The sequence below is a fragment of the Achromobacter sp. ISS7 genome (assembly GCF_056523125.1).
Genome location: NZ_JAWRZD010000001.1, coordinates 5,003,840 through 5,059,649, shown reverse-complemented (window position 1 = coordinate 5,059,649; position 55,810 = coordinate 5,003,840). Strand labels below are relative to the sequence as shown.

Here is a 55,810-nt window from a genome sequence, read left to right as displayed (position 1 = left end):
TGGCGGCCAATTCGCCCGATCCGCTCGAAGTGCGCGCCTGCTTCCGCGGCCTGCGCGAGCTGCGCGACCGCCTGCGCCAGGAAGGCATCGCCGGGGTGTCGCTGGAGCGCCTGTCCATGGGCATGAGCGGCGATTTCGAGCTGGCGATCGAGGAAGGCTCGACCGAAGTGCGCATCGGCACCGCCATCTTCGGCGCCCGCAGCTACCCCGATCCGCAATAAGCCGCTGATTCCGGGGCCGCAAACGAGCGCACATTGCCGGGCGGCCGGGGCATAATACCCTCGCAAAAAAACGAGGAGACACCCCATGCACAAACACGCCCGGCGCCTGTTGGCGCTTGCCGCCCTGTCGCTGGCCGCCACCGCGGCCACGGCCCAATCCTGGCCCACCCAACCCATCCGCTGGATCGTGCCCTACCCGGCCGGCGGCGGCGCCGACGTGGTCGCGCGCACCGTCGCCAGCGGCATCGAGAAGCCGCTCGGCCAGACCATCGTGGTCGAGAACCGCCCCGGCGCCGCCACCATCATCGGCGCCACCGCGATCTCGCAGGCCGAACCCAGCGGCTACGTCATCGGCACCGCCGACTCCGGCACGCTGGCGTACAACCCCACGCTGTACGCCAAGCTGGCCTACGATCCGTCCAAGTTCACCTACATCGGCGGCATCGCCAAGTTCCCGCTGCTGCTGGCGGTCAACGTCAACTCGCCCTACAAGACGGTCGACGACGTGATCCAGGCCGCCAAGAAGGAACCCGGCAAGCTGACCGCCGCCTCGGCCGGCGCCGGTTCGCCGCACCACCTGGCGCTGGAGCTGTTCAAGCAGCGCACCGGCGCCAACCTGCTGCACGTGCCCTACAAGGGCGCGGCGCCCGCCATCCAGGATCTGCTGGGCGGACAGGTGGACGTGATGTTCATCGACCTGGCCGCGGGCCTGCCCAACGTCAAGGCCGGCAAGCTGCGCGTGCTGGCCGCGGCCACGCCCGAGCGCGTCGCCGTGCTGCCGGACACGCCCACGATGGCCGAGCAAGGGGTGTCGGACTTCACCGCCTACGCCTGGCAAGGCCTGGTCGCCCCCGGCGGCCTGCCCGAGCCGGTGGTCAAGAAGCTGTCCGCCGAACTCGACGCCGCGCTGAAGTCGCCCGCCGTGTCGCAGAAGATGCTGGACATGGGCGTCATCCCCATGCCGCTGTCGGCGCAGGAATTCAAGGCCTATGCCGACAAGGAACGCACCGCCTGGGCGGAAGTCATCAAAAAGGCCAACATCAAGCTCGAATGAGCGCGACCTGGCTGATATGAAAAACGCGGCCTTGCGGCCGCGTTTTTTCTTGGGTGGCGAGGTTCGCTCCGGCGCTCACTTGCGCGGCAGCGTCACCACCATGCGCAATGCCTCGACGCATTGCCGGCCCTGCGCGATCGCCTGCCCGAAAGCCTCCGAGCCGATCTCGTCATGGCTGAACCAGCTGACCTTCCTGGCGCTGCGGTAGCGGTACTGGTAGCCCGACTTGGACGGCTTGCCGTCCAGGTCCACGTCGATCCACGGCGAACGCACCTGGCAATGCAGCGGCGCCGCGTCGACCTTGCCGCCGGCCAGCGTCACGTCATAGGACGTGGTTTCCGGCGTGCCGAGGTAGATGTCGGCCAACTGGCCCGCTTGGCGGTAACGCGCGAAGAACTCCCAGTCATCGCTCAGTTCGGTGTGCGTGTAGACCTGCTGGCGGCCGACCCGTTCCAGCGCCCGCAGGTCCACCAGCGTGGCGTCGATGCGGTAGGCCGCCGGCACCACGAAATCGCTGGCGGCGCGGCGCAGCTGGCAGTCGCGGTTCTCTGCGGCGAAGCCGCGGCACAGCGCCTGGTCCATGGCCGTCGCGCCGTTCTGCTGGTCGCCCGCGCTGATTTCCGCCGCCACCATGCGCGCGACCTCGACCGAGGCGCGCACCTTGGCCTGTCCGTCGTCGCCGAATTGCTCATGGCGCGTCACCACGACGCTGGCCGCGGGGCGTTCCAGCGGGATGTCCTCGCGCCGCACATTGCCCTGGCCGTCCATGACGAAGGCCCAGCGCTGCTGGATGTCGGGCATGGTGAAGCCCGGCACGAACACCGGATTGGTCGGGTCCAGCCACCAGGTCTCGCCCTGCACCTGGGCGCGCACGATAGCGTGGTTGGGCGCCGACAGACCCGGCAGCAACACCGACGGCGCCACGGTGCCGCGCGTCACCAGCGCGGGTTCGGCGGCGATGCCGGCCGCGCGCAGCATGGCGGTCAGCAGCACCGACAGGTCCTTGCAGTCGCCGTAGCCACGCCGTTCGATCTCGTCCAACGCGAACGGGATCTGCCCGCGTTCGCTGCTGCGCCAGTCGCCCAGGTAGCGATAGCGTTCGTGGATGTGGCGCATCAGGCCGGCCACGGCCTGCGCCGGCGTCTTGCCCTGCTGCGCCGCGACGGCCTTGGCCGCGCCATCGGGCAGCGCGGCCGCCAGGATGGCGTTGTAGCGCGCCGCGAACGGACCGAAGTGGTCCTGCAGCGCGGCCGAACTGGCGATCTCCAGGCGCGGCGACTGGCGCAGGTATCCCTTGTCCGACTCGTTGACGTAGGCGTAGTAGTACGGCGTGGCCTTCAGTTCCACCGTAATGCGCCGCGCGTCGGGCGAGGCCTCGACGCGGTAGGCGTCCATCGCCTCGGTGCGCCAGACCATGGGGCGGTCGGCGCTGAACTCGGCGCGGAAGCGCTCCTGGCGCACCGCCCGCGGCTGCAAGCCCAGCACATAGTGGAATTGCGTCGCCGACGGGATGCCGGCATAACGCTCGCGCAGCGTGTAGACGATGGTGCTGCCCACCCGCAGGTTGGGAAAGGCCAGCGAGGTCTGCTTGTCGCGCAGGAAACCCTGGTCCGGATTCGGCGCCATGCGGGTGTCGATCTGGTCGGCGGCCAGCGGCACCGGCTTTTCGCCGGGCTGGATCAGCTCGGCGCGCTCGACCTCGACGCTGTCGTTCTCGGCATAACTGCGGTCGATGCGCGAGACCAGCTCGCGTCCGGCCAGCGTCAGGATGGTGTAGCGGTACGTGCTGACGCACTCGGTACTGTTGTCCTGGCCGAAGCGGCAGTGGAATTCGGTGTCGCCAGACAGCGGCGCTTCGGCGACGGGTTGCAGGGCGCCCTGGGCGGGCAGGCTGGCCATGGTCGCGAGGACGGCGGCGAGGAGCGGGGTTCGGGGGAAAACGGGCATGGAAACTGCTGACACCTCACATTACAATTGAGACGCAATGTTATTTGCAATGAAATAGCAGCACAAGTCACGCATGCCCACGGCGTGCCACAGCCATTGCCCGAAAAACAAAACGCCCGGCGAATCCGCCGGGCGTTGCGAGACGCGGCAATCCGGCCATCGGCCGGCGGCGCGCTACACCAGCACGCGCTCGATGCCGCCCGCGTTGGCGCGGCGCACATAATCTTCCATCCAGCCTTCGCCCAGGATGTGGCGCGCCATCTCGACCACGATGTAGTCGGCGTCCATGCCGGTGTCGCCCTGGTAGCGCGACAGGCCCTGCAGGCACGACGGGCACGAGGTCAGCACCTTGACGTCACCCGTGAAGCCATCCGTGCGCAACGCGGCGTCGCCCTTGAGCAGCTCTTCCTGCTTGCGGAAGCGCACCTGGGTCGAAATGTCCGGCCGGCTGACCGCCAGCGTGCCCGACTCGCCGCAGCAGCGGTCGCTCTTGACGGCGTCGTCGCCCACCAGCGAACGCACGGTCTTCATCGGATCCTGCAGCTTCATCGGCGTGTGGCAGGGGTCGTGGTACATGTAGCGCACGCCCTTGGCGCCCTCGAGCTTGATGCCCTTTTCCAGCAGGTATTCGTGGATGTCGATCAGGCGGCAGCCCGGGAAGATCTTCTCGAACTCGTAGCCGGCCAGCTGGTCGTAGCAGGTGCCGCAGCTGACCACCACGGTCTTGATGTCCAGGTAGTTGAGCGTGTTGGCGACGCGGTGGAACAGCACCCGGTTGTCGGTGATGATCTGCTCGGCCTTGTCGGTCATGCCGTTGCCGCGCTGCGGATAGCCGCAGCACAGGTAGCCCGGCGGCAGCACGGTCTGCACGCCGGCATGCCACAGCATCGCCTGGGTGGCCAGGCCGACCTGCGAGAACAGGCGTTCCGAACCGCAGCCCGGGAAATAGAACACCGCTTCCGTGTCGGCCGTGGTGGCCTTCGGGTCGCGGATGATCGGCACGTAGTTCGCGTCCTCGATGTCCAGCAGCTTGCGCGCGGCCTGCTTGGGCAGCCCGCCCGGCATCTTCTTGTTGACGAAGTGCACCACCTGCTCGCGCAGCGGCGGCTTGCCGACCGTGGCCGGCGGCGCCGAGGTCTGCTTCTTCACCAGGCCCGACAGCAGGTCATGCGCGGCGCGCTGCACCTTGTAGCCCACCCCCACCATCGCCTTGCGGGTGGCGTTGATGGTGGCCGGGTCCTTGGCGTTCAGGAAGAACATGGCGCTGGCCGTGCCCGGATTGAACGACTTGCGGCCCATGCGGCGCAGCACGGCGCGCATGTTCATCGACACGTCGCCGAAGTCGATGTCGACCGGACAGGGGTTGTAGCACTTGTGGCAGACGGTGCAGTGGTCGGCCACGTCCTCGAATTCTTCCCAGTGCTTCAGGCTGACGCCGCGGCGGGTCTGCTCTTCGTACAGGAAGGCCTCGACCAGCAGCGAGGTCGCCAGGATCTTGTTGCGCGGCGAATACAGCAGGTTGGCGCGCGGCACGTGGGTGGCGCACACCGGCTTGCACTTGCCGCAGCGCAGGCAGTCCTTGATCGAGTCCGAGATGGCGCCGATGTCGCTCTGCTGCATGATCAGCGACTCGTGGCCCATCAGGTTGAAGCTGGGCGTCCAGGCATGGCGCAGGTCGGCGCCGGGCATCAGCTTGCCGGCGTTGAAGTGGCCATTGGGGTCGACGCGGCGCTTGTAGTCCTGGAACGGCGCCAGCTCGGCTTCCGTCAGGAACTCGTACTTGGTCAGGCCGATGCCGTGCTCGCCCGAGATCACGCCGTCCAGGTCGCGGGCGATCTGCATGATGCGCTCGACGGCCTGGTGGGCCTCCTGCAGCATGCCGTAGTCGTCCGAGTTGACCGGGATGTTGGTGTGCACGTTGCCGTCGCCGGCGTGCATGTGCAGCGCCACGAACACGCGGCTCTTGAGCACGCGGCCGTGGATCGCGACCAGCTCGTCCAGGATCGGCTTGCGCGCCGCGCCCGAGAACGCGGCCTGCAGGCCGGCCAGCACTTCGGTCTTCCACGACACGCGGATGGTGCGGTCCTGCACCACGTCGAACACGCGCGCCCGCGGCTGCGCCGCCAGGCGCTCGGCCAGCGCGGCGCTGACGTGCGACAGGCCCAGCCCGTCCAGCTGCGGCATGGCTTCGGCCAGCGGCAGGTCCAGGTTGTCCAGCAGCCATTGCCAGCGCTGGCGCGCGGCGGCCAGCAGCTCGATGGCCTGGCGCGTGCGCTCGGCCAGCACCTCGGCGCGGGTCTCGTCGTCGGCGGCGTCTTCCGCCTTGCCGACCGGCAGCGGCGTACAGAGGTAGTCGTCCAGCGCGCCCAGCAGGCGCAGCTTGTTGCGGGTCGACAGCTCGATGTTGATGCGCTCGATATGGTCGGTGTACTCGCCCATGCGCGGCAGCGGAATCACCACGTCTTCGTTGATCTTGAAGGCGTTGGTGTGGCGCGCGATCGCGGCGGTACGCGAGCGGTCGAGCCAGAATTTCTTGCGGGCCTCGGCGCTCACCGCGACGAAGCCTTCGCCGTGGCGGGTGTTGGCCAGGCGCACCACTTCGCTGGCGGCCGCGGCCACCGCGTCCTCGTCGTCGCCGACGATGTCGCCGATCAGCACCATCTTGGGCAGCGAACCGCGCTTGCTCTTGGTGGCGTAGCCGACCGCGCGCAGGTAGCGTTCGTCCAGGTGCTCCAGGCCGGCCAGGATGGCGCCGCGGGCGCGGCCCTCGCCGTCCAGGTAGCCCTTGACCTCGACGATCGACGGAATCGCGTCGCGCGCCTGGCCGAAGAATTCCATGCAGACCGTGCGCGTGTGCTTGGGCATGCGGTGCAGCACCCAGCGCGCCGACGTGATCAGGCCGTCGCAGCCTTCCTTCTGGATGCCGGGCAGGCCGGCCAGGAACTTGTCGGTGACGTCCTTGCCCAGGCCTTCCTTGCGGAACACGCGGCCGGCGATTTCCAGGGTCTCGGTCTTGAGCAGGCGCTCGCCCGGCTTGCCGCGGCCATCGAACCACTTGAGCTCGAAGCGGGCCACGTCCACGTCGTGGATCTTGCCCATGTTGTGCGCCAGGCGCGTCACTTCGAGCCAGTTGCCGTCCGGGTCGACCATGCGCCACCAGGCCAGGTTGTCGAGCGCGGTGCCCCACAGCACGGCCTTCTTGCCGCCGGCGTTCATGGCGATGTTGCCGCCCACACACGAGGCCTCGGCCGAGGTCGGGTCCACGGCGAACACGAAACCGGCCGCCTCGGCCGCTTCCGACACCCGCTTGGTCACCACGCCGGCGCCGGCATGGATGACGGCCACGGGCTCGGTGAGCCCAGGCAGGATACAGGACTCGACCTTGCCCAGCTTGTCGAATTTCTCGGTGTTGATGACGGCCGACTTCCAGGTCAGCGGAATCGCGCCGCCGGTATAGCCGGTGCCGCCGCCGCGCGGCACGATGGTCAGGCCCAGCTCGATACAGGCGGTGACCAGCGCGGCGATCTCGTCTTCCGTGTCCGGCGTCAGCACCACGAACGGGTACTCCACGCGCCAGTCGGTGGCGTCGGTCACGTGCGATACGCGCGACAGGCCGTCGAACTTGATGTTGTCGCGCGCGGTGATGCGGCCCAGCACCTTCTGCGCCTGCTTGCGCAGCATGGCGGTCTGGTCGAACTCGCCCTCGAACGCGGCAATGGCCGAACGCGCCCGGCCCAGCAGGCCCAGCACTTTCTCATCGCGATGCGGATCGTGGCCGACCTCGGCCGGCGCGCCGGGTTCGCGGCGGCGGTCGATCTCGCCCAGCCGATGGTGCAGCGCATCGATCAGCTGCTTGCGGCGCTTGGGGTTGTCCAGCAGGTCGTCCTGCAGGTACGGGTTGCGGCGCACCACCCAGATGTCGCCCAGCACCTCGTACAGCATGCGGGCGGAGCGCCCGGTGCGGCGTTCGCCGCGCAGGTCGGTCAGCAGGCTCCAGGCGTCATCGCCCAGCAGCCGGCCGACGATCTCGCGATCGGAGAACGACGTGTAGTTGTAGGGGATTTCGCGCAGTCGCGCGGGTGCTGCGGGCGGCGTCGCCCCGTTCAAGATGTGGCTGGCGAGTGGGGCGTTCATGGCGGCAAGAGGGGGCCCTTAAAAAATTATTTTATGCCATTGGCCGGAACTGCCCCCGAATACCCCCAGGGAAATGCTCAAAAGCCGCAAAATCTTGCCGCAATGCGTCCCTTATTAAGCAAGGCGTCAGCGCTAGACCTGCCCCGGGAACAGCCACAGCAGGCTGGCCGTCATGGCCAGGTAGCGCAGGAACTTGCCGATGGCCATATAGGCCACGCAGGGCCAGAACGGCAGCCGCAGCCAGCCCGCCACGGCGCACAGCGGGTCGCCCACCCCGGGCAGCCAGGACAGCAGCAGGGCCGGCGGCCCCAGGCGATGGATCCAGGCGTGGGCCCGCTCGTTCCAGCGCCCGCGCATGCGATGCTCCTGCGCCGCGTGGGGATGATGCTCCTTCCAGCGCTGGAAGGCCTTTTCCGCGCCCAGGCCCATGGCGTAGCTGATGGCGCCGCCGATGGTGTTGCCGGCGGTGGCCACCAGGATGGCGGGCCAGAACATGTCGGGCGACAGCTTGATGTAGCCGAACACCGCCGGCTCGGAGCCAAGCGGCAGCAAGGTGGCCGAAATCAGCGAAACGATGAAGATGGCGGGCAGGCCCACCGAGGGCAGGGCCAACAGGTTGAGCAGCCAATGGATGGCGGATAGCAGGCTTTCTTCCATGATGCCGACGAGTGTAGCCGCGCGCGGGTCCGCGCCCGGTCCGTCCCGTCCGATCCATGACGAAACCGGCGGAAAACCGTCGGGCGGCACGGTTTTCCCTGCAATAATCCCGCTCACGCCATCGGGCCCGCGAGCCTGGCGCTCCATTTTTCCGCCCCTACCCCAAGCGCAGTCCATGTCCACCGATTATCTGAAACGCATCCTGACCTCCAAGGTCTACGACGTCGCGGTCGAATCGCCGCTCGAAGCCGCGCCCCTGCTGTCGCAGCGCATGGCGAACACGATCCTGCTCAAGCGCGAGGACACCCAGGCGGTATTCAGCTTCAAGCTGCGCGGGGCGTACAACAAGATGGCCAACCTCACGCCGGCGGCGCGCAACCGCGGCGTGATCGCGGCCTCGGCCGGCAACCACGCCCAGGGCGTGGCGCTGGCCGCGTCCCGGCTCGGCTGCCGCGCGGTCATCGTCATGCCCACCACCAGCCCGCAGGTCAAGATCGACGCGGTGCGCCGGCTGGGCGGCGAAGTGGTGCTGGCCGGCGAGAGTTTCTCGGACGCCTACGCCCACGCGCAAACGCTGGAAAAGAAAGAGAAACTGACTTTCGTGCACCCCTTCGACGATCCCGACGTGATCGCCGGCCAGGGCACGGTGGGCATGGAGATCCTGCGCCAGCACCCCGGCCCGATCGACGCCATCTTCGTGGCCATCGGCGGCGGCGGCCTGATCGCCGGCGTGGCCGCCTACATCAAGCAACTGCGCCCCGAGATCAAGATCATCGGCGTGCAGACAGAGGATTCCGACGCCATGCTGCGCAGCGTGCGCGCCGGCCGCCGGGTGCAGTTGAACGACGTCGGCCTATTCTCGGACGGCACCGCCGTCAAGCTGGTGGGCGCCGAGACCTTCAAGCTCACGCGCAAGTACGTCGATGATTTCGTGGTGGTGGACACCGACTCGATCTGCGCCGCCATCAAGGACGTGTTCCAGGACACCCGCAGCGTGCTGGAACCAGCCGGCGCCATGGCCGTGGCCGGCGCCAAGCAATACGCCGCCGAACACAAGCTCAAGGACAAGACGCTGGTCGCCATCGCCTGCGGCGCCAACATGAACTTCGACCGCCTGCGCTTCGTGGCCGAACGCGCCGAGGTCGGTGAAATGCGCGAAGCCGTCTTCGCCGTCACCATGCCGGAACAGCGCGGCAGCTTCCGCCGCTTCTGCGAACTGGTCGGCGAGCGCAGCGTCACCGAGTTCAACTACCGCATTTCCGATTCGGACCGCGCCCACGTGTTCGTCGGCCTGCAGGTGTCGTCGCCGGCCGAACCCGACAAGATCGCCAGCCACTTCCGCCGCCATGGCTTCGATACGCTCGACCTGACGCACGACGAAATGGCCAAGACCCACTTGCGCCACATGGTCGGCGGCCGGTCCGCGCAGGCGCGCGACGAATTGCTGTACCGCTTTGAATTCCCGGAACGCCCGGGCGCGCTGATGCGTTTCCTGAACGCGATGAACCCGGACTGGAACATCAGCCTGTTCCACTACCGCAACCAGGGCGCCGACTACGGCCGCATCCTGATCGGCATCCAGGTGCCGGCGGCGGACAAGAAGCAATTCCGCGGCTTCGTGGCGGAGCTGGGCTACCCGCACTGGAACGAGACCGACAACCCGGCCTACAAGCTGTTCCTGTAAGCCCGGAAAACGAGAGGGCCTCCGCATGGAGGCCCTTCCCTTCTCTGCTCAGGACTGGCCCGGCCGCAACCTGAAGGGGGGGTTCGCTGTCACTCGGCGGCTCACGGAGATGTGCCGCGCATTCAGCAAGGTGCGGTCGGGCCGATGCCCTGGCTTAGAAACGGTGACGCAGACCCACCGCGAACGCGGTGTCGCGCGCATCGTGCTGGAACGCGTAGTTGTCGCCGTAGGAGGCGTACGCGTACAGGTTGGTGCGCTTGGTGAAGTCGTACGTGTAACCCAGGCTGTAGACGTTGAACGTCGCGTCGTCGCCGGTCAGCTTGTCGTTGTTCGGCGTGGCGCGCTGCCAGGAGCCGAAGATGGCGTGGCGGCCCAGCGGCACGGTGGCGCCGATCATGTAGGAGTTGGCGCGGAAGCCGTCAGCCAGCTTGAACGAACCCAGCTTCTGCATGCCGTCCGGCGTCGTGCCCATGTTCTGGCCGATGAACCAGCCGTCGCGGGTCTGGCTGAACGCCGCCGCCAGCTTCACCACTTCGAAGTCGTAGGTGCCGCCGATGATGTATTCCTGGACGCGCGAGCTGGACTTGCCGCCGCGGGTATCGTTGGACGGGTTGAAGCGGTCATAGGCGGCCGCCAAGTTCAGCGGGCCGTTCAGGTATTGCACGCCCGCGGTCAGGACGCGGTTGTTGTTGCCGGTGGCAAAGCCGCGCTGCTTCTCGTCGCTGACGGTGTCATCGGCGCTGAACGAATAGCCCACGCCCACCTTGAAGCCATCCATGCTGGGGGTCTGGTACAGGACCATGTTGTCCAGGCGCATGGTGTTGGCGCTGCTGAACGTGGTGCCCAGGTTGGCGGTGTTGTAGCTGATTGCGAACGGGTCGATCGAACCGAAGTACTTCGACGCCAGGTTGGTCTGGCGGCCGAATTCCAGGCGGCCCCACGAATCACTGTCCAGGCCCACGGTGGCCTGGCGGCCCCACAGGCGGCCGCTCTGCAGCGACTGGCCGTTCATCGGGCCGAAACCGCCTTCCAGGTTGAACACGGCGCGCAGGCCGTCACCCAGGTCTTCCGTGCCACGCAGGCCGAAGCGCGAACCGCTGCTCACGCCTTGCACGCCGGCGATGCGGCTTTGCGACTGGCCCCTGAACTTCACCTGCTCGTAGCCGACACCGGCGTCGATCAAGCCGTACAGCGTCACGGAATCAGCGGCATGCGCGGCACCGGCGAAACCGGCCAGCAACGCGACTGCCAATAGCGTCTTCTTCATAAAAGTCCCCAAAATGGCGAGAGATAAAGGCATCCCGCAACCGCGCGGCGGCATCGCCGCGGCCTGCGTGCCGCTACGAAAAAAGCGAGCGGCGTCTGCACTGAATCTAGTGTCTGCCTGGGAACAATTTGAAGTAACCCGGATTTCGAAGAACTACTTTCCATGGGCGGGATAATGCCCACCGCATGACGCGCCATGGCGCCGGATGATCCGCATTAAGGCCTTGATATCAAATGTGAATTCTTGCTCACAATTCGGTTTTCGAGGGCCGCCTTCCGCCGTCGCGCCCGAGGGTCATTGACATCACATGTTGTGTGGGTGGCACAGTCCATGCGGCATAAACACGACAATGGCGCAACGGCGAGACCCGGACGGAGAGATGAAAAACCCCTTGGCGCGCAAGGGGCTTTCCGGTTCGGCGTCGCAGGGTGACGGCCTCGGATCAACGGCCCTTGGGCGGGTAGTCCAGTTCGCCGAACGAGTATTCGCCGCGGGCCTTGGCCTGGGCCAGTTCCTCGCGCACCTGTTCGCGGGTCTTGCCGACCGTCTGCGTGGCGGCGGCGCGGGGCGGGTAGTCCAGCTCGCCGCTGGTGACCTGGCCGGCGACCTTGGCGCTTTGCAGTTCCTGCTGCACCTGTTCGCGCGTCATGCCGGTCTGCTGGACGATGGCGGGCGGGTAATCCAGTTCGCCGAACGAGACCTGGCCGGCAGCCTTGGCGGCCTGCAGTTCCTGCTGGACCTGTTCACGCGTCTTGCCGTCGGCGTGGGCGGCGGACATACCCGCCAGGGTTGCGGTAACCATGAGTGCGGTAGCTAGGGCTTTCATTGTGATGACTCCATCCTAAACCTGGCACACCGTCCGCCACCAGGGCGGCGGCGGCAATGTGACAATTCGATTGCTGGGATGCAGTATCTGGCGATCGAGCCCTAGTAAAAACCCTTATTTTGGTGAACATATTTGCATGGACGGGACAATTGCAAAGCGTATCCCGTCAGAACAGGGTCCGCGCCGCGCAACAACCGGCCGCGCCCTCTGTCGCAAGGCCAGACAGGAATTCAGCCGCGCGCCAGCCTGGTAACGGAACGTGTGTTTTCCGCCTGGCGGGATAGTCGTTCATGGTGGCTAAATAGACATTTCCACTGACGGGACAATATTTCCACTTATCATATGAACCTGCCAGAAATGGAATTTGGAGTTTGAGGGCACCATGGATATCCAGCTTAACGACATCGCGCTTTTCGTCGAGGTCGCCAAGCGCAAGAACTTCAGCCACGCCGCCGAAGCCTTGAATATTCCAACGTCCACGCTCTCGCGCCGCGTCAGTGAACTGGAGCGCAGCGTCGGCATGCGCCTGCTGAACCGCAGCACGCGCAAGATCGACCTGACCGAGGCGGGCGCCATCTATTTCGAGCGCTGCCGGCATATCGTCGAAGAAGCCCGCATCGCCCACGACCAGCTGCTCGACATGGCGGTGCAGCCCAAGGGCCGCCTGCGCATCTCGCTGCCGACCAGCCTGGCGCAGCTGTTCCTTCCCGCCGTGATCCGCGAGTTCCGCGAACAGCACCCCGACATCGAATGTGATTTCGACCTGAGCATGCGGCCGATCGACCCGATCAGCAACCCGTTCGACCTGATCCTGCGCTTCGGCCAACAGCCCGATTCCAGCCTCATTTCGCGCAAGATCGTGCTGATGGCGCACCAGCTGTATGCCTCGCCCGACTACCTGGCGCGCCATGGCGAGCCGCGGGTGCCGGCGGACCTGAGCCACCACGAATGCCTGCGCCCGACGATGCGCGACGAGTCATCCTTCTGGATGCTGCATTCGGGTGACAAGGTGGAGCGCGTGCAGGTGTCGGGCCGGCTGTCGGCCAACAATGTCGGCATGCTGGGACGCCTGGCCGGACAGGGCCTGGGCATCACGCCGCTGCTGGTGTTCGATGCGATGGAGCGCGCCATCAAGCAGGCCGGCCTGGTGCGCGTGCTGCCCGACTGGAGCCTGACGCCCCTGCCCCTGTTCGCCCTGCTGCCGTCGCGCATGCTGCCGGCCAAGACCAAGGCCTTCCTGGACTTCATCCAGCCGCGGCTTTCGGATGCCTGAGACGCACGCCTGAGGCATCCGTCTAAGGCATCCGGCCGCGCCGGCCTCAGACCGACGCGCTATCGTATTGACAGACGGTATAGAGCGGCGTGCCGGTGGCCGCGATCTTGGCGGACCCGCCGAGTTCGGGCAGGTCGATGATGGCGGCGGCCTCGACCACGTTCGCGCCCAGGCGCTGCAGCAGCTTGATGGCCGCCAGCATCGTGCCGCCCGTGGCGATCAGGTCATCCACCAGCAGGACGCGCTGGCCGGTACGCACGGAATCGGTGTGCATCTCGACGGCCGCGTTGCCGTATTCGAGCGAGTATTCCTCTGCCACGGTGCGGTACGGCAGCTTGCCCTTCTTGCGCACCGGCACGAAACCCAGGTTGAGCTCATAGGCCAGCACGCTGCCGATGATGAAGCCGCGCGCATCCACGCCGGCCACCAGGTCCAGGCGCTGGCGCATGTAGCGGTAGACGAAAAGGTCGATCAGCACCCGGAACGCACGCGGGTCCTGCAGCACCGGCGTGATGTCTCGAAAGATGACACCGGGTTGGGGCCAGTCAGGCACGCTGCGGATGGTGCGCCGGATGTACTCGGCGTTGTCGGTCTGCATGGAAGCTGGCCCTGGAGAATTGAAGCAAGGCGAACTATAACCGCGCAACCGCGCTTAAGCCAGGACCGCCACCGGTGTTGACATGTCATGCAACTGTCCGCCGCGCAATGTGCAACAGCGGTCCACGGCGCCGGGCGGCAAAACGGCATGCGTGGCCAGCACGACGGTGCGTCCCCGCACCGCCTGGCCCAGGTCGGCGAAGAATGCCGTCTCGGCCGCCGCGTCCAGTCCGGCCGTCGGTTCGTCCAGCACGATGACATCGGCCGGCGACAACAACGCCCGCGCCAGGCACAGTCGCCGCGCCTGGCCGGCGGACAGCAGCGAGCCGGTTTCACCGGCCCAGGTATCGAGCCCATCGGGCAGGCCGCGCACGAACTTCCCCAGGCGGGCGGCGTCCAGCGCGCGCCACAACTCCGCGTCGCCGGCCTGCGGATCGCCGATCAGCAAATTGGTGCGCAACGTGCCCAGGAACACCGGCGCGTCCTGCGACAGCAGCGCGATGCGCCGATGCCAGTCCGCCTGCGCGCAGGCGCGGGCATCGACACCGGCGTAGCGCACCTGGCCGCCCAGCGGATCTTCCAGGCGCAACAGCAGATGCAGCAGCGTGGACTTGCCGGCGCCGCTCTCTCCCAGGATGGCGACCCGCTCCCCCGGCTCGACCCGCAGTTGCACGTTGCGCAGCAGCGGCGCGGGCGTCTCGCCGGCCCGCGCAGGATAGGCGAAGGACACATCGACCAGTTCCAGCGCGCCACGCGTCGGCAACGGACTGGGCACGGCGGGATCGCGCATGTCGGGCTCGCGCTGCGCCACGTCGCGGATGCGCGCGGCGGCCGACAGCGCCGACCCCATGCGCGAGGCGCCGCGCATGATCGGACCGGCCACCTCGAAGATGCCGATCACGGCCAGCAGCAGGCCCACCAGCAATGGCCCCTGCAACGCGCCCGCTTCGTAGCGCGCCAGGCCGAACCACAGCAGCGCCAGCGCCGACAGCCCGGCCGCCGCCTGCAGGAACCATTGCCCCCGCGCCGCGACCCGGGCCTGGCTGCCGCGTGCCCGCGCGCTGGCTTCGCACAATTGTTCGAAATGCGCCTGGGTCTGCGACTGCGCATGCAGCGCGACCATGTCGGCGTGGCCATCGACCGCGTCGAGCACGGCGGCGCGCAGTCCCGCCGCGCTTTCCTGCGCGGCCTCGCCAGGCTTGCGCGCGGCGCGCAGCAGCCACAACGGCACCACGGCACAGACCACCAGCAGCGCCAGCGCGAACACCAGGGCCGCCGCCGGCACCCAATACCCCAGCACCGCGGTCAAGGCCGCGCCGGCCAGGATGGCCGTCGCCAGCGGCGCCAGCACGAACAGGAACACCGTGTCGAGCGCATCGACGTCGCCCGTCATGCGCGCCACCAGGTCGCCGCTGCGGTATCGCGCCAGCTGGCGCGGCGTCAGGCGGATCAGCGCCGTGAAGACCGCCGCGCGCAGGTCGGCCAGCAGGCGCAACGTGGCGGCATGCCCGACCACCCGGTCGGCATAGCGCGACACGATCCGCAGGAACGACAGGCCGCGCACCAGCGCGGACGGCGCGAACAGATTGAAAGCGCCGCCGGCGCCGGCCAACGCCGCGCCGGTCAGGAACCAGCCCGACACGCCCAGCAGGCCCACGCCCGCGGCCACCGTCGCCAGCGCGCAGAACAGCGCAAGCAGCAGCCCGGCCTTGCGGCGCGCGTACAGGGGCAGGAGCAACAACAGGTTCTTCATGCGTCTTTCACTTTTGTATCGGCGACGCGCAGCACCCGCTCGAAACGCGCCGCGACCGCGGGCGAATGGGTGGCGAGCAGCAGCGTGCGGCCGGCGGCGAATGCCAGGATCTCGTCCAGCACCCGCGCCTGCGTGGCCTCGTCCAGGTGCGCCGTGGGTTCATCCAGCAGGATCAGCCCGGGATCGCGCAGGAACAGGCGCGCCAGCGCGACGCGTTGCGCCTGGCCGCCCGACAGGCCATGGCCGCGGCTGCCCAGCGGCGTATCCAGCCCGTGCGGCAACCCGGCGGCGAATTCGAGCACGCAGGCGCGGCGGGCCGCGTCGCGCACCATCGCATCGGAGGCATCGGGGCGTCCCAGGCGGATGTTGTCCGCGATCGACCCCGCCAGCAATTGCGGCTTCTGCCCGATCAGCGCCACCCGCGCGCGCAGGTCGGCCTCACCCCACTGATCCAGCGGCACGCCGTCGATGCGGATGTCGCCATCGCCCGGGCGCAGGCGCGCGATGGCCTCGATCAGGGTGGACTTGCCGATGCCGCTCGGGCCCATCAAGGCCGCGTGCTCGCCCGGGGCCAGCGTCAACGCCGCCGCGGACAGCACCGGCAACGGTCGCCCGGGCGCCGTCATGGTCAACCCGGTCACGGCCAGGCCGGCGGCGCCCGAGAGCGGCGCCAGCGGCGCATCCTGGCGTGGCTCGACGATTTCCGCCTGCGGCAGGCCGTCGAACAGCGTGGCGATCTGCGACACCGCGGCCAGCGCCGTGGCGCGGTCGTGGTAGTGCGCGGCGAACTGGCGCAGCGGCGCGTAGACCTCGGGCGCCATCAGCAGACAGAACAGGCCCGCCTGCAGCGTGAACGGCGACCAGCGCAGGTCCAGGAACCCCAGGTAGCTCAGGCCGATGTAGACGGCCACGCCCGCCACGCCCAGCGCGGCGAAGAACTCCAGCACCGCCGACGACAGGAAAGCGATGCGCAGCACGGACAAGGTGCGCTGGCGCAGCGCGTCGCTGGCCGCGGCGACGGAAGCGGCCTCGGCTTCGGCGCGGCCATACAGCTTCAGGGTGGACAGGCCGCGCAGGCGGTCGGCGAAAAAACCCGACAGCCGCGCGAAGGCCCGCAGGTGACGCCGGCTGGCGCCTTGCGCGCCCCAGCCGACCAGCGCCATGAACAGCGGAATCAGCGGCGCGGTGATCAGCAGCACCAGCCCCGCGATCACATCCACCGGCAGCAGCAGCACGGCAAACGCCACCGGCAGCAGCGCCGCCGCGGCCATGGCCGGCAGATACTTGGAAAAGAAGCCATCGAGCGCCTCGACCTGGTCGACCAGCGCACTGGCGATTTCGCCCGAGGCCTGGCGGCGGCTCCAGTCGGGCCCCTTGCGCAGCAGGCGCGCGAACAGCGCCTGGCGCACGTGGCGCTTGATGCGCTCGGCGGCATCGGCCCCGGCGCGCTCGCCTGCCCACGTGATGCAGGCGCGCGCCAGCATCAACGCGGCGATGGCCAGGATCTGGCCAAGCAGTTCCAGGCGCGGCGCCTGTCGCACGATGGCGGCATCCAGCACGCTGGCCAGCAGCCAGGCCTGGACCACCAGCAGCGCGCCCGACACCAGCGGCGCCGCGCCCGCCAGGATGAGAGGCAGCCGGGCCGCCCCGGCCAGCGCCATCAGCCAGCGCGATTGCTCGCGCGGCGGCTTGCGCAGGGTGGCCGAGGGGTCATGCTCGAGGCTGCTGGCGGGACCGCTCACTCGTCGTCACGGCTGGCGCGCGGGTCATGCGAGTGACCTTCGCGCAGCTCGAACCACATTGCATTGAGGATGGCGAACGCACACGCCAGTCCCAGACCGAGTACCCATGAGAAATACCACATGGTAAGGCTCCTTAGATCAGTACGAGTTGGGCGTGTCGCCCACGGATTCGTGCGTCACCTTGCCGCGCATGACGCGGTACACCCAGGCGGTGTAGAGCGTGACGATCGGCAGGAAGATGACCACGGCGATCACCATGATCCACAGGGTCATGTGGCTGGACGAGGCGTCCCACACCGTCAGGCCGGCCTTGGGGTTGGTCGACGACGGCATCAGGAACGGGAACAGCGAGAAGCCGACCGTCAGGATGACGCCGGCGATCGACACCGCCGACGCCAGGAACGACAGCACGTTGGCGCGCAGCGTCAACAGCAGCAGCACCAGCACGGCGCCCGCCACGCCCAGCGCGGGCGCGATCCACATCAGCGGCCACTTGGCGTAGTTGGCCATCCAGGCGCCAGCCTGCACCGCGACCGTCTTGAGCATGGGATCCGACGGACCCTGCATGTCGACGGCGCTGGTGATGGCATGGCCGCCAAGCGCCTGCACCCAGAAGCCCCCCGCGACGAACAGCACCAGTGTCAGCAGCGCCAGCAGACGGCCCCAGTTGCGGGCCCGCGACGAGATCGGATCCTCGGTGCGCCACGCCAGCAGCACGGCGCCGTGCATCGCCAGCATCACCACGCTCAGCACGCCGCACAGCAGCGCGAACGGCGTGAACAGCTGGTAGAAGTGGCCCTCGTACACCATGCGCAGCGCGTTCTCGTCGAACGTGAACGGCACGCCCAGGATGATGTTGCCCACGGCCACGCCGAACACCAGCGAGGCCACCACGCCCGAGAAGCACAGCACGCCGTCCCAGCTGTTGCGCCAGCGCGTGCCTTCCATCTTGCTGCGGTACTTGAACCCGACCGGACGCAGGATCAGCGCGATCAGCGCCAGCATCATCGCCAGGTAGAAGCCCGAGAACGAGGCGGCATACAACAGCGGCCAGGCGGCGAAGATGGCGCCGCCCGCGGTGATCAGCCACACCTGGTTGCCTTCCCACACGGGGCCGACCACGTTGATCACCACGCGGCGTTCGGCGTCGGTCTTGGCGACCACCGGCAGCAATGCGGCCACGCCCAGGTCGAAGCCGTCCATCACGGCAAAGCCGATCAGCAGCGCGCCCAGCAGCACCCACCAGACCACCCGCAAGGTGGCGTAGTCGAAAGGAATAAGGGTATCCATTGCTTCTCTCCCTTAAGCGCGCACGGCGGCGTGGACGGGGTCGGCGGCGGCGCTGGCCGGGGCCGGCGCGTCGGACTTCGGGCCCTTGCGCACGGCGTGCAGCATGACCTTGACGCCGATGATCAGCAGCGCGGTGTACAGCACCAGGAAGATCGTCAGGCTGATCGCCAGATCGGCGATGGTCAGGCCGGACGCCGCGTAGTACGTCGGCAGCACGCCTTCGATCACCCACGGCTGGCGGCCATACTCGGCCACGAACCAGCCGCTCTCGATCGCGATCCAGGGCATCGGCAGGCTCCACAGCGCCACCTTCAGCAAGCCGCGGCGGCTGTCGAGACGGCCGCGCGAGGCCAGCCAGAACGCCACGCCGAAGAACAGGATCAGGTACATGCCCACGGCCACCATGACGCGGAACGCCCAGAACAGCGGCGCCACGTTCGGCACGGTATCCACCGCGGCCTTCTTGATGTCCTCTTCGGTGACCTTGCTCATGTCGGTCTGGTAGCGCTTGACCAGCAGCGCGTAGCCCAGATCAGGCCAGGTCCGGTCGAACACCATGCGGGCGTCGACGTCCTTGGGATTGGCGCGGATCTTCTGCAGGGCGTCGTACGCCACCATGCCGTCGCGGATGCGATTCTCGGCGCGCAGGATCAGGTCGTTGATGCCCAGCAGCGGCGTCGTCAGCGAACGCGTGCCGATGATGCCCATGACGTAGGGAATCTCGATGGCGAAGTCGTTCTTGCGTTCGGCCTGGTTGGGCAGCGCGATCAGGTTGAAGGACGCGGGCGCCGGCTCGGTGTGCCACATGGATTCCATGGCCGCGATCTTCATCTTCTGGTGTTCGGTGGTGAGGTAGCCGCTTTCGTCGCCCAGCACCACCACCGACAGCGCCGACGCCAGGCCGAAGCTGGCGGCGACCGCCATCGAGCGCTTGGCCAGGTCGGTGTGGCGGCCCTTGAGCAGGTACCACGCGCTGATCGACATGACGAACATGGCGCCGGCCACGTAGCCCGCGCTGACCGTGTGCACGAACTTGGCCTGCGCCACCGGGTTGAAGATGACCGCGGCGAAGTCGGTCATTTCCATGCGCATGGTGTCGGGGTTGAACACCGCGCCCACCGGGTTCTGCATCCAGCCGTTGGCGATCAGGATCCAGAGCGCCGAGAAGTTGGTGCCGAACGCCACCAGCCAGGTCACCACCAGGTGGCTGACCTTGGACATGCGGTTCCAGCCGAAGAAGAACAGGCCGACGAAGGTGGCTTCCAGGAAGAAGGCCATCAGCCCTTCGAGCGCCAGCGGCGCGCCGAAGATGTCGCCCACATAGTGGCTGTAGTACGACCAGTTCATGCCGAACTGGAACTCCATGACCACGCCCGTGGCCACGCCCAGCGCGAAGTTGATGCCGAACAGGGTGCCCCAGAACATCGTCATCCGCTTCCAGATGGGGCGGCCAGTCATGACGTACACGCTTTCCATGATGGCCAGGATGAACGACAGGCCGAGCGTGAGAGGGACGAACAGGAAGTGGTACAGCGCGGTCGCGGCAAACTGGAATCGCGACAGGTTGACGACGTCGAGATCAATCATTGGGGCGCTCCCATGCAGGTGAGTAGCCACAGCAACCGGCATGGTTCCCAGGCCGTCTCTCGCGCCATGATAAGGGCGTTGTATACAGCTTCATAGAGGTTTCCTGAAAAAATCGGGGCGGATCAGCGATCAGCCTTTGCCCCGCAACTTGCCGGCGAAGCCCAGCACTTTCTGCACCTTCGAACCCAGCTTCATCAGGTTCTGCAGTGTCTCCGGCGGCAGACGTTGAACCTCATCGAACCATCCGGTGGACAGTTCGATGAGCTCCAGCATTTCGGTCATGCGTTGCTGCGCGTAGGCGCCATCGGGCCCGGCCGGCGGCTCGAGCAGGGTGTCGCGCAACAAAGTCAGGGTGGGGTCGATTTCGCGCTTGCGCTTCTCTTCCATCAGGATGCGGAAGATCTCCCAGACGTCCTTGGGCGTCTCGAAGTAGTCGCGGCGGTCGCCGACCTGGTGCACCAGCTTCACCAGGCGCCAGGACTGCAGCTCCTTCAGGCCCAGGCTGACGTTCGAACGGGAAAAGCCCAGCGTTTCGGCGATGTCGTCGGCATGCAGGGGCTGGGGCGACAGGAACAGCAAGGCGTAGATCTGGCCGACGGTGCGGTTCACGCCCCAACGGCTGCCCATTTCGCCGAAGTGCAGGACGAAACGTTCGTTTTGAGGGGTAAGCACCATGATCCATCCAGGCCAGCAATTGCAACGACGGCAAACATAAATAGTTACGCCGTTTTCAGAAATTCCTGAAATTATCGAACAAACTGTGCGAAAACACAAACCACACCGATAGCAGGGGTATAGCCGCAAGGGATGACAATTCTGTCGCTCCGCCCCCGAAATCAGTCGCAATCTGTTGTGGCCGCACGACGAAAAAAAGCCACCCGCCGATCGGCGGGTGGCTGGGAAACAACGGGAAAATCCGGGCGCCGCCCCTGGCGCGCCCGGGCGGACTGGCGGGTCAGCCGGCCTTGACGGTCACGGCGGCGGACACGCGCTTGGCCTTGGCGCGCGCGGCGGCCACGTCCTCGGCGACCGCCAGGCCCACGCCCATGCGGCGCTTGACGAAGGATTCGGGCTTGCCGAACAGGCGGATGTCGGTGCCCGGCTCGGCCAGCGCCTGGGCGACGTTATGGAACGACACGGCCTTGGCCTCGACCCCGCCATAGATGACGCTGCTGGCGCCGGGCTGGCGCAGCGAGGTGTCCACCGGCAGGCCCAGCAGGGCGCGGGCGTGCAGCTCGAATTCGTTCTGGGCCTGGGTGATCATGGTCACCATGCCGGTGTCGTGCGGGCGCGGGCTGACCTCGGAGAACCAGACCTGGTCGCCGGCCACGAACAGCTCGACGCCGAAAATGCCCAGGCCGCCCAGCTCGGCCGTCACGGCCAGGGCGATCTCGCGGGCGCGCTCCAGGGCGGCGGGCGACATGGGATGGGGCTGCCAGCTCTCGACGTAGTCGCCATCGACCTGCTTGTGGCCGATCGGCTCGCAGTAGCGGGTCTCGACCTGGCCATCGGCGCCACGGGCCCGGACGGTCAGCAGCGTGATTTCGTAGTCGAAGCGGATGAAACCCTCGACGATGGCGCGCCCGCCACCCACCCGGCCGCCTTCCTGGGCGTAGCGCCAGGCGGAGCCCAGGTCGTCGGCGCCCTTGATCACGGACTGGCCCTTGCCCGACGAGGACATGACCGGTTTGATGACGCAGGGATAGCCAATGCCGCCGTCGATGGCCTGGCGCAGTTCGTCTTCGGTATCGACGAAGGCGTAGGGCGAGGTGGGCAGGCCCAGGGTCTCGGCCGCCAGGCGGCGGATGCCCTCGCGGTTCATGGTCAGCTGCGCCGCGCGGGCGGTCGGGGTGACCCGCGCCACGCCGGCCGCTTCCAGGTCCACCAGCAAATTGGTGGCAATGGCCTCGATTTCGGGGACAATAACGTGCGGTTGCTCTTGCCGGATGATTTTTTCCAGGGCTTGCGGGTCCGTCATCGACACCACGTGGGCGCGATGCGCCACCTGGTGGCCCGGCGCGTCGGCATACCGGTCCACCGCAATGACTTCCACGCCCAGCCGCTGCAGGGCGATGATGACCTCTTTGCCCAATTCGCCCGAACCGAGCAGCATGACTCGGGTGGCCAGGGGGGACAGGGGCGTGCCAAGGACGGGGCTGGGAATGCTGGACATGAGCGGGCCTGGAAAGGAAAGATTGATAGCCGGATAAAAGAGTCGCCAGGATGCCATACCCCCCTCCCAGGGGCAAACCCGCAACCTGATATTAAAATCCCCTGATGACCGACCATCCCACCACAACGTCCGAGACCGCGCTGGCATCTGCGCGCAGGACGCTGCAAATCGAAAGCCAGGGCATCCTGGACCTGTCCGCGCGGCTGGACGACAGCTTCGCGCGGGTCGTCGCCATGCTGCTGGCCTGCCGTGGGCGCGTGGTCGTCAGCGGCATCGGCAAGACCGGCCACATCGCCCGCAAGATCGCCGCGACGCTGGCCTCGACCGGCACGCCCGCCTTCTTCGTGCACGCCGCCGAGGCCGTGCACGGCGACCTGGGCATGATCACCCGCGACGACGTCCTGATCGCCATTTCGTACTCCGGCACCGGCCAGGAACTGCTGACCATCCTGCCGGTGGCCCGCCGCATGGGCGCCGGCCTGGTCGCCATCACCGGCAACCCGCAATCCGAACTGGCCCTGCTGGCCGACGTCCACCTGGACGCCAGCGTGGCCCAGGAAGCCTGCCCGCTGAACCTGGCGCCCACCGCCAGCACCACCACGGCCCTGGCCCTGGGCGATGCGCTGGCCGTGGCCTGTCTGGAGGCGCGCGGGTTCGGGCCGCAGGATTTCGCCCGCTCGCATCCAGGCGGCGCGCTCGGCCGCCGCCTGCTGACCCACGTGCGCAACGTCATGCGCCAGGGCGACGCCCTGCCCGTCGTGGCGCAGGGCACGCCGGTCTCGCAGGCGCTCGAGGTCATGTCCGCCAAGGGCATGGGCATGACCGTGGTGAGCGACGCGCAGCACCGCCCGGTGGGCATCTTCACCGACGGCGACCTGCGCCGCCTGATCGCGCGCCACGGCGACATCCGCAGCCTGACGGTCGAGGCCGGCATGACGCGCTCGCCGCGCAGCATCAACCCGGACGCGCTGGCCGTCGAGGCCGCGCGCCAGATGGACGAACTGCGGCTCAATCACATGCTGGTGCTGGACGCCGATGGCGCCCTGCTCGGCGCCCTGCACATGCACGACCTGATGGCCGCCAAAGTGGTATGACTATGACTCTCCCCCCCTCGATCACCCACCCCGCAGAAGCCCTGGTCCTGGCCCGTATCGCGCCGGCCGTGCGCGAACGCGCCGCCGCCGTGCGCCTGATGGTCTTCGACGTGGACGGCGTACTGACCGACGGCGGCCTGTATTACGGCGAGACCGGCGAAGTCCAGAAGCGCTTCAACGCCCTGGATGGCCATGGCCTGCGCCTGCTGATGGAAGGCGGGCTGAAGGTGGCCCTGATGACCGGCCGCTCCGGCCCGATCGTGGCGCGCCGCGCCGCCGAGCTGGGCATTTCCGAGATCATGCAGGGCGTGCGCGACAAGGGCGCCGCGCTGGCCGAACTTGCGCAGCGCAGCGCGGTCCAACTGAACCAGACCGGCTACATGGGCGATGACATCATCGACCTACCGGCCATGCAACGCGCCGGTTTCGCCGCCAGCGTGCCGAATGCCCCGGGCTACGTCAGCCAGGCGGCCCACTGGATCGCCACGCAACCGGGCGGCAACGGCGCGGTGCGCGAATGCTGCGACCTGCTGCTGGCCTCCCAGGGCCGGCTGGGCGGCTTCCTGGCGGCGCCGGGGCTGCTCGGTCCTGGCGCCATCCAGTAAACGCGCCCCCAATCACGCCCTTCAGACCTGATGAAAGATCGTTTCCCTTCCCTGATCGCGCTGTTCCTGCTGCTGGTGCTCGTCGCCAGCACGTATTGGGCCGCCGACTACGCGCAACGGGCCATCCAGACGGACCCGCCGCGCCGCGTCACGCACGAAATGGACGCCTGGTCGCGTAATTTCGTGATGCTGCGCACCGACCCCACCGGCCGCCCCATCAATCGGCTGGAGGGCGATTACGCCGAGCATTTCCCGGACGACGATTCGTATCACATCACCCAGCCGCGGGCCATCGGCCAGCGCGAAGCCAACCCGATCACCGTGGGCGTGTCCAAGACGGCCGTCATGGAACAGGGCGGCAAGCGCATCGTCATGAACGGCGACGCGCACGTGCACCGCCAGCCGGACGCCAACAACGACGTCCTGGACGTGCGCAGCCAGCAACTGATCCTGCTGCCCGACGACGACGTGGTCTACACCGACCTGCCGGCCGAGGTCATCAAGGGACGCTCGCGCATGAACGGCAAGGGCATGCACTACAACAACAAGACACGCCAACTGCAGGTATCGGCTTCCACCGACGTGGAAATCGCCGGCTCGGAAAACAAATCGCGCCGCCCGGCCGAGACGCCTGCCAACACCACTGACCAGAAGAAACCATGACCGACTTCCGGATTCGCATTGCCCCCACCACGCGCCTGCTGGGCGCGATGCTGCTGATGGCAGCGGCGGCAGCGCCGGCGCTCGCGGCCGACCCCAAGCCGGCCGCCGCCGGCTCGAGCAAGGCCGCCCCCGCCGAAGAGCCCACCACCACGATCCTGTCGGACACGCTGCACTACGACGACGTGAAGAAGCAGAGCGTGTTCACCGGCAACGTCAACATGGTGCGCGGCCTGATGACGCTCACCTCCGACACCCTGGAAATGCGCGAGGACGCCGCCGGCAACCAGTACGGCACCGCCACCGCGAACAAGGGCAAGGTCGTCACCATCCGCCAGGAACGTCCCGAGACCTTCGAACTGATCGAGGGCAAGGGCTTGCGCGCCGAATACGACGGCACCAAGAGCACCTTCGACCTGATCGGCCAGGCCGTGGTGGTGCGCTATGTCTGTGGCAAACCGTTTGACACGATTCGCGGCGACCGGGTGCGCTACAACGAGAAGAGCGGCACCTACGAAGCCCAGGGCGGCCCGAACTCCTCGGCCGCCGGCGGCCGGGTCCGCTCCGTGGCCGAACCGCGCGCCAAGTCGGACGCCGCGGTGGCCGAGTGCCGCAAGCAGCAGGAATCGAAGAAGGGGCGCTGAAGCGCCTCCCACGTCACCCATACGCAGCCACGATGAACCAACCTTCAGTGCAGACTCCCGTGACCTCCGCCCCTTCGGGCGTCAAGCAGGGCAGCCTGCGCGCAACCGGCTTGCGCAAGACCTACAACGGCCGCACGGTGGTGCAGGACGTGTCCCTGTCCGTCTCCAGCGGCGAAGTGGTCGGCCTGCTCGGCCCCAACGGCGCCGGCAAGACCACCAGCTTCTACATGATCGTGGGCCTGGTGCCGGCCGACGCCGGCCGCATCGAGATCGACGGCTCGATCATCACCGCGATGCCGATCCACAAGCGCGCCCGCATGGGGCTGTCGTACCTGCCCCAGGACGCTTCGGTGTTCCGCCGCCTGACGGTCGAACAGAACATCCGCGCGGTGCTGGAACTGCAGATCGGGCCGGACGGCCGCACGCTGTCCACCCCCAAGATCAACGAGCAGATGGAACTGCTGCTCGAAGAACTGCAGATCGGCCATATCCGCAGCAACGCCGCCATCTCGCTGTCGGGCGGTGAACGCCGCCGCGTCGAAATCGCGCGCGCGCTGGCCACCAGCCCGCGCTTCATCCTGCTGGACGAACCGTTCGCCGGCGTGGACCCCATCGCCGTGATCGAGATCCAGCGCATCGTGCGCTTCCTGAAGGGCCGCGGCATCGGCGTGCTGATCACCGACCACAACGTGCGCGAAACGCTGGGCATCTGCGACCGCGCCTACATCATCAGCGAAGGCAAGGTACTGACCGACGGTCATCCCGACGAAATCGTCGGCGATCCGGCCGTGCGCCGCGTCTACCTGGGCGAACACTTCCGCATGTAACACCCCCGGCTAGGGGAAAATCCCAGGGCCCCCACGCGGGCCCGGGCATGCCCCTGGGCGGTCGCCATGAAAATGCCATGAACTTGCGCTAGGTCAGCTTGTTTTATCGGCCCGAGTCTATACACTAGTATCAAACGAACCCCTCAAACAAGGAGAACGCCTAACGACCCCACCGCGCCTTCCGCGCACCATTTTTTCCTCTTTTAGAAGGAGAGCACACTATGAACCTGAGCATCTGCGGTCGTCACCTCGACGTCACCCCGGCCATCCGGGAATATGTCATGAACAAACTGGCGCGAGTGCTGCGGCATTTCGATCACGTCATCGATACCCAGGTCATGCTCTCAGTAGAGCCCCTGCGGCACAGAGCCGAAATCACCATGCGTCTTAGTGGCAAGGACATTCATTGTGAAGCAACCGATGAAAATCTCTACGCCGCGATCGACCTTCTTGCTGACAAAGTCGACCGTCAGGTCATCAAGCACAAGGACAAGGTACGAAGTCACACGGCAGAGTCCGTGAAGCGGCAAGCGGCGAATCTTTCGCCAACCCAGTAACACCGCGCTTCATGACCCGCTCGCCGTGCGAGCCAAGCTAAACAGCGATTCTTGAATCCTGCCTAAGTCCCGGTGTCCCGCTAGACGTTTCGTCCAGCCGGGGCATCGGCAAACTCCCTCCCCCGCTTTCTTTGTCCCCCATTCCCCGGCACACGCCCGCGGATCGCATTTCCTCCCCCTGAATACCTGCTCGAGGCAGCCACGCCATACCATGCTGGTATACCCGCCTGCGCACGAAGAATGCCCACAACCCGGCGCTATCGGTCTATGCTGTCGCTCTCGTCCCGGGACCGGCGGCCTGATCCAGGAGGGTGCGGACCGCCACGCGGGTGCCTCCGACCGGAGTTTTTTGCAGTGCGTCATATAACCCTATAATGACCCGATGAATCATTTGTCGCGCATCCTTCCCGCCGGCAACGTCGTCCTCGATATGCTCGCCACGAGCAAGAAGCGCGCGTTCGAACAGGCTGGCCTCCTCTTTGAAAACAACCACGGCTTGGCACGCGCACTCGTGTTCGACAGCCTGTTTGCGCGGGAGCGCCTGGGCTCGACCGCGCTCGGCCAGGGCGTGGCCGTGCCGCACGGCCGCGTGAAGGGCCTGGAGCAGGCGCTTGCCGCCTTCATCCGCCTGGCGCAGCCCATCACGTTCGACGCCCCCGACGGCCAGCCCGTATCGATGCTGCTCTGTCTACTGGTGCCCGAAACCGCCACGCAGCAGCACCTGGATATCCTGGCGGAACTGGCCCAGCTCATGTCGAACAAGGCGCTGCGCGAAGCGCTGGCCACCGAGACCGACCCGGCCGTCGTCCACAAGATGCTCACCACCGGCCAACTCTGACTCCTCGCGGAAACGCTGCCATGCTCACGGTGCAGGAACTCGTCGACGACAACGCCGACAAAATCCCCTTCAACTGGATTTCCGGCCAAGGGGCCGCGGACCGCGCGATTCCCGATGACGGCATGGCGGCCGCCGACCTGGTGGGCCACCTCAACCTGATCCACCCGTCGCGCATCCAGGTGTTCGGCCAGGAAGAACTGGCGTACTACACCCGCTTCGACCTGCGCCGCCGCATGCACCACATGGACGAGCTGCTGATCGGCGGCGTGCCCGCCATCCTGCTGGCCGACGGCCTGACGCCGCCGCAAGACCTGGTGGACCAGTGCGACCAGCACCAGGTGCCGCTGCTGTCCACGCCGGTGGCAGCCGCGCAGTTGATCGACCTGCTGCGCATCTACCTGGGCAAGAAACTCGCGCCCACCACCACCGTGCACGGCGTGTTCCTCGACGTGCTGGGCCTGGGCGTGCTGATCACCGGCGAATCCGGCCTGGGCAAGAGCGAACTGGCGCTGGAACTGATCTCGCGCGGCCACGGCCTGGTGGCCGACGACGCGGTCGAGTTCTCGCGCACCGCCCCCAACATGATCGAAGGCCACTGCCCGCAGCTGCTGCAGAACCTGCTGGAAGTGCGCGGCCTGGGCCTGCTCGACATCCGCACCATCTTCGGCGAGACCTCGGTGCGCCGCAAGATGCGCCTGAAGCTGATCGTGCACCTGGTGCGCGCCACGGCGCAGGACAAGTTCGAACGCCTGCCGCTGCAGGACATCACCCAGGACATGCTGGGCCTGCCGGTGCGCAAGGTCATGCTGCAGGTGGCCGCCGGCCGCAACCTGGCGGTGCTGGTCGAAGCCGCGGTGCGCAACACCATCCTCAAGCTGCGCGGCATCGACACCCTGGGCGAATTCATGGAACGCCAGGCGATGGCGATCCTGCAAAGCAGCAAGTGAACGCGCGTCGCCGCGCGGCACCGTGAGCCTTTACGAGAAACTCGCCAACGAGATCGCCAAGTCGATCCGCGATGGCGTGCTGCGCGTGGGCGACAAGCTGCCGTCGGTGCGCGACGCCTGCGCCAGCCGCGGCGTCAGCCCGTCGACGGTGTTCCAGGCCTACTACCTGCTGGAAGCGCGCGGCCTGATCCGCGCCCGCCCCCGCTCCGGCTATTACGTCAACGCGCGCGGCGACAGCCTGCCGCCCGAACCCGACACCTCCTGTCCCGACGGCGAATCGACCGAACTCGCGATCAGCGAGCGCATCTTCGACATCCTCGATTCGGTGCGCAACCGCGACGTCACGCCGCTGGGCTCGGCTTTTCCTTCCCCCCTGCTGTTCCCGCTGCCGCGGCTGGCCCAGGCCATGGCGGCGCATCTCAAGCGCCAGGACCCGCTGGACACGATGGAAGACCTGTCGCCCGGCAATCCCGGCCTGCGCCGGCAGATCGCGCTGCGCTACCTGATCGCCGGCATCAACGTGCCGGCCAACGACATCGTCGTCACCAACGGCGCGCTGGAAGCGCTCAACCTGTGCCTGCAGGCGGTGACGCAGCCGGGCGACACGGTCATCGTCGAGGCCCCCACCTTCTACGGCGCGTTGCAGGCGCTGGAACGCCACGGCCTGAAGGCGCTGGAAGTGCCCACCCATCCGCGCACCGGCGTCGACCTGGGCGCGATGGAAACCGCGATCCAGCGCCACGCGCCCAAGGCCTGCTGGCTGATGACGCAATTCCAGAATCCGCTGGGCAGCCTGATGCCCGAGGACAAGAAACGGCAATTGGTCGAACTGCTGGCGCGGCACCAGATTCCGCTGATCGAGGATGATGTCTACGGCGAGCTGTATTTCGGCGCGACGCGGCCGGTGCCGGCCAAGGCCTTCGACAAGCAGGGCCTGGTGCTGCACTGCTCGTCGTTCTCCAAATGCCTGGCGCCGGGCTACCGCATCGGCTGGGCCAGCGCGGGCCGCTACACGCAGCGCGTGCAGCGCCTGAAGCTGTCGTCCACGCTGTCGGCGTCGAGTCCGGCGCAGGGCGCCATCGCCGAATACCTGGAACAAGGCGGCTACGACCGCCACCTGCGCCGCCTGCGCGAAACGCTGCAGGCGCAGCAGGACCTGATGGCCAATGCGATCGCGCGCGAGTTTCCCGCCGGCACCCGCGTGACTCGGCCGCAGGGCGGCTTCTTCCTGTGGCTCGAAATGCCGGCGGCGGTCGATGCGCTGGCCCTGCACCGGCAGGCGCTGGCGCGCGGCATCAGCGTGGCGCCCGGCCCGATCTTCTCGGCCAGCGGCCAGTTCGGCAATGCGCTGCGGCTGAACTACGGCCATCCCTGGGACGATGCCAAGGCCGATGCCATCCGCGCGCTGGGCGAGATGGCGCGCGCGGCCTGCCAGCCGGCCGCGCGGCGCTCCTGATCAGTTGCGCGTCGAGGCGGCGCGGGCGCGCTTGACCTCCAGCGGTGTCACGCCGCCGGCCTCGTTGCCCCAGCTATTGCGGATGTAGGACACCAACATCGCGACGTCGTTGTCGTTCAGCAGTTGGCCGAACGGCGGCATGCCGTGCGGCCGCGGATTGGCGGCGGTGGCGGGCGCGAAGCCGCCGTCCAGCACCATGCGGATGGCATTGACCGGCGACGGCGCGGTCACCGTCGGATTGCCGGCCAGCGCGGGCCAGGCGCCCGCGCTGCCCTCGCCTTGCGGCTGGTGGCATTGCGCGCACTGCTGGCGGTAGATCTTGCCGCCCAGTTCCATGGCCGCCGGGGACGCCGGCGCGGCGGGCCGCGATGACGCCACGGGCGTGGCCGGCAACGACTTGAGATACACGCCCATCGCCAGCGCATCTGCCTCGGTCAGGTGCTGGGTGCTGCCCAGCACCACCTCGGCCATCGGACCGCTGGCGCTGGAATGCGCCGCCATGCCGGTGCGCAGCAACGCCGCGATATCTTCGGCCGACCAGCGCCCCAGGCCGGTCTGCAGGTCATTGGTCAGCGGCGGCGCGTACCAGTCCAGCATCGGGATGATGCCGCCGGCCAGGCCGTCGGCCGCGCGCGTGGCGCCCAGGCTGTTGCGCGGCGCGTGGCAGGCGGCGCAATGACCCAGGCCTTCGACCAGGTAGCGGCCGCGGTTCCACTGCGTCGACTGGCCCGGATCGGCTTCCTGCACGCCCGGCCGGAAATACAGCGCGCGCCAGGCGGCCAGCAACAGGCGCTGGTCATACGGGAAATCAAGTTCGGGCGCGCGGCTCGGCTGGTTCACCGGCGTGATCGTGCGCAGATAGGCGAACAGCGCATCGGCATCCGCCCGCGTCACGCGGGTGTACTCGGTGTACGGGAAGGCCGGATACAGCAGCGTGCCATCACGCGACTTGCCGTTGTGCAGCGCCTGCCAGAAGTCGTCCGCGCTCCAGGCGCCGATGCCGGTCTGCTCGTCGGGCGTGATGTTGGGGCCGTAGATCGTGCCGAACGGCGTCGGGATGGGCGTGCCGCCGGCATAGGCCTGGCCGCCGCGCGCGGTGTGGCAGGCCATGCAATTGCCGGCCAGCGCCAGATAGCGCCCGCGCTCGATGCGCTGCTGCGGATTGGTCGGGGCCGCGGCCGCGCCGGTGCTGGCGTCGTCGCGCGTGCCCAGCCAGTAGAGGGCGCCCGCCGCGATCACGGCCAGCGCCAGCAAGGTGCCCAGGATTCGCTTCATCAGTTTCATCCGTGCGCCCCTCAACGTTGCGCCTGGCTGCCGCACTCGGCGGGCAGGCGCAGGGCGCCGGCGGGCTCGGGCGCATAGGTGTCGGCCACCGGCTGCGACGACAGCCAGGCCGCCAGCGCGCCGATGTCTTCGGGCGTGAGCTTGTGGGCGATGTCCGCCATGCAGTCCGGCGCGGCGGCGCGGCGCAGGCCGTTCTTCCAGCTGCCGATCTGCGAGCCGACATAATCGCGCGGCAAGCCCAGCAGGCCGGGAATGGCCGGCAGCGCCCCGCCCAGCGAGGCGCCATGACAGGCGGCACAGGCCGGCAGGCCGCGGGCGGCGTCGCCCGACAGCGCCAGCTTGCGGCCGGCTTCGAGCGTGGCGGCCGAAACGTCGGCGCGCACCGGCGGCGGATACGGCACGTGCTGCGACGAGAAATAGGCGGCCATCTCGTGCAGATAGGCATCCGGCAGGCCCGCCAGCAGGTGCGCCATGGGCCGGTACTGGCGCCGGTCGTCGCGGAAGTTCAGCAACTGGTGATAGAGGTATTCCTGCGGCTTGCCCGCCAGGCGCGGGTAATAGCCGTCGGCGCCGGCGCGGCCCTGCTCGCCATGACAGGCCGTACAGGCCGCCACCCGGGCCGCCATGGTGCCGGGCTGCAGCACCTGGGGCGTGTCCTGGGCCAGCGCGGGCGCTGCCGAAAAGGCAACAACGGCGGCGGCCAGGAGGCGGGATTTTGCCCAGAACCGTGGCAGTGAAACACTACGAAAGGAAATGAAGGCTAACATCTAGGATCAGTTAACACTAAGTCGAATTCCAACCCCGAAGGCGCATGCCGGCGGGGCGCGTAGATGAAGCGGTCGCGTGCGGGTGCCCAAGCTTACGCCAGGCCCCGCAAGGCAGTACAGGCGCAGATTTGCAGTTTACGGCCATATCAGATGCCAACCCGCCGGCATCCTCCTGGAAAAGCGTGCCACAATCATGTCCATGTTGAAAGTCGTCCTCGTTACCGGCATCTCAGGCTCAGGCAAGTCCGTTGCCCTGCGCATGCTCGAGGACGCCAGCTACACCTGCGTCGACAACCTGCCCGTGCGGTTCCTGACCGAGTTCGTCGCCAATGCCCGCGATGACGGCCTGGAACGCGTCGCCGTCGCCATCGACGTGCGCTCGCCGGGCGAACTGGCCGAACTGCCTGACGTGGTCACCGCGCTGCGCGCCATGGGCACCAGCCTGCGCGTGGTGTTCCTGGACGCCAGCACCGACACCCTGGTGCAGCGCTATTCCGAATCCCGCCGCCGCCATCCGCTGACCGACCGCCTGCAACGCGGCGGCACCGCGCCGTCGCTGACCGACTGCATCGCGCTCGAACGCGAACTGCTGGCGCCGCTGCGCGAGCAGGAACACGTCATCGACACCTCGGAGCTGACGCCGGGCCAATTGCGCGCCTGGATCCGCGACCTGATCCAGGCCGACCGCGCGCCGCTGGTGCTGACCTTCGAATCGTTCGCGTACAAGCGCGGCGTGCCGCGCGACGCCGACCTGGTGTTCGACGTGCGCTGCCTGCCCAACCCCTATTACGACCGCAACCTGCGTCCGCTGACCGGCCGCGACGAACCCGTCGCCGCCTGGCTGGCGGGTTATGAACAGGTGGGGCTGATGATCGACGACATCACCGGCTTCCTGAACCGCTGGCTGCCGCAGTACACGCAAGACACCCGCAACTACCTCACCGTCGCCATCGGCTGCACCGGTGGCCAGCACCGTTCGGTCTATGTGGTCGAACAGCTGGCCAAGCGCTTTGCCGACCACGACCCGCTGCTGGTGCGCCATCGCACCCAACTGCCAGACGAATCCGCATGATCCTGTCCCGTCCGCTCCATATCCTGATGATGTTGCTGCTGGCCATTGCCGTGGCCGGCTGCTCTTCCACCGGGGGACGTAAAAAGGGCGGCGGGTACTACAAGGACGACGGCCCGGACGCCAACCCGCCGTCGAACCTGGACCAGGTGCCGGACGCGGTGCCGCGCATCGAACCCTACGCCAGCGGCGCCAACCGCCCTTACGTGGTGTTCGGCCAGCGCTATGTGCCGGACACCACCGGCCAGCCCTACAAGCGTCAGGGCATCGCCTCGTGGTACGGCAAGAAATTCCACGGCAACTCGACCTCGATCGGCGAGCCGTACGACATGTACGCCATGACGGCCGCCCACACCACGCTGCCGATTCCCAGCTACGCGCGGGTCACCAGCCTGGTCAACGGCAAGACCATCATCGTGCGGGTCAACGACCGCGGACCGTTCCACAGCGACCGCATCATGGACCTGTCGTACGTGGCGGCCTACAAGCTGGGCATCATCGGGCCGGGTAGCGGCCAGGTGGTGGTTGAGAGCATCCAGCAGGACGAGATCCGCCGCTGGGCCTCGCAGGGTCCGGCGCCCGAGCCCGCGTCCGCGACCGGCTCGACGCCGGTGGCCACGCCCGTCGCCGCCGCGCCGGTGGCGCTGGAACCGCAGCCGCTGGCGCAGCAACCGGCGCCCGCGCCGGGCAGCGCACCGGTGCGCCAGCCTGCGGCCGGCGGGATCGGCAACGTCTATCTGCAGGTGGGCGCGTTCAGCCAGCCGGCCAATGCGCAGTCGCTGGTCAGCCGCATCAATACCCAGTTGGGCGCGGCCGGGACGCCGCCCGCCGCGGTCGAGCAGACCAACAACCTCTACCGGGTCAAGATCGGCCCCTATCCGGATCGCCAGAGCGCCCTGAACGCGGTGCAGCTGGTGTCGGACCGCATCGGCATCACGCCCAGCATCGCCGCGCAATAACGCGGCGTCCGCCCGCTACGCCGGCGGCCAGTCGAACGACGGCTGCTCGAAGGGCAATTGCGCCTGGCCATCACAGACCCGCCGCGCGCGCGCATTGCGGCTCAGGTACTCGCTGCCTTCGTGCTTGAGCAGCGCCTGCTTGCGCGGCAGGCCGCCGCCGAAGCCGGTCAGCGAGGTATCCGCGCCGATGATGCGATGGCACGGAATGATGATGATGACGGGATTTCGCCCCACCGCCCCGCCGATGGCCTGGGCGCCCTTGGGCCGGCCGACGATGCGCGCCAGTTCGCCGTAGCTGGCGAGCTGGCCGAAATCCAGCTGGCACAAGGCGCGCCAGACTTCATGCTGGAACGGCGTGCCGACCGGATCCAGCGCCACCTCGAACTGGCGCCGCTGGCCGGCGAACCACTCGTCCAGCTCGCGCCGCGCCTGTTCCAGGATGGGATCGGCGTCTTTGCGGGTCCAGCCCTCGGCGGACGGCAGCAGGGTCTGGTCGGTGAACCAGGCGCCGCGCAGCCCCTTGGCGCTGGCGACCAGTCGCATTTCGCCCAGCGGCGTGGGGATGTCACGGTAGACGATCGGCTCCGCGGCGTCGCCGGGACGCTTGCGGGTCTCTGCGGTGTAGATCATGGCTCAGGAATTCTTGCGGGCCAGGGCCCGGGTGTACAGGACGTCGCGCGACAGGCCGGTGACCTTGGCGGCGATCTTCGAGGCGTCGCGCACCGACAGGGTTTCCAGCAGCGCATCGAGCAAGGCATCGGCGCGCGGATCGGCGTCTTCGTCGACCTCCTGGCCGGCCTGGGCATGCGCAATCAGCACGAACTCGCCCTGCTCGCGGTGCGCGTCGGCCGCCAGCCAGGCGGCGGCCTCGCCCAGCGGGAACGTGGCGATCTCCTCGAACCGCTTGGTCAGCTCGCGCGCCACGGTCAACAGGCGGGCGGGGCCGCAGACTTCCAGCAGGTCGGCCAGCGTCGCGGCCAGCCGGTGCGGCGACTCGAACATCACCACCGGCGCCGGCAGCGCGCACCAGGTGCGCAGCCAGCGCTGGCGCGCGGTGGCCTTGGACGGCGGAAAGCCGGCGAAGGCGTAGGCGGGATTCTCGTCGGTGGTGACGCCGCTGCCCATCAGCGCGGCGATCACGGCGCTGGGACCGGGCACCGGCACCACCGCGAAGCCGGCCTCGCGCACCGCGCGCACTACCCGCGCGCCGGGATCGCTGACCGCCGGCGCGCCGGCGTCCGACACCAGCGCCACGCGCTGGCCCTGGGCCAGGCGCTCGCAGATGGCCTGCGCCGCGGCGGCTTCGTTGTGCCGATGCGCCGCCATCAGCGGCGTGCTGACGCCCCAGGCATCCAGCAGCGTGCGGCTGGCGCGGGTGTCTTCGGCCGCGATCACGTCGGCGCGTTGCAGCGCATGCCAGGCGCGCAGCCCCAGGTCGCCCAGATTGCCGATCGGTGTGGCCACCACATACAGCGTCGAGGCGGGCCAATGCTGCCCGGCCACGCGTTCAGCGACGCGGGCCCAGGCATCGCCGGCCACCGGGGATGAGACATTTTGATTCATTGCTGCCTACTTACGCGGAAAACCATGCCAGTGTAGCCGCCATCGTCCCCCGTTTCGGAACTGGCATGCCGGATGACACATTCGCTTTCGAGCTGGCCCTGGCGGCGCGCCGCCGCGCGCAAAAACGGCGCCGGCGCGCCTCGACGCGCGCCACCGTCGACCCCCACCGCCCGGCGCCGCGGCGCTCGCCGCGCCAGCGTATCGGCGATGGCCACGAAGACGCCGCCCTGCGCCTGCTGCGGGCCGCCGGCCTGGTGCTGCTGGCCCGCAACCTGGGCTGCCGCGCGGGCGAGATCGACCTGGTCATGCGCGACGGCGACGTGCTCGTGTTCGTCGAGGTGCGCTCGCGCCAGGGCGACGCCTATGGCGGCGCGGCGGCCAGCATCGGCCGCGACAAGCAGGCGCGCCTGGCGCGCGCCGCGGCGCACTGGCTGCCGACCCTGGCCATGCGCCACTGGCATGGCGCCACGCCCGCGGCCCGCTTCGACGCCGTGCTGTTCGACGGCGGCCAGGTCCGCTGGCTGCGCGCGGCGTTCGAGCTGGCTTGATTTGGGTCCGCCCGTGAGATAATCGCGGCCATGGATATGACCTCTCGAATGACGTCGCACTTTCGCGACGCCATGGCCACGTACGAACAAAGCATGAACGTGCTGGCCGAGCCGCTGGCGATCGCGGTGGACGTGCTGTTTGGCGCCCTGGCCAACAACGGCAAGATTCTGGCTTGCGGCAACGGCGGCTCGGCCGCCGACGCGCAACATTTCATCGCCGAGCTGGTGGGCCGCTTCGAACGCGAACGCCTGCCCCTGGCCGGCATCGCCCTGAACACCGACACCTCGATCCTGACCGCCGTCGGCAACGACTATGGCTTCGACGAAGTCTTCGAACGCCAGGTGAACGCCTTCGGCCAGGCCGGCGACGTGCTGGTGGCCATTTCCACCAGCGGCAACTCGCCCAATGTGGTGCGCGCCATGGAGGCCGCCGCCAGCCGTGAAATGCACGTCCTGGCCCTGACCGGCAAGGGCGGCGGCGTCATGGGGGAACTCATTACGCCGATGGACGTCCATCTATGTGTTCCCAGCGATCGCACCATGCGCATCCAGGAAGTCCATATACTGCTGTTGCATGCGCTTTGCGACGGCATTGACGCTCTTCTGCTTGGAGACACCGAATGATTTCAGACGTCAGAACCGCCGCCCGCCCCCTGCTGCTCGCCGCGGCCCTGTCCGGCGCGGCCCTGTCGCTGTCGGCCTGCGCCCCCCTGATCGTGGGCGGCGCCGCCGCCACCACGGCGCTGGTGGTGACCGACCGTCGCACCTCGGGCATCCAGCTCGAAGACCAGAACATGGCCTTCAAGGCCCAAAGCCAGATCTCCCAGAAGCTGGGCGACACGGCGCGCGTCAATGCCATGGCCTATGGCGGCCGCCTGCTGCTGACCGGCGACGTGCCCACCGAAGAGGCCAAGTCCCAGGCCACCGCCATCGCCCAGGGCGTCGAGAACGTCAAGCAGGTGATCAACCAGCTGACCGTGGGCCCGATCGCGTCCTTCGGCGTGCGTTCGAACGACACCTGGCTCACCTCCAAGGCCAAGACCGCCCTGGTCAACACCAAGTACGTGCCCTCCGGCACCATCGCCGTCACCACGGACCACAGCGTGGTCTACCTGATGGGCAAGGTGACGCAGGCCGAGGGCGACTACGCCGCCAACGCGGTCGCCGACCTGGGCGGCGTCGCCAAGGTGGTTAAACTGTTCGAGACCATCAGCCGCGAGGAAGCGATTCGCCTGTCGAACAGTGGCAGCAAGTCGACCAACACTGAAACCAAGGCCCCCATCGAGAGCGACCCGAATGCCGCCAGCAGCAGCGGCGGCAGCGCGCCCAGCGGTGGCAGCGCCGTAGAGGCCATGCCCATCAAATGAAAAAAGCCATCGTAGCCCTGGCCGTCCTGGTGGCGGTCGGTATCGGCGCCTGGTTCGTCATGCGCCCGGCGCAGACCGCGCCCAACGTCACCTTCACCACGCTGGAAGGCAAGACCTTCTCGATGCAGGACCTGCGCGGCAAGGTGGTGCTGGTGAAGTTCTGGGCCACCAGCTGTGTCACCTGCGTCAAGCAGATGCCCGAAACCATCTCCGCCTATAACGAATACGCGGGCAAGGGCTACGAGGCCATCGCGGTCGCCATGGACTACGATCCGCCCAACTTCGTGCTGAACTTCACCGAAAGCCGCAAGCTGCCGTTCCCGGTGGCGCTGGACACCAAGGGCGACATCGCCCGCGCCTTCGGCGACATCCGCCTGACGCCCACCGCCTTCCTGATCGACAAGCAGGGGCACATTATCAAGCGCTACCTGGGTGAATACGACGTGGCCGAGTTCCACGCCACCGTCGAAAAGGCCCTGGCCGCGGGCTGAGTCCGCCCCGTCCGCCACGGCCCCCTGAACCGCCCGCTTGCCGGGCGGTTTTCATTTGACCGCGTCCGGACGCCGCCGGCAGCCAGCGCCGGACCGGGGCCTGGAGCCACCCGCCCCAAAAAGAAAACCGCCCGCATGCGCGGGCGGTTCTGGCGAAGCGGTCGGCCTGCGTCGCGATCAGAACGCCGGCACCACGGCGCCCTTGTACTTGTCGAGGATGAACTTCTTCACCTCGGGCGAGTGCAGCGCGTTGACCAGCTTCTTGATCCCCGGCGCGTCCTTGTTGTCGGCGCGGGTCACCAGGATGTTGGCGTAGGGCGAATCGGCGCCTTCGATGAACAGCGCATCCTTGGTCGGCACCAGGCCGGCTTCGAGCGCGTAGTTGGTGTTGATCAGGGCCAGGTCGACGTCATCCAGCGAGCGCGGCAGCATGGCGGCCTCGAGTTCGCGGAACTTCAGCTTCTTGGGGTTCTCGACCACGTCGGCGGCGGTCGCCAGGATGTTGGACGGATCCTTCAGCTTGATGATGCCCTGCTTCTGCAGCAGCACCAGCGCGCGGCCGCCATTGGACGGGTCGTTCGGGATGGCGACGATGGCGCCATCCTTCAGCTCGGCCAGGGTCTTGATCCTCTTGGAGTAGCCGCCGAAGGGTTCGACGTGCACCAGGGCGACCGGCACCAGCGTGGCCTTGCGGTCCTTGTTGAAGGTGTCCAGGTAGGGCTTGTGCTGGAAGAAGTTGGCGTCCAGCTGCTTGTCGGCCAGTTGCAGGTTCGGTTGCACGTAGTCGTTGAAGACCTTGATGTCGAGTTCCACGCCTTCCTTGGCCAGCTGCGGCTTGACCACTTCCAGGATCTCGGCGTGCGGGACCTGGGTGGCGCCCACCACGATCTTTTCGGCATGGGCGGCGGTGGCCGCCACCAGCAGAGCCGACGCCACCAGGGCGGAACGGACGAAATTCAAACGCATGAGTTGCCTCTTTTATAGGTAGAAATTGGGGGCAAATGCCCAGCCGGTGTGGAGAATCCCCCTCATGAGGGGCGCTCCGTTGCGAAAACGCCCCCAATTTACCCCAATGCCGGTTATTTGTCGGGCATATGAACATGGGTTTAAAGCATAAGAAACCTGCGGGGACTACAATCCGTCGTATGCTTGCGCTACCGCGTTGCCAACGCGTTCCTGTGCAGGCATTTTTTACTGCCGGACCCCACGCCCCCATGGGGGGCAATGCCATCGCGCCATCAGCGGCGCAGGCTTTCAACCTCTAACTTTCATACCCTACTTATTGCCGACTTAGCTGCCATGACCGACACCCCCGACCCTGCTGCCGTCTCGTCTCCTGCTGTCAAAGCCGCGGTGCTCTCCGAAGCGCTGCCTTATATTCGACGATTCCACGGCAAAACCATCGTGGTCAAGTACGGCGGCAACGCCATGACGGAAGAGCGATTGCAACGCAGCTTCGCGCATGACGTGGTGTTGCTCAAGCTGGTCGGCCTGAATCCGGTGGTGGTGCACGGCGGCGGTCCGCAGATCGACGACGCGCTGCGCCGCATCGGCAAGCAGGGCACCTTCATCCAGGGCATGCGCGTCACCGACGCCGAGACCATGGAAGTGGTCGAATGGGTGCTGGGCGGCCAGGTCCAGCAGGACATCGTCATGATGATCAACGAGGTCGGCGGCAAGGCCGTGGGCCTGACCGGCAAGGACGGCGGACTGATCCAGGCCCAGAAGAAGCTGATGGCCAACAAGGAGAATCCCGCCGAACCGATCGACATCGGCTTCGTCGGCGACATCACGCTGGTCGAGCCGGCGGTGGTCAAGGCCTTGCAGGACGACCAGTTCATTCCGGTCATCTCGCCCATCGGCTACGGTGAAGACGGCACCGCCTACAACATCAACGCCGACGTCGTCGCCGGCAAGATGGCCGAAGTGCTGGGCGCCGAAAAGCTGCTGATGCTGACCAACACCCCGGGCGTGCTGGACAAGGCCGGCAAGCTGCTGCGCAGCCTGTCGGCCCAGACCATCGACGAGCTGTTCGCCGACGGCACCATCTCGGGCGGCATGCTGCCCAAGATCTCGTCCGCGCTCGATGCCGCCAAGAACGGCGTCAACTCGGTGCACATCGTCGACGGCCGCGTGCCGCACTGCCTGCTGCTGGAAATCCTGACCGACCAAGGCGTTGGCACGATGATCAGCTCGCACTGATGCGAGCGCTGCGCACCCTGCTGCGGCCGGCGGTGCGCCAGCGCCGCTCGCGCCGCACCGCCACAGGCGCCCCCGGGCGCCTGTGGTTGTTTGATCTGGACAACACGCTGCACGACACCTCCCACGCCATCTTTCCGCGGATCGACCATGGCATGACCATGGCCGTGGCCGAGGCGCTGGACGTCGACGTCGATACCGCCAACGCCGTGCGCAAGCAGTACTGGCAGCGCTACGGCGCGACGATGATCGGCATGGTCCGCAACCATGGCGTCGACCCGCACGCCTTCCTGCACCGCAGCCACGACTTCGACGTCGACCCGCTGGTGCGCGCCGAGAAGGCGCTGGCCTACAAGCTGCGGCAACTGCCCGGCCGCAAGGTGCTGCTGACCAACGCGCCGCTGCATTACGCGCGCGCCGTGCTGCGGCGGCTGGGCATCCTGCGCCAGTTCGACAGCCTGTGGGCCATCGAGCACATGCGGCTGCACGGCGAGTTCCGCCCCAAGCCGTCGCCCGCGCTGCTGCGCTACGTGCTGGCGCGCGAAGGCGTGCCGGCGCGCCAGGCGGTGCTGGTCGAAGACACCCTCGCCAACCTGCGCGGCGCGCGGCGCGCCGGACTGCGCACGGTGCACGTATTCCATCCCGGCACGCCCTTTTCGCGCGGTCGCGCGCAGCGGCCGTCGTATGTCGACTTGCGGGTAAACTGCGTCAGTGATCTGCTGCTGCGCCGGCGTCCCTTGCGGGGCTAGCGCCCCCTCCCCCCACCCCTGCCTGCGTACCACCAGACCCGTCCATGGCGAGCAAACCCGGCGAGCGCAAGACCCAGATTCTGCAGACCCTGGCCGAGATGCTGGAGCAGCCGCACGCCTCGCGCATCACCACGGCGGCGCTGGCCGCCCGCCTGGCGGTCTCGGAAGCCGCGCTCTACCGACATTTCGCCAGCAAGGCGCAGATGTTCGAGGGACTGATCGAGTTCATCGAGACCAGCATCTTCACGCTGGTGAACCAGATCGCGATCGCCGAGCCCTACGGCCTGTCGCAGGCGCACCAGACGGTGTCGATGCTGCTGACGTTCTCGGAGCGCAACAAGGGCATGACGCGGGTGCTGACCGGCGACGCTCTGGTCACCGAGGACAACCGCCTGCAGGAACGGATCAACCACATCAATGACCGCATCGAGGCGTCGTTGAAGCAATCGCTGCGCATCGCCGTCACCGATGGCGGCCTGCCGCCCGAGGCCAACGTGGCCGCGCACGCCAGCCTGCTGACGCACCTGGTGCTGGGACGGTGGCTGCGCTATGCCCAGAGCGGCTGGCGCGTGGCGCCCACGCTGCACCTGGACGAACAATTGCGCCTGGCGCTGGGCTGACCCCATTCGCGCCATAACACGAACGAATTAACGGTCCCGCACGACTGTCGTTGCGTTATTTGTATGTTTTCATGCAACATTCGCAGGGTTGCGATTTTCGCGGGCGGACGAGCATAATCTCCGGATCGGTTTTCCGACAAGCACGATTGTCCCTCGAGTTGATATGCATCAATACGGGTTTTCCTTAATGCCGTCACGATCATTCTGTAGCGTCGGCACTTCGTTTTGATCCAGCCCAGGGCTGTGACGAGGTGCCGTCAGTTTGACCTCAACCGGAGATGGATATGACTGCGGAAACCGCTGTCCCTGCCTCGCAAGCCCCCAAGAAAGCCAAAATTCCGATCGGCCTGGTCGCCGGTTTCCTCGTCATGATCGGCGTGCTGATGATGCCCCTGCCGGCGGACCTGCCCGTCGCCGGCCATCGCATGTTGGCGATCCTCGCATTCGCGGTGGTGGTGTGGATCACGGAAGCCGTGTCCTACGAAGCCAGCGCGATCATGATCACGACGCTGATGGCCTTCCTGCTGGGCACCGCGCCCACCGTGAAGGATCCGCAGGTGCTGTACGGCACCTCCGCCGCCATCAGCATGGCGCTGACCGGCTTCGCCAACTCGGCGCTGGCGCTGGTCACCGGCGCGCTGTTCATCGCCGCGGCCATGACCTTCACCGGACTGGACCGGCGCATCGCGCTGGTGACGCTGTCCAAGGTCGGCACCAGCACGCGCCGCATCCTGATCGGATGTATCGCGGTGACCATCGTGCTGAGCCTGGTAGTGCCCAGCGCCACCGCCCGCAGCGCCGCCGTGGTGCCCATCATGATGGGCGTGATCGCGGCCTTCGGCGTGGACAAGCGCTCGAACATCGCCGCCGGCATCATGATCATCGTGGCGCAGGCCACCAGCATCTGGAACGTCGGCATCCAGACCGCCGCCGCGCAGAACCTGCTGACGGTCGGCTTCATGGAAAAGATGCTGGGCCAGCGCGTGGCCTGGTCGGACTGGCTGATCGCCGGCGCCCCGTGGTCGCTGATCATGTCGGCCGTGCTGATCATCATCGTCCTCAAGCTGCTGCCGCCGGAAAGCGACAGCATCGCGGGGGGCAAGGAAGCCGTCGAGAAATCGCTGCTTGAACTGGGCCCCATGACCGGCGCGCAAAAGCGCCTGATGGCCGTGTCCGTCATGCTGCTGCTGTTCTGGTCGACCGAAGGCAAGCTGCACAAGTTCGACACCACCTCGACCACCTACTTCGGCCTGGTCCTGCTGCTGCTGCCGCGCTTTGGCGTGATGACCTGGAAAGACGTGCAATCGCGCATCCCATGGGGCACCGTGATCGTGTTCGGCGTCGGCATCAGCCTGGGCACCGCGCTGCTGACCACGCAGGCCGGCCAATGGCTGGGCAACCAGGTGGTGGCGCATACCGGTCTCGACCATCTCGGCCCGCTGGCGATCTTCGCGATCCTGTCGGCCTTCCTGATCATCATCCACCTCGGGTTCGCCAGCGCCACCGCGCTGACCTCGGCGATGCTGCCGATCCTGATCTCGGTGCTGGCCACGCTGCCGGGCGACTTCAGCCGCCTGGGCATGACCATGCTGCTGGGCTTCGTGGTGAGCTACGGCTTCATCCTGCCGATCAACGCGCCGCAGAACATGGTGTGCCTGGGCACCGAAACCTTCAACGCCAAGCAGTTCGCCAAGGTCGGCATCCTGGTCACCATCATCGGCTACGCGCTGATGATGCTGATGGGCATGACCTACTGGCGCTGGCTCGGCTGGCTGTAAGGAGATCGCATCATGAAAATCTCCATTGCCCAAGCCAATGAATACGGCCGCCGCGTGCTGATGGCGCAAGGCGTGCCCGAGGACATCGCCCGCGACGTGGCCGAGCACCTGGTGGAGTCCGACCGGGTCGGCTACACCAGCCACGGCCTGTCGATCCTGACCAACTACCGGCGCGTGCTGAGCGAAGGCCTGGCGCAGGGCGACGGCCGCCCCGAGCTGCTCAACGACCGCGGCGCCATGCTGGCCTACGACGGCCACAACGGCCTGGGCCAGTACGTGGGCAAGGTCGTGATCGAGCAGGCCATCGAACGCACGCAGGCGCACGGCCAGTGCATCCTGACGCTGCGCCGCAGCCATCACCTGGGCCGCATGGGCCACTATGGCGAGATGGTGGCGGCCAAAGGCCTGATCCTGCTGGCCTTCACCAACGTGATCAACCGCGCGCCCACGGTAGCGCCGTTCGGCGGCGCGCGCGCCTGCCTGACGACCAATCCGCTGTGCTTCGCCGGCCCCCTGCCGGGCGGCCGCCCGCCGTTCATCGTCGACATGGCGACCAGCTCGATCGCGGTCAACAAGGCCCGCGTGCTGGCGGCCAAGGGCGAACAGGCGCCGCCGGGATCGCTGATCGACGCGCAAGGCAATCCGACCACGGACCCGGGCGCGCTGTTCACCGATCCGCCCGGCGCGCTGCTGCCCTTCGGCGGCCACAAGGGTTACGCGATGGGCCTGGTGGCCGAGCTGCTGGCGGGCGTGCTGTCCGGCGGCGGCACGATCCAGCCGGAACATCCACGCAACGGGGTGGCGACGAACAACATGTTCGCGCTGCTGCTGGATCCGCAGGTGGACTTCAATACCGACTGGCGCTCGATGGAAGTGGGCGCGTTCATCGACTACCTGCATGCCTGCCCGCCGCAACCGGGCGTGGACGGCGTCCAGTACCCGGGAGAGTACGAAGCCCGCAACCGGGAGCTGAACGCGGATTCCCTGGAATTCGCCCCCCCCATCTGGGAGGGGTTGAAGAAGCTGGCTGTGGACCTTGGGGTGTCTGACGCGTTGCCTTGAAGGTTTGTCGGGTGTTTGTGTTTGCGGGCGGCTTGAGGGTTCTTGAGCCGCCCGTTGCGTTGGCGGGCGGGGGCGGCGGGGCTACGATTGCGGTCCGGAGCGTTCGCTCCGGACTGCCCCTGCGTCAACCTCGTACGCCTTCGGCTCCCTTCGGTTTCCCTCGGGCGCATCTACACGCCCCGCCGCCCCCGCCCGCCAACGCAACGGGCTCACGTCGTCTTGGTTTCGCCATTGCAGGGACGAGCGGTGTACTTGGCGTTTTTGCCAACGACTGGAATGGAGGGGAGGATCTTGCGGGGCCCGCCCAAAGCCGGCCGCGCGGGCGGCCTTTTTGGGCTTACGCGATGTGGGGCGTCGCGAGGGCGGCGGCGCCGCTGGTGGGGCGACGTGTGGTGTTGATCGGCGTCGTGGGTTGAAGGCTGGCATGCGGACCCATCAGAACCCCGCTCATCGCCAGCGCAAAGCGAACACCACCCCGACGCCGCACATCATGTATGCCGTTGATGGCCGCCCGCGCGGCCGTCCACGGCGGGCGACGCAAGACTCTCTCCTTACCCCACGCTGCAGCAGCGCCACCTTCCTCGACACCGGTAGCCCGGGGCGGTGGGCGCACGGGTGGGCGCGCCGTTCAGATGCGCCCGACGGAATCCGTAGGGAGCCGAAGGCGTACGAGGATGAGGAAGGGGAAGTCCGGAGCGAACGCTCCGGACCGCAATCGTAGGCGCGTCCACCTGTGCGCCCACCGACCCGGGTGACCTACGAAGAAAAAAGGTCAGCTCTTGACCGATCTATGCCGACTGATGCTCATCATGATCCCAAACGCGATCCCCATGGTGAACAACGCCGTCCCCCCATAGCTCATGAACGGCAATGGCACGCCAACGACAGGCAATATCCCCGTCACCATCCCCACGTTCACGAACACGTAGATGAACAGCATCATCGTCAGCGCCCCCGACAGCAGCCGCCCGAACTGCGATGATGCACGCGAAGCGATGGTCAGGCCGCGGGCCATCATCAGGCCGTACAGCACCAGGATGGCGATGCCGCCGTACAGGCCGAATTCCTCGGCGTAGACGGCGAAGATGAAGTCGGTGGTGCGTTCGGGGATGAAGTCCAGATGGGTTTGCGTGCCCTTCATGTAGCCCTTGCCGTAGACGCCGCCCGAGCCCACCGCGATCATCGACTGGATCGTGTGGAAGCCCTTGCCGAGCGGGTCGGAGCTGGGGTTGAGCAGCGTGCAGACGCGGTGCTTCTGGTAGTCGTGCAGCACCACCCAGTTGACGTCGGGTTCGCAGAGCTGGTCTTCGTAATAGACCAGCGTGCCGATGCCGATGATGCCGGCCAGCATGACCGGGACCAGCAGCTTGAACGACAGGCCCGCGAAGTAGATGACGAAGAAGCCCGCCCCGAACACCAGCAACGCGGTGCCCAGGTCGGGCTGCAGCACGATCAGGCCGAACGGGGCCGCCAGCATCGCGGCGGCGGCCAGGAAGTCGCGGATGCGCACCGCGCCCTCGTGGCGCTGGAAGTACCAGGCCAGCATCATGGGCACGGCGATCTTCATCATCTCGGACGGCTGGATGCGGGTCACGCCCAGGTTGAGCCAGCGCGTCGCGCCCTTGCTGGTCTCGCCGAAGAATTCCACGCCCAGCAGCAGCACCACGCCGACCACGTAGAACGGCAGCGCCAGCTTCATCAACCACTTGGGCGGAATGAGCGCCATGATCCACATGGCGAAGAAAGCGATGATGAAGTTGCGCGACTGCTCGGCGAAGCGCCAGTCGGTGCCGCCCACCGCCGAATGCATGACGGTCAGGCCGAGCGCGGCGAACATCATCAGGATCGCCAGCAGCGGCCAGTCGAAGGCCGTGAAGACGCGCAGCAGGATCAGGCCGAGACGCTTCATTGTTGGCGCACCAGGTCGGAAGTGATGTTTTCAACCGATGCCGTGGGCAGGTTGCGATCCGGACGCACGATCTTGTCCTTGCGTTCCTTGGCCAGCCAGTAGTCGAACACCTTGCGCGCCACCGGCGCGGCGACGCTCGCGCCCCAGCCGGCGTTCTCGACGATCAGCGCGACGGCGATGCGCGGGTGTTCCAGCGGCGCGAAGCCCATGAACAGCGCGTGGTCGCGCAGGCGTTCGTCGATGGCGCTGGCGCGGTAGTGACCGCCGCGCAGGCTGAACACCTGGGCCGTGCCGGTCTTGCCGGCGGCCTGGTAGGGCGCGTTGGCGAAGGCGCGGCGCGCGGTGCCGGCGCGCACCACGTCGGCCATGGCGTTCTTGATGACGTCGACGTTGGCCTGCTTGAGCGGGATGCGGTAGTCGGGCGCGGACTCGGTGGGCTTGGCCACGCCCGAGCGCGGATCGCGCACCGCGTGCACCAGGTGGGGACGGCGGTACAGGCCATCGTTGGCCAGCGTCGAAGTGCCCTGCGCCAGCTGCAGCAGGGTGAAGGCGTTGTAGCCCTGGCCCACGGCGACGGAAATGGTCTCGCCGGCATACCAGCGCTGGCGTTCCTTGTCCTTGTAGGCCGAGCGCTTCCAGTCGGTGGACGGCAGCACGCCGCGCTTTTCGCCTTCGAGGTCGATGCCCGTGATCTGGCCGAAGCCGAACTGCTTGGTGAAATCGTGCAGCGCGTTCACGCCGATCTCGGGGCCGAGCGAATAGAAATACGTGTCCGACGACACCACGATGGCCTTGTGCATGTCGGTCATGCCGTAGGCGGCGCCGCCGGCGTTGCGGAATTTCTGGCCGCCGAACTCGAAGTAGCCGGGATCGGAGATGCGATCGGTGGCGCGGCGCTTGCCCAGCTCCAGCGCCGCCAGGCCGACGAAGGGCTTGTAGGTCGAGCCGATCGGATAGGTGCCGTAAAGCGGGCGGTTGATCAGCGGATGGTCCGGCGATTCGTTCAGCATGCGCCAGTTGTCCACGTCGATGCCGTCGACGAACAGGTTCGGGTCGAACGAGGGTTGCGACACGAACGCCAGCACCTCGCCGGTGTCGGGGTCGATCGCCACCAACGCGCCGCGCTGGCCTTCGAAGGCTTCCTCGGCGACTTTCTGCAAGCCCATGTCGATCGACAGCATGATGTCCGAGCCCGGCACCGGGTCGATGCGGCGCAGCGTGCGCATGGGGCGGCCGCCCGCGGTCACCTCGACCTCTTCCAGGCCGGTGCGGCCATGCAGGGCTTCTTCCCAGGTTTTCTCGATGCCCTTCTTGCCGATGACATCGGTGCCGCGGTAATTGCCCAGCTGGCCGGCGCGTTCGAGTTCCTCGTTGTCGCCTTCGGCGATGCGGCCGATGTAGCCGACCACGTGGGCGGCCGAGCGGCCTTGCGGATACTCCCGCACCCAGCGGGCGCGCAGCTCGACGCCCGGAAACTGGAAGGCGTGGGCCGCGAACCAGGCGGCTTCGGTTTCGTTGAGGTTGTTGCGCAGCTGCAGGCTGGCATAGCGGCTGGATTCGGCCGCGCGGCGCTTGAAGCGGCGCTGGTCGGCCGGGCTGATGTAGACCACCTGCGTCAACCGCTCGAACAGCGCGTTCATGTTGCCGGCCTGGGCCGGCACCACTTCAAGCGTGTAGGTGCGGTAGTTGCGCGCCAGGACCTCGCCGTTGCGGTCGAGGATCTCGCCGCGGCGCGGCGGGATCGGCACCACCGCGATGCGGTTGCGGTCGGCGCGCTCGGACAGGCCTTCGTAGCGGTCGACCTGCAGGTACCAGAACCGGCCCACCAGCACGCCGAAGCAGGCCAGCGCGAACACGCCGCCCACCCAGGCGCGCAGGCGGAAGCGCTGCTTTTGCTGCTGGCCGGTTTTCTTGAATTCGAACATGTGACGCGGCGCCGCCGTCAGGCGGAGGAAGATTCGGCGTCATCGGCACCGCGCTGCGGCAAGTGCAGCACCCAGCCTGCCAGCGGCCACAGGGCGGCGGTGATGGCCACGCTGATGCCCCAGTCCCAGCCCGGCCACTTGCCGGCCAGCCAGGCGTGGATGATCTGGGTGAGGAAACGGGCGATCAGGAACACAGGCAGCATGTGCATGGCCTGGCTCCAGAGGTCGAAACGCTGCAGGCGGCGGTGCAGCACCACCGCGCCGTAGGCGACCAGGGTGTAGGACAGCGCGTGTTCGCCGAGCAGGCCGGCGTCGTGCACGTCCATCAGCAGGCCGAAGCAGAAGGCGGTGAACAGGCCGACGCGGCGCGGCTCGTGCACGCACCAGAAGGCGATGATCAGGATCAGGACGTCCGGCGCGCCCTGCCACAAGCGCCAAGGCAGCAGCGACACCAGCCAGACCAGCAGGATGGTGCCCCAGACGAAGACCCCGTGCGCGGGGCCCGACAGGCGTTCCGGTTGCACATTGCTGGGCGTGCCCAGCCGGCGCCGCGGTTGGCTGGATGATTGTTGATTAGTCCGATCCACCGGAATCGACCTCCTGACGGTTGGACTCGGCACGTTCCACGTCCACCTGCAGGACCAGGAAGTGGCGATAACGTTCAGGGTGGGCCAGCGGTTCGCAGACGGCTCGCGCGAAGCCGGAAGCGGTGTCGCGCTCGACCGAGGTTACCTTGGCCACCGGCAGGCCGGCGGGAAACAGCCCGCCGACGCCACTGGTGACGATAGTATCGCCTTCCTTGATGTCGGCATTGGCCGCGAGGTAACGGACCTCCATCTTGCCGGGAGAGTTCCCGCCAAAGGCGATCAGCCGCAAGCCATTGCGCAGCAACTGCACCGGGATGGAGACCTGCTCGTCGGTGACCAGGGCGGCTTCGGCCGTCATGGGCGTCACGCGCACGATCTGGCCGACCACGCCGCCTTCGTCGATCACGGGCATGCCCGGCGCCAGGCCGGCCTTGCTGCCCTTGTTGAACACCAGCCGCTGGTTGAAGGCGTTGGTGGGCTCGTACAGCACTTCCACCACCACGGCCGATTGCGCCACGGTATCGGTCACGCCGAGCAGGCGGCGCAATTGGGCGTTTTCGGCGGCCAGCTGCGCCGCGTGCGTGGCCACCTGGGCCAGCTCGATGCGCTGGCGCTGCAAGGCTTCGTTTTCAGTGCGGATGAGGTTGGCGGCGTTGACCCACTCGTTGACCTGTTGCACCAGGTCGCGCGGCGCCATGACGGCGCGCTGGAAGGGATACAGCGCCACGGACATCGCGCGGCGCGCCGGTTCCAGCATGCGCCACTGCGAATCCATGATGATCAAAGCCACTGCCAGGACGACCAGGATGACCAGCCGCACCTCCGCCGGAGGGCCGCGCCTGAATAGGGGAGGAGTCCCTTGTCGTTGCATGAATCTCAGCCCGGGCGCCCGCGCCCGCAGCCCCCGCAGCGGCCGGAGCCGTGAAAAAGCGGGGCTCCGGGCTGGCGGGCAGAATTAGTCGTTGATGAAGATCGCGCCCAGTTTCTCAAGGTGTTCCAGCGCCTCGCCGCAACCGCGCACGACGCAGGTCAGGGGATCATCGGCGACCACCACCGGCAGGCCGGTTTCTTCCTGCAGCAGGCGGTCGAGGTCGCGCAGCAGCGCGCCACCGCCGGTCAGGGCGATGCCCTTGTCGGTGATGTCGGCGCCGAGTTCGGGCGGGGTCTGTTCCAGGGCGATCTTGACGGCCGAGACGATCTGGTTGAGCGGGTCGGTCAGCGATTCCAGGATCTCGTTGGACGAGACCGTGAAGCTGCGCGGCACGCCTTCGGCCAGGTTGCGACCCTTGACCTCGATCTCGCGGACTTCGGAACCCGGGAACGCCGAGCCGATTTCCTTCTTGATGAGTTCGGCGGTGGGTTCGCCGATCAGCATGCCGTAGTTGCGGCGGATGTAGTTGACGATGGCCTCGTCGAACTTGTCGCCGCCGACGCGCACGGAACCCTTGTAGACCATGCCGCCCAGCGAGATGACCGCCACTTCGGTGGTGCCGCCGCCGATGTCGACGACCATGGAGCCGCTGGCGTCGGAGACGGCCAGGCCGGCGCCGATGGCCGCGGCCATGGGTTCTTCGATCAGGAACACGTGCGAGGCGCCGGCGCCGAGGGCCGATTCGCGGATGGCGCGGCGTTCAACCTGGGTGGAGCCGCAGGGCACGCACACGATGATGCGCGGGCTGGGCGCCAGCATGTTGCGGGGGTGCACCATGCGGATGAACTGCTTGAGCATCTGCTCGGTGACCGTGAAGTCGGCGATGACGCCATCCTTCATGGGCCGGATGGCCTCGATGTTGCCGGGCACGCGGCCGAGCATCTGCTTGGCCTCCTGGCCGACGGCCTGGATGATTTTCTTGCCGTGAGGCCCGCCTTCATGACGGATAGCGACCACGGAGGGCTCATCGAGCACGATGCCCTTGCCGCGGACGTAGATCAGCGTATTGGCGGTACCGAGGTCGATCGCCATATCGCTGGAAAAATAACTGCGCAGGAATCCGAACATGGGAGCTCAGCTAAATTCTGGGGGGAATTGGGGTCATGCCGCGGGGCGTACGGCCCAGGAAAGCCTGGGTGCGCCTGTCATCACGGCGATTAAACCGTGAATCATAACTTATAATTTCCCCGGAAATAGCGCATAAATGCAGGCTATTCAAGCTTTGTAACGGGTTTGGCATGTGCATACTGCCCAGTCCCGCCCCTCGGCCTTCGCTTCTCGATATTGCAATCCCCATGGCGCTCAATGACACAGATGTGGCCCGCATTGCCAAGCTGGCCAGAATCGAACTGACCCCGGACCAGCGCGGCCACGCGCAGGCCGAGCTCAATGGCATCCTCCACCTGATCGAACGGCTGCAGGCCGTCGACACCCAGGGCGTCGAACCCCTGGCCCACCCCCTGTCGGCCCACGAGGACATCGTGCTGCGCCTGCGCCAGGACGCCGTGACCGAAACCGCCTCGGAGGCCCGCCGCGCTGAGCTGCTGGCCAACGCCCCCGACGCCCAGGACGGTCTTTTCCTGGTCCCCAAGGTTCTCGACTAAGCCATGACCCAACCCGCCCTGCACACCCAATTCGAGGGGATCGCCGCCCTGCGCGCGGCCCTCGCCCAACGCCAGGTCAGCGCCGTCGAACTGGCGCAAAGCTCGCTGGCGGCCGCCGAGTCGGCCAGCAGCCTGAACGCCTTCTTACATATTGACGCCGAATTGACGCTGGCCCAGGCCCGCGCCGCCGACGCCGCGCTGGCCGCCGGCAATGCCGGCCCGCTGGCCGGCGTGCCCATCGCCCACAAGGACGCCTTCGTCACCCGCGGCTGGCGCACCACCGCCGGCAGCAAGATGCTGGACGGCTACGTCAGCCCGTTCGACGCCACCGTGGTCGAGCGCCTGCAGGCCGCCGGCGCCGTGTCGCTGGGCAAGCTCAACTGCGACGAATTCGCCATGGGCTCGGGCAACGAGAACTCGGCCTACGGCGTGGTCCGCAACCCCTGGGATCCGGCCGCCGTGCCCGGCGGCTCCTCGGGCGGTTCGGCCGCGGCCGTCGCCGCCCGCCTGGTGGCCGCCACCACCGGCACCGACACCGGCGGCTCGGTGCGTCAGCCCGCCGCGCTGTGCGGCGTCAGCGGCATCAAGCCGACCTACGGCACCGTCTCGCGCTATGGCATGGTCGCCTTCGGCTCCAGCCTGGACCAGGCCGGCCCGCTGGCCCCCAGCAGCCGCGACCTGCTCGAACTGCTGGACGTTATCAGCGGCTTCGACCCGCGCGACGCCACCAGCCTGGAAAAATGCGACGCCGCCGCCAACGAACCGGGCCGCGTGCGGCGCGATTTCGATGCCGCGCAAGGCAAGTTCGACGCCGCCGGCAGCCAGCCCCTGAAGGGCCTGCGCATCGGCGTGCCGGAGGAATACTTCGGCGCCGGCCTGGCGCCGGACGTGGCCGCCGCGGTGCAGGCCGCCCTGGCCCAGTTCGAGGCCCTGGGCGCGATGCGCGTGCCGGTGTCGCTGCCGCGCACCGAACTGGCCATCCCCGCCTACTACGTCATCGCCCCCGCCGAAGCGTCCAGCAACCTGGCCCGCTACGACGGCGTGCGCTACGGCCACCGCGCCGCGCAGTACGGCGACCTGAACGAGATGATCAGCCGCTCGCGCGCCGAAGGCTTCGGCGACGAGGTCAAGCGCCGCATCCTGATCGGCACCTACGTGCTGTCGCACGGCTACTACGACGCCTACTACCTGCAGGCCCAGCGCCTGCGCCGCATGATCGCCCAGGACTTCCAGCGCGCCTTCGCCGGCCAGTGCGACGTCATCATGGGTCCGGTGACCCCGACGGTGGCCAAGAACATCGGCGACAACCGCGACGATCCCACCGCCGACTGGCTGGCCGACGTCTACACGCTGGGTGTCAGCCTGGCCGGCCTGCCCGCCATGTCGGTGCCCTGCGGCTTCGGCGGCGCTGGCCGCCCCGTCGGCCTGCAGATCATCGGCAACTACTTCGACGAAGGCCGCCTCCTGGCCATCGCCGACCGCTACCAACAAGTCACGACGTGGCACAAGGCCACGCCGGCCCAGCAGGACGCCTAAGCATGAACTGGGAAATCGTCATCGGCCTGGAAACGCACACCCAGCTTTCCACCGACTCCAAGATCTTTTCGGGCAGCAGCACCGAATTCGGCGCCGCGCCCAACACCCACGCCAACGAAGTCGACCTGGCCCTGCCGGGCAGCCTGCCGGTCATGAACCGCGGCGCCGCCGAACGCGCCATCCGCTTCGGCCTGGCGGTCGGCGCCGAGATCGCGCCGCGCTCGGTGTTCGCGCGCAAGAACTACTTCTACCCCGACCTGCCCAAGGGCTACCAGATCAGCCAGTACGAGCTGCCGGTGGTGGTGGGCGGCTCGCTGTCGTTCTTCGTCGGCGAGGAAGAGAAAACCGTCAACCTGACGCGCGCCCACCTGGAAGAAGACGCCGGCAAATCGCTGCACGACGACTTCGCCCTGGCCAACGGCTCGCCGGCCAGCGGCATCGACCTGAACCGCGCCGGCACGCCGCTGCTGGAAATCGTCACCGAACCGGAAATGCGCTCGGCCGCCGAGGCCGTGTCCTACGCCCGCGCCCTGCACAGCCTGGTGGTGTGGCTCGGCATCTGCGACGGCAACATGCAGGAAGGCTCGTTCCGCTGCGACGCCAACGTTTCGGTGCGCCCGGTCGGCCAGAAGGAATTCGGCACCCGCACCGAGATCAAGAACGTCAACTCGTTCCGCTTCCTGGAACGCGCCATCACCTATGAGGCGCGGCGCCAGATCGAGCTGATCGAGGACGGCGGCACCGTGGTCCAGGAAACCCGCCTGTACGACGCCGACCGCGACGAAACCCGCAGCATGCGCAGCAAGGAAGACGCGCACGACTACCGCTACTTCCCCGATCCCGACCTGCCCACGCTGGTGATCTCGCGCGAGTGGGTGGACGAGGTCCGCGCCGCCATGCCCGAGCTGCCGGCCGCCCAGCGCGCCCGCTTCGAATCCGAGTACGGCCTGCCGGCCTACGACGCCGCCCAATTGACCGTCAGCCGCGACCTGGCCGCCTACTTCGAGGCCGTGGCGCACGCGCTGCCGGCCGGCCAGGCCAAGCTGGCCGCCAACTGGATCATGGGCGAAGTGGCCGCCACCCTGAACAAGGAAGAAAAGGCCATCGCCGAAGCCCCGGTGCAGGCGCCGGCCCTGGCCGCGCTGATCAACCGCATCATCGACGGCACCATCTCCAACAAGATCGCGCGTGAAGTGTTCGGCGCCATGTGGGCCGGCGAGAACGGCGGCCAGCCCGACGCCATCATCGAGGCCCGCGGCCTCAAGCAGATCAGCGACACCGGCGCCATCGGCGCCATGATCGACGAGGTGCTGGCGGCCAATCCGGCCATCGTCGAGGAATACCGCGCCGGCAAGCAGAAGGCGTTCAACTCGCTGGTCGGCCAGATCATGAAGGCCGCGCGCGGCAAGGCCAACCCGCAGCAGGTCAACGACCTGCTCAAGCAGAAGCTGGATAGCTGATCCCCGGCCGGCCCGCCGTCACGGGGGGCCGACGCAGTATCAGACCAAACCGAAGGCCGCGGCATCTTGCCGCGGCTTTTTGTTTGGCCAAGAATGGTCTGGTCGATTTCGACTGGAGACTTGACCATGATCGCCCCCTACCTATCCATCCCACGCGAACAAGTTGCGGATCGGCTCGACGAAATGATCCAAGCCGCAAACGAAGGTGTGTTCGTTGTCATCACTCATGACGGTCTGGCGCAAGCGCAGCTCAGGCGGGTCAATCCCCTGATGACCGAAGCGGGTCACAATGCGATAGAAGAACTGAAACGGTTCCCGGGCATCCCGTACACCGACGAAGCCACCTGGTGGTACGCCGTCAAAGGGGTCCGCGAATGAAGCTCGTGCTAGATGCATCGGTCGCGTTGAGCTGGCTGCGGTTGCCCAGTCAAACCTGCAGCGAACAGGCGTTTACCATCCTGGACGACCTGAACGGCGAAGCCGTCCTTGTCCCGCAGATCTGGCCAATGGAAGTGGCTCAAGGTACCTTGCGCGTCGAGCGGCAGCAACAGGCTACGGCAGCCATACTGGCCAAATTCTCTGCCGTGCTGAACAGCGTACCTGTCGTCAATGAATCGCGCCCTTCTACCGCCTGGTTGCCTCAATGCGAGCGGCTCGCCCGCGAACACGGGCTTACCGTTTACGACGCCTCGTACCTGGAACTCGCGTTATGGCGCGGCGCGGCGCTGGCCACGTTCGACAAACGTCTGGCGCGGGCGGCACAGGCGAGCGGCGTGCTGGTCGTTGGGCATGAGCCGGCCAACAAGCTTGAAGAACCCGTCGTGCGATACGGCGGCCGGTATCGCCTTGCCGGACTCGCGCTTACTTCACCCCGTACTTCGTCCGGTACGCCTGCACCGCGTCGCGGTGCTCGGCAAACTCGGCGTCGTCCTGCAGCAGCGCCATGATGTCCGCCAGCGACGCGATCGCCACCACCGGGATGCCGTAGGTCTTGGCCACGTCCTGCACGGCCGAGTGCGCCGACAGCGCGTCGTCGGCGCCCGCGCGTTCCATGCGGTCCATGGCGATCAGCACCGCGGCCGGCTCGGCGCCGGCGCTACGGATGATCTCCACCGACTCGCGCACCGAGGTGCCCGCGGTGATCACATCGTCGATGATGACGACCTTGCCCTTGAGCGGCGCGCCCACCAGGGTGCCGCCTTCGCCGTGATCCTTGGCTTCCTTGCGGTTGTAGGCGAACGGCACGTCGCTGCGGCCCTGCATCGCCGGATGGCCGGCCAGCGCGACGGCGGTGGCCGTGGCCAGCGGGATGCCCTTGTAGGCCGGGCCGAACAGCATGTCGAAGGCCACGCCCGAATCCAGCAGCGCCTGGGCGTAGAAGCCCGCCAGCTTGCCGACCGAACCACCGCTGTTGAACAGGCCCGCGTTGAAGAAATAGGGACTGATACGGCCGGACTTGACCTTGAAGCTGCCGAAGCGCAACACGCCTTCGTTCAAGGCGAAGCGGACAAAGTCGAGCGAGGTGGCGGAAGCGGAGTGGGCGGCAGGCATGCGAGGAGGATCCGAGAG

General features: G+C 67.4%; 53 protein-coding genes (1 of these 53 only partly in view). 29 read left to right on the top strand and 24 right to left on the bottom strand.

Features of this window, described 5'->3' with window-relative positions:
- Positions 1-221, top strand: the final stretch of a protein-coding gene (locus AC1HFW_RS22965) for a YggS family pyridoxal phosphate-dependent enzyme (RefSeq protein ID WP_006391785.1). The gene continues 499 nt to the left of window position 1, outside the view; the window shows 221 of its 720 coding nt (coding positions 500-720); the start codon falls outside the window, past its left edge; its stop codon occupies positions 219-221.
- Between the two features lie 85 nt (positions 222-306).
- Positions 307-1,275 (top strand): Bug family tripartite tricarboxylate transporter substrate binding protein, encoded by a 969-nt coding sequence (locus tag AC1HFW_RS22960; protein WP_006391786.1) that lies wholly within the window; start codon positions 307-309, stop codon positions 1,273-1,275.
- A 75-nt stretch (positions 1,276-1,350) separates the two neighbouring features.
- On the opposite strand, the gene AC1HFW_RS22955 is transcribed toward AC1HFW_RS22960, so the two are convergent.
- From AC1HFW_RS22955 to AC1HFW_RS22945, 3 genes are all read right to left on the bottom strand, one after another.
- Positions 1,351-3,222: a DUF3857 domain-containing transglutaminase family protein gene (locus AC1HFW_RS22955; protein ID WP_035359672.1), complete on the bottom strand. Its 1,872-nt coding sequence runs from the start codon at positions 3,220-3,222 to the stop codon at positions 1,351-1,353.
- A 174-nt stretch (positions 3,223-3,396) separates the two neighbouring features.
- Complete coding sequence (locus tag AC1HFW_RS22950) at positions 3,397-7,356, bottom strand: DUF3683 domain-containing protein (RefSeq protein WP_479285293.1); 3,960 nt, start codon at positions 7,354-7,356, stop codon at positions 3,397-3,399.
- Positions 7,357-7,488: 132 nt separating this feature from the next.
- On the bottom strand, positions 7,489-8,013 hold the full coding sequence (locus AC1HFW_RS22945) for a YqaA family protein (RefSeq protein ID WP_006391789.1): 525 nt from the start codon (positions 8,011-8,013) through the stop codon (positions 7,489-7,491).
- A 175-nt stretch (positions 8,014-8,188) separates the two neighbouring features.
- On the opposite strand from AC1HFW_RS22945, the gene ilvA reads away from it, so the two are divergent.
- Complete coding sequence (gene ilvA / locus AC1HFW_RS22940) at positions 8,189-9,697, top strand: threonine ammonia-lyase, biosynthetic (RefSeq protein ID WP_006391790.1); 1,509 nt, start codon at positions 8,189-8,191, stop codon at positions 9,695-9,697.
- Positions 9,698-9,851: 154 nt separating this feature from the next.
- Here ilvA and AC1HFW_RS22935 read toward each other — a convergent pair whose 3' ends face one another.
- On the bottom strand, positions 9,852-10,964 hold the full coding sequence (locus tag AC1HFW_RS22935) for a porin (RefSeq protein WP_479285292.1): 1,113 nt from the start codon (positions 10,962-10,964) through the stop codon (positions 9,852-9,854).
- A 442-nt stretch (positions 10,965-11,406) separates the two neighbouring features.
- Positions 11,407-11,790, bottom strand: coding sequence for a DUF4148 domain-containing protein (locus tag AC1HFW_RS22930; protein ID WP_061073051.1), 384 nt, complete (start codon positions 11,788-11,790; stop codon positions 11,407-11,409).
- A 382-nt stretch (positions 11,791-12,172) separates the two neighbouring features.
- On the opposite strand from AC1HFW_RS22930, the gene AC1HFW_RS22925 reads away from it, so the two are divergent.
- Entirely contained in the window at positions 12,173-13,063 is an 891-nt protein-coding gene (locus tag AC1HFW_RS22925; protein ID WP_006391793.1) for a LysR family transcriptional regulator, read from the top strand.
- Positions 13,064-13,109: 46 nt separating this feature from the next.
- Here AC1HFW_RS22925 and AC1HFW_RS22920 read toward each other — a convergent pair whose 3' ends face one another.
- The 8 genes from AC1HFW_RS22920 to purT form a co-directional block, all read right to left on the bottom strand.
- Positions 13,110-13,661, bottom strand: a complete 552-nt coding sequence (locus AC1HFW_RS22920) for an adenine phosphoribosyltransferase (RefSeq protein WP_006391794.1) — start codon at positions 13,659-13,661, stop codon at positions 13,110-13,112.
- A 54-nt stretch (positions 13,662-13,715) separates the two neighbouring features.
- Positions 13,716-15,413: a thiol reductant ABC exporter subunit CydC gene (gene cydC, locus AC1HFW_RS22915; protein WP_479285291.1), complete on the bottom strand. Its 1,698-nt coding sequence runs from the start codon at positions 15,411-15,413 to the stop codon at positions 13,716-13,718.
- Positions 15,410-17,155: a thiol reductant ABC exporter subunit CydD gene (gene cydD, locus AC1HFW_RS22910; protein ID WP_479285290.1), complete on the bottom strand. Its 1,746-nt coding sequence runs from the start codon at positions 17,153-17,155 to the stop codon at positions 15,410-15,412. The genes cydC and cydD overlap by 4 nt, the downstream gene beginning before the upstream one ends.
- A complete protein-coding gene (gene cydX / locus AC1HFW_RS22905) occupies positions 17,152-17,277 on the bottom strand; it encodes a cytochrome bd-I oxidase subunit CydX (RefSeq protein WP_006389893.1) in 126 nt (41 codons plus the stop codon). The genes cydD and cydX overlap by 4 nt, the downstream gene beginning before the upstream one ends.
- A 16-nt stretch (positions 17,278-17,293) precedes the next feature.
- Entirely contained in the window at positions 17,294-18,445 is a 1,152-nt protein-coding gene (gene cydB, locus AC1HFW_RS22900) for a cytochrome d ubiquinol oxidase subunit II (RefSeq protein ID WP_479285289.1), read from the bottom strand.
- A gap of 12 nt (positions 18,446-18,457) precedes the next feature.
- A complete protein-coding gene (locus tag AC1HFW_RS22895) occupies positions 18,458-20,032 on the bottom strand; it encodes a cytochrome ubiquinol oxidase subunit I (RefSeq protein ID WP_006391798.1) in 1,575 nt (524 codons plus the stop codon).
- A gap of 129 nt (positions 20,033-20,161) precedes the next feature.
- Entirely contained in the window at positions 20,162-20,707 is a 546-nt protein-coding gene (locus AC1HFW_RS22890) for a GbsR/MarR family transcriptional regulator (protein ID WP_006391799.1), read from the bottom strand.
- Between the two features lie 280 nt (positions 20,708-20,987).
- The gene (purT, locus tag AC1HFW_RS22885) at positions 20,988-22,205 is read right to left on the bottom strand and encodes a formate-dependent phosphoribosylglycinamide formyltransferase (RefSeq protein ID WP_116522263.1); all 1,218 of its coding nucleotides are present in this window, start codon (positions 22,203-22,205) and stop codon (positions 20,988-20,990) included.
- Positions 22,206-22,309: 104 nt separating this feature from the next.
- Here purT and AC1HFW_RS22880 point away from each other — a divergent pair, with 104 nt between their 5' ends.
- The 9 genes from AC1HFW_RS22880 to AC1HFW_RS22840 all read left to right on the top strand — a co-directional run bounded on the left by AC1HFW_RS22880 (position 22,310) and on the right by AC1HFW_RS22840 (position 29,833).
- Positions 22,310-23,299: a KpsF/GutQ family sugar-phosphate isomerase gene (locus AC1HFW_RS22880; RefSeq protein WP_241067922.1), complete on the top strand. Its 990-nt coding sequence runs from the start codon at positions 22,310-22,312 to the stop codon at positions 23,297-23,299.
- A complete protein-coding gene (locus tag AC1HFW_RS22875; protein ID WP_081105125.1) occupies positions 23,296-23,904 on the top strand; it encodes a KdsC family phosphatase in 609 nt (202 codons plus the stop codon). The genes AC1HFW_RS22880 and AC1HFW_RS22875 overlap by 4 nt, the downstream gene beginning before the upstream one ends.
- A 30-nt stretch (positions 23,905-23,934) precedes the next feature.
- Complete coding sequence (gene lptC / locus AC1HFW_RS22870; RefSeq protein ID WP_006391803.1) at positions 23,935-24,567, top strand: LPS export ABC transporter periplasmic protein LptC; 633 nt, start codon at positions 23,935-23,937, stop codon at positions 24,565-24,567.
- Positions 24,564-25,208 (top strand): lipopolysaccharide transport periplasmic protein LptA, encoded by a 645-nt coding sequence (gene lptA, locus AC1HFW_RS22865; RefSeq protein WP_006391804.1) that lies wholly within the window; start codon positions 24,564-24,566, stop codon positions 25,206-25,208. Before lptC ends, lptA begins: the two co-directional genes overlap by 4 nt.
- A 32-nt stretch (positions 25,209-25,240) precedes the next feature.
- Positions 25,241-26,035 carry an LPS export ABC transporter ATP-binding protein gene (lptB, locus tag AC1HFW_RS22860; RefSeq protein WP_035359683.1) on the top strand — a complete coding sequence of 265 codons (795 nt, stop codon included), beginning with the start codon at positions 25,241-25,243 and terminating at the stop codon, positions 26,033-26,035.
- Between the two features lie 221 nt (positions 26,036-26,256).
- Positions 26,257-26,592, top strand: coding sequence for a ribosome hibernation-promoting factor, HPF/YfiA family (gene hpf / locus AC1HFW_RS22855; RefSeq protein WP_006391806.1), 336 nt, complete (start codon positions 26,257-26,259; stop codon positions 26,590-26,592).
- Between the two features lie 382 nt (positions 26,593-26,974).
- A complete protein-coding gene (locus AC1HFW_RS22850) occupies positions 26,975-27,430 on the top strand; it encodes a PTS sugar transporter subunit IIA (protein WP_006391807.1) in 456 nt (151 codons plus the stop codon).
- Between the two features lie 20 nt (positions 27,431-27,450).
- The gene (gene hprK, locus AC1HFW_RS22845; protein WP_006216298.1) at positions 27,451-28,377 is read left to right on the top strand and encodes an HPr(Ser) kinase/phosphatase; all 927 of its coding nucleotides are present in this window, start codon (positions 27,451-27,453) and stop codon (positions 28,375-28,377) included.
- A gap of 22 nt (positions 28,378-28,399) precedes the next feature.
- A complete protein-coding gene (locus AC1HFW_RS22840; RefSeq protein ID WP_241074012.1) occupies positions 28,400-29,833 on the top strand; it encodes an aminotransferase-like domain-containing protein in 1,434 nt (477 codons plus the stop codon).
- On the opposite strand, the gene AC1HFW_RS22835 is transcribed toward AC1HFW_RS22840, so the two are convergent.
- Both AC1HFW_RS22835 and AC1HFW_RS22830 read right to left on the bottom strand, forming a co-directional pair.
- Positions 29,834-31,117 carry a c-type cytochrome gene (locus AC1HFW_RS22835; protein WP_479285288.1) on the bottom strand — a complete coding sequence of 428 codons (1,284 nt, stop codon included), beginning with the start codon at positions 31,115-31,117 and terminating at the stop codon, positions 29,834-29,836.
- Positions 31,118-31,128: 11 nt separating this feature from the next.
- Positions 31,129-31,884, bottom strand: a complete 756-nt coding sequence (locus AC1HFW_RS22830; protein WP_085943715.1) for a c-type cytochrome — start codon at positions 31,882-31,884, stop codon at positions 31,129-31,131.
- 199 nt (positions 31,885-32,083) lie between these two features.
- On the opposite strand from AC1HFW_RS22830, the gene rapZ reads away from it, so the two are divergent.
- A complete protein-coding gene (rapZ, locus tag AC1HFW_RS22825) occupies positions 32,084-32,956 on the top strand; it encodes an RNase adapter RapZ (protein ID WP_035361057.1) in 873 nt (290 codons plus the stop codon).
- On the top strand, positions 32,953-33,912 hold the full coding sequence (locus tag AC1HFW_RS22820) for a septal ring lytic transglycosylase RlpA family protein (protein ID WP_006391812.1): 960 nt from the start codon (positions 32,953-32,955) through the stop codon (positions 33,910-33,912). The genes rapZ and AC1HFW_RS22820 overlap by 4 nt, the downstream gene beginning before the upstream one ends.
- Positions 33,913-33,927: 15 nt before the next feature.
- Here the strand turns inward: AC1HFW_RS22820 and AC1HFW_RS22815 are convergent, their stop codons facing one another.
- Together AC1HFW_RS22815 and rsmI are read right to left on the bottom strand one after the other, a co-directional pair.
- Positions 33,928-34,542, bottom strand: a complete 615-nt coding sequence (locus tag AC1HFW_RS22815; RefSeq protein ID WP_479285287.1) for a methylated-DNA--[protein]-cysteine S-methyltransferase — start codon at positions 34,540-34,542, stop codon at positions 33,928-33,930.
- Positions 34,543-34,545: 3 nt separating this feature from the next.
- Positions 34,546-35,475, bottom strand: a complete 930-nt coding sequence (gene rsmI, locus AC1HFW_RS22810) for a 16S rRNA (cytidine(1402)-2'-O)-methyltransferase (RefSeq protein ID WP_479285286.1) — start codon at positions 35,473-35,475, stop codon at positions 34,546-34,548.
- 65 nt (positions 35,476-35,540) lie between these two features.
- Between rsmI and AC1HFW_RS22805 the strand changes: the two genes are divergently transcribed.
- From AC1HFW_RS22805 to AC1HFW_RS22790, 4 genes are read left to right on the top strand one after another with little or no spacing between them, the layout of a single operon-like run.
- Positions 35,541-36,023 carry a YraN family protein gene (locus AC1HFW_RS22805; protein ID WP_061073044.1) on the top strand — a complete coding sequence of 161 codons (483 nt, stop codon included), beginning with the start codon at positions 35,541-35,543 and terminating at the stop codon, positions 36,021-36,023.
- A gap of 30 nt (positions 36,024-36,053) precedes the next feature.
- Positions 36,054-36,647, top strand: a complete 594-nt coding sequence (locus AC1HFW_RS22800; RefSeq protein WP_006389868.1) for a phosphoheptose isomerase — start codon at positions 36,054-36,056, stop codon at positions 36,645-36,647.
- Positions 36,644-37,390 (top strand): BON domain-containing protein, encoded by a 747-nt coding sequence (locus AC1HFW_RS22795; RefSeq protein ID WP_006391816.1) that lies wholly within the window; start codon positions 36,644-36,646, stop codon positions 37,388-37,390. Before AC1HFW_RS22800 ends, AC1HFW_RS22795 begins: the two co-directional genes overlap by 4 nt.
- Positions 37,387-37,881: a peroxiredoxin family protein gene (locus AC1HFW_RS22790; protein ID WP_006391817.1), complete on the top strand. Its 495-nt coding sequence runs from the start codon at positions 37,387-37,389 to the stop codon at positions 37,879-37,881. Before AC1HFW_RS22795 ends, AC1HFW_RS22790 begins: the two co-directional genes overlap by 4 nt.
- A gap of 177 nt (positions 37,882-38,058) precedes the next feature.
- Here the strand turns inward: AC1HFW_RS22790 and AC1HFW_RS22785 are convergent, their stop codons facing one another.
- Positions 38,059-38,847 carry a MetQ/NlpA family ABC transporter substrate-binding protein gene (locus tag AC1HFW_RS22785; protein WP_479285285.1) on the bottom strand — a complete coding sequence of 263 codons (789 nt, stop codon included), beginning with the start codon at positions 38,845-38,847 and terminating at the stop codon, positions 38,059-38,061.
- Positions 38,848-39,180: 333 nt separating this feature from the next.
- On the opposite strand from AC1HFW_RS22785, the gene argB reads away from it, so the two are divergent.
- The 5 genes from argB (at position 39,181) to AC1HFW_RS22760 (ending at position 44,289) form a co-directional block, all read left to right on the top strand.
- Positions 39,181-40,083: an acetylglutamate kinase gene (gene argB, locus AC1HFW_RS22780; RefSeq protein WP_006391819.1), complete on the top strand. Its 903-nt coding sequence runs from the start codon at positions 39,181-39,183 to the stop codon at positions 40,081-40,083.
- Complete coding sequence (locus AC1HFW_RS22775; RefSeq protein ID WP_116522254.1) at positions 40,083-40,829, top strand: pyrimidine 5'-nucleotidase; 747 nt, start codon at positions 40,083-40,085, stop codon at positions 40,827-40,829. Before argB ends, AC1HFW_RS22775 begins: the two co-directional genes overlap by 1 nt.
- Positions 40,830-40,873: 44 nt before the next feature.
- Positions 40,874-41,449, top strand: a complete 576-nt coding sequence (slmA, locus tag AC1HFW_RS22770) for a nucleoid occlusion factor SlmA (RefSeq protein ID WP_006391821.1) — start codon at positions 40,874-40,876, stop codon at positions 41,447-41,449.
- A 284-nt stretch (positions 41,450-41,733) separates the two neighbouring features.
- A complete protein-coding gene (locus AC1HFW_RS22765; RefSeq protein ID WP_006391822.1) occupies positions 41,734-43,227 on the top strand; it encodes a DASS family sodium-coupled anion symporter in 1,494 nt (497 codons plus the stop codon).
- 12 nt (positions 43,228-43,239) lie between these two features.
- On the top strand, positions 43,240-44,289 hold the full coding sequence (locus AC1HFW_RS22760; protein ID WP_479285284.1) for an Ldh family oxidoreductase: 1,050 nt from the start codon (positions 43,240-43,242) through the stop codon (positions 44,287-44,289).
- A gap of 772 nt (positions 44,290-45,061) precedes the next feature.
- On the opposite strand, the gene rodA is transcribed toward AC1HFW_RS22760, so the two are convergent.
- The 5 genes from rodA to AC1HFW_RS22735 all read right to left on the bottom strand — a co-directional run bounded on the left by rodA (position 45,062) and on the right by AC1HFW_RS22735 (position 50,709).
- A complete protein-coding gene (gene rodA / locus AC1HFW_RS22755) occupies positions 45,062-46,198 on the bottom strand; it encodes a rod shape-determining protein RodA (RefSeq protein ID WP_006391825.1) in 1,137 nt (378 codons plus the stop codon).
- Entirely contained in the window at positions 46,195-48,123 is a 1,929-nt protein-coding gene (gene mrdA, locus AC1HFW_RS22750; RefSeq protein WP_006391826.1) for a penicillin-binding protein 2, read from the bottom strand. The genes rodA and mrdA overlap by 4 nt, the downstream gene beginning before the upstream one ends.
- A gap of 17 nt (positions 48,124-48,140) precedes the next feature.
- Entirely contained in the window at positions 48,141-48,710 is a 570-nt protein-coding gene (gene mreD, locus AC1HFW_RS22745; RefSeq protein WP_035359686.1) for a rod shape-determining protein MreD, read from the bottom strand.
- Positions 48,697-49,581 (bottom strand): rod shape-determining protein MreC, encoded by an 885-nt coding sequence (mreC, locus tag AC1HFW_RS22740; protein ID WP_035359687.1) that lies wholly within the window; start codon positions 49,579-49,581, stop codon positions 48,697-48,699. Before mreC ends, mreD begins: the two co-directional genes overlap by 14 nt.
- An 84-nt stretch (positions 49,582-49,665) precedes the next feature.
- Positions 49,666-50,709 (bottom strand): rod shape-determining protein, encoded by a 1,044-nt coding sequence (locus AC1HFW_RS22735; protein WP_006391829.1) that lies wholly within the window; start codon positions 50,707-50,709, stop codon positions 49,666-49,668.
- 227 nt (positions 50,710-50,936) lie between these two features.
- On the opposite strand from AC1HFW_RS22735, the gene gatC reads away from it, so the two are divergent.
- The 5 genes from gatC (at position 50,937) to AC1HFW_RS22710 (ending at position 55,188) form a co-directional block, all read left to right on the top strand.
- Complete coding sequence (gatC, locus tag AC1HFW_RS22730) at positions 50,937-51,245, top strand: Asp-tRNA(Asn)/Glu-tRNA(Gln) amidotransferase subunit GatC (RefSeq protein WP_006391830.1); 309 nt, start codon at positions 50,937-50,939, stop codon at positions 51,243-51,245.
- 3 nt (positions 51,246-51,248) lie between these two features.
- Positions 51,249-52,781, top strand: coding sequence for an Asp-tRNA(Asn)/Glu-tRNA(Gln) amidotransferase subunit GatA (gene gatA / locus AC1HFW_RS22725; RefSeq protein ID WP_479285283.1), 1,533 nt, complete (start codon positions 51,249-51,251; stop codon positions 52,779-52,781).
- Between the two features lie 2 nt (positions 52,782-52,783).
- On the top strand, positions 52,784-54,241 hold the full coding sequence (gatB, locus tag AC1HFW_RS22720) for an Asp-tRNA(Asn)/Glu-tRNA(Gln) amidotransferase subunit GatB (protein ID WP_479285282.1): 1,458 nt from the start codon (positions 52,784-52,786) through the stop codon (positions 54,239-54,241).
- Between the two features lie 126 nt (positions 54,242-54,367).
- Positions 54,368-54,619, top strand: a complete 252-nt coding sequence (locus tag AC1HFW_RS22715) for a hypothetical protein (protein WP_054419860.1) — start codon at positions 54,368-54,370, stop codon at positions 54,617-54,619.
- Positions 54,616-55,188 (top strand): type II toxin-antitoxin system VapC family toxin, encoded by a 573-nt coding sequence (locus AC1HFW_RS22710; protein WP_479285281.1) that lies wholly within the window; start codon positions 54,616-54,618, stop codon positions 55,186-55,188. Before AC1HFW_RS22715 ends, AC1HFW_RS22710 begins: the two co-directional genes overlap by 4 nt.
- Here AC1HFW_RS22710 and pyrE read toward each other — a convergent pair.
- Positions 55,103-55,792: an orotate phosphoribosyltransferase gene (gene pyrE, locus AC1HFW_RS22705; RefSeq protein ID WP_479285280.1), complete on the bottom strand. Its 690-nt coding sequence runs from the start codon at positions 55,790-55,792 to the stop codon at positions 55,103-55,105. The two genes, AC1HFW_RS22710 and pyrE, sit on opposite strands and share 86 nt — an antisense overlap.
- Positions 55,793-55,810 lie beyond the last annotated feature (18 nt).

Bases quoted from the DNA above. Each gene is read 5' to 3' on its own strand.
- AC1HFW_RS22835 (WP_479285288.1), bottom strand. From the start codon at position 31,117: ATGAAACTGATGAAGCGAATCCTGGGCACCTTGCTGGCGCTGGCCGTG.
- AC1HFW_RS22820 (WP_006391812.1), top strand. From the start codon at position 32,953: ATGATCCTGTCCCGTCCGCTCCATATCCTGATGATGTTGCTGCTGGCC.
- AC1HFW_RS22830 (WP_085943715.1), bottom strand. From the start codon at position 31,884: ATGTTAGCCTTCATTTCCTTTCGTAGTGTTTCACTGCCACGGTTCTGG.
- AC1HFW_RS22935 (WP_479285292.1), bottom strand. From the start codon at position 10,964: ATGAAGAAGACGCTATTGGCAGTCGCGTTGCTGGCCGGTTTCGCCGGT.
- ilvA (WP_006391790.1), top strand. From the start codon at position 8,189: ATGTCCACCGATTATCTGAAACGCATCCTGACCTCCAAGGTCTACGAC.
- argB (WP_006391819.1), top strand. From the start codon at position 39,181: ATGACCGACACCCCCGACCCTGCTGCCGTCTCGTCTCCTGCTGTCAAA.
- slmA (WP_006391821.1), top strand. From the start codon at position 40,874: ATGGCGAGCAAACCCGGCGAGCGCAAGACCCAGATTCTGCAGACCCTG.
- hpf (WP_006391806.1), top strand. From the start codon at position 26,257: ATGAACCTGAGCATCTGCGGTCGTCACCTCGACGTCACCCCGGCCATC.
- pyrE (WP_479285280.1), bottom strand. From the start codon at position 55,792: ATGCCTGCCGCCCACTCCGCTTCCGCCACCTCGCTCGACTTTGTCCGC.
- rapZ (WP_035361057.1), top strand. From the start codon at position 32,084: ATGTTGAAAGTCGTCCTCGTTACCGGCATCTCAGGCTCAGGCAAGTCC.
- lptB (WP_035359683.1), top strand. From the start codon at position 25,241: ATGAACCAACCTTCAGTGCAGACTCCCGTGACCTCCGCCCCTTCGGGC.
- rsmI (WP_479285286.1), bottom strand. From the start codon at position 35,475: ATGAATCAAAATGTCTCATCCCCGGTGGCCGGCGATGCCTGGGCCCGC.
- cydB (WP_479285289.1), bottom strand. From the start codon at position 18,445: ATGGATACCCTTATTCCTTTCGACTACGCCACCTTGCGGGTGGTCTGG.
- AC1HFW_RS22875 (WP_081105125.1), top strand. From the start codon at position 23,296: ATGACTATGACTCTCCCCCCCTCGATCACCCACCCCGCAGAAGCCCTG.
- AC1HFW_RS22895 (WP_006391798.1), bottom strand. From the start codon at position 20,032: ATGATTGATCTCGACGTCGTCAACCTGTCGCGATTCCAGTTTGCCGCG.
- AC1HFW_RS22775 (WP_116522254.1), top strand. From the start codon at position 40,083: ATGCGAGCGCTGCGCACCCTGCTGCGGCCGGCGGTGCGCCAGCGCCGC.
- AC1HFW_RS22715 (WP_054419860.1), top strand. From the start codon at position 54,368: ATGATCGCCCCCTACCTATCCATCCCACGCGAACAAGTTGCGGATCGG.
- AC1HFW_RS22925 (WP_006391793.1), top strand. From the start codon at position 12,173: ATGGATATCCAGCTTAACGACATCGCGCTTTTCGTCGAGGTCGCCAAG.
- AC1HFW_RS22735 (WP_006391829.1), bottom strand. From the start codon at position 50,709: ATGTTCGGATTCCTGCGCAGTTATTTTTCCAGCGATATGGCGATCGAC.
- AC1HFW_RS22890 (WP_006391799.1), bottom strand. From the start codon at position 20,707: ATGGTGCTTACCCCTCAAAACGAACGTTTCGTCCTGCACTTCGGCGAA.
- AC1HFW_RS22930 (WP_061073051.1), bottom strand. From the start codon at position 11,790: ATGAAAGCCCTAGCTACCGCACTCATGGTTACCGCAACCCTGGCGGGT.
- gatA (WP_479285283.1), top strand. From the start codon at position 51,249: ATGACCCAACCCGCCCTGCACACCCAATTCGAGGGGATCGCCGCCCTG.
- AC1HFW_RS22785 (WP_479285285.1), bottom strand. From the start codon at position 38,847: ATGCGTTTGAATTTCGTCCGTTCCGCCCTGGTGGCGTCGGCTCTGCTG.
- AC1HFW_RS22795 (WP_006391816.1), top strand. From the start codon at position 36,644: ATGATTTCAGACGTCAGAACCGCCGCCCGCCCCCTGCTGCTCGCCGCG.
- mrdA (WP_006391826.1), bottom strand. From the start codon at position 48,123: ATGTTCGAATTCAAGAAAACCGGCCAGCAGCAAAAGCAGCGCTTCCGC.
- AC1HFW_RS22765 (WP_006391822.1), top strand. From the start codon at position 41,734: ATGACTGCGGAAACCGCTGTCCCTGCCTCGCAAGCCCCCAAGAAAGCC.
- hprK (WP_006216298.1), top strand. From the start codon at position 27,451: ATGCTCACGGTGCAGGAACTCGTCGACGACAACGCCGACAAAATCCCC.
- AC1HFW_RS22850 (WP_006391807.1), top strand. From the start codon at position 26,975: ATGAATCATTTGTCGCGCATCCTTCCCGCCGGCAACGTCGTCCTCGAT.
- lptA (WP_006391804.1), top strand. From the start codon at position 24,564: ATGACCGACTTCCGGATTCGCATTGCCCCCACCACGCGCCTGCTGGGC.
- gatC (WP_006391830.1), top strand. From the start codon at position 50,937: ATGGCGCTCAATGACACAGATGTGGCCCGCATTGCCAAGCTGGCCAGA.
- AC1HFW_RS22710 (WP_479285281.1), top strand. From the start codon at position 54,616: ATGAAGCTCGTGCTAGATGCATCGGTCGCGTTGAGCTGGCTGCGGTTG.
- lptC (WP_006391803.1), top strand. From the start codon at position 23,935: ATGAAAGATCGTTTCCCTTCCCTGATCGCGCTGTTCCTGCTGCTGGTG.
- AC1HFW_RS22800 (WP_006389868.1), top strand. From the start codon at position 36,054: ATGGATATGACCTCTCGAATGACGTCGCACTTTCGCGACGCCATGGCC.
- cydX (WP_006389893.1), bottom strand. From the start codon at position 17,277: ATGTGGTATTTCTCATGGGTACTCGGTCTGGGACTGGCGTGTGCGTTC.
- AC1HFW_RS22805 (WP_061073044.1), top strand. From the start codon at position 35,541: ATGCCGGATGACACATTCGCTTTCGAGCTGGCCCTGGCGGCGCGCCGC.
- AC1HFW_RS22815 (WP_479285287.1), bottom strand. From the start codon at position 34,542: ATGATCTACACCGCAGAGACCCGCAAGCGTCCCGGCGACGCCGCGGAG.
- AC1HFW_RS22760 (WP_479285284.1), top strand. From the start codon at position 43,240: ATGAAAATCTCCATTGCCCAAGCCAATGAATACGGCCGCCGCGTGCTG.
- AC1HFW_RS22920 (WP_006391794.1), bottom strand. From the start codon at position 13,661: ATGCAGACCGACAACGCCGAGTACATCCGGCGCACCATCCGCAGCGTG.
- gatB (WP_479285282.1), top strand. From the start codon at position 52,784: ATGAACTGGGAAATCGTCATCGGCCTGGAAACGCACACCCAGCTTTCC.
- AC1HFW_RS22945 (WP_006391789.1), bottom strand. From the start codon at position 8,013: ATGGAAGAAAGCCTGCTATCCGCCATCCATTGGCTGCTCAACCTGTTG.
- AC1HFW_RS22960 (WP_006391786.1), top strand. From the start codon at position 307: ATGCACAAACACGCCCGGCGCCTGTTGGCGCTTGCCGCCCTGTCGCTG.
- AC1HFW_RS22790 (WP_006391817.1), top strand. From the start codon at position 37,387: ATGAAAAAAGCCATCGTAGCCCTGGCCGTCCTGGTGGCGGTCGGTATC.
- mreC (WP_035359687.1), bottom strand. From the start codon at position 49,581: ATGCAACGACAAGGGACTCCTCCCCTATTCAGGCGCGGCCCTCCGGCG.
- AC1HFW_RS22950 (WP_479285293.1), bottom strand. From the start codon at position 7,356: ATGAACGCCCCACTCGCCAGCCACATCTTGAACGGGGCGACGCCGCCC.
- AC1HFW_RS22955 (WP_035359672.1), bottom strand. From the start codon at position 3,222: ATGCCCGTTTTCCCCCGAACCCCGCTCCTCGCCGCCGTCCTCGCGACC.
- cydC (WP_479285291.1), bottom strand. From the start codon at position 15,413: ATGAAGAACCTGTTGTTGCTCCTGCCCCTGTACGCGCGCCGCAAGGCC.
- purT (WP_116522263.1), bottom strand. From the start codon at position 22,205: ATGTCCAGCATTCCCAGCCCCGTCCTTGGCACGCCCCTGTCCCCCCTG.
- rodA (WP_006391825.1), bottom strand. From the start codon at position 46,198: ATGAAGCGTCTCGGCCTGATCCTGCTGCGCGTCTTCACGGCCTTCGAC.
- AC1HFW_RS22880 (WP_241067922.1), top strand. From the start codon at position 22,310: ATGACCGACCATCCCACCACAACGTCCGAGACCGCGCTGGCATCTGCG.